54 protein-coding genes and 2 riboswitches (1 of these 56 cut by a window edge) are annotated in these 56,635 nt (G+C 69.8%); of the genes, 18 read left to right on the top strand and 36 right to left on the bottom strand.

What is annotated here, in order from left to right; all coding sequences use genetic code 11:
* Positions 1 to 143 precede the first annotated feature (143 nt).
* Complete coding sequence (locus ABH927_RS31420) at positions 144 to 548, top strand: ClpX C4-type zinc finger protein (RefSeq protein ID WP_370027606.1); 405 nt, start codon at positions 144 to 146, stop codon at positions 546 to 548.
* On the opposite strand, the gene kynU is transcribed toward ABH927_RS31420, so the two are convergent.
* Positions 549 to 1,775, bottom strand: coding sequence for a kynureninase (gene kynU / locus ABH927_RS31425; protein ID WP_370027608.1), 1,227 nt, complete (start codon positions 1,773 to 1,775; stop codon positions 549 to 551).
* 210 nt (positions 1,776 to 1,985) lie between these two features.
* Between kynU and ABH927_RS31430 the strand changes: the two genes are divergently transcribed.
* From ABH927_RS31430 to ABH927_RS31440, 3 genes are all read left to right on the top strand, one after another.
* On the top strand, positions 1,986 to 2,510 hold the full coding sequence (locus ABH927_RS31430; RefSeq protein ID WP_370027609.1) for a VanZ family protein: 525 nt from the start codon (positions 1,986 to 1,988) through the stop codon (positions 2,508 to 2,510).
* 151 nt (positions 2,511 to 2,661) lie between these two features.
* Positions 2,662 to 3,417 carry a GntR family transcriptional regulator gene (locus ABH927_RS31435; protein WP_370027611.1) on the top strand — a complete coding sequence of 252 codons (756 nt, stop codon included), beginning with the start codon at positions 2,662 to 2,664 and terminating at the stop codon, positions 3,415 to 3,417.
* Between the two features lie 119 nt (positions 3,418 to 3,536).
* Positions 3,537 to 3,755: a hypothetical protein gene (locus tag ABH927_RS31440; protein WP_370027613.1), complete on the top strand. Its 219-nt coding sequence runs from the start codon at positions 3,537 to 3,539 to the stop codon at positions 3,753 to 3,755.
* 110 nt (positions 3,756 to 3,865) lie between these two features.
* Here the strand turns inward: ABH927_RS31440 and ABH927_RS31445 are convergent, their stop codons facing one another.
* Positions 3,866 to 4,981, bottom strand: a complete 1,116-nt coding sequence (locus ABH927_RS31445; RefSeq protein WP_370027615.1) for a hypothetical protein — start codon at positions 4,979 to 4,981, stop codon at positions 3,866 to 3,868.
* A gap of 157 nt (positions 4,982 to 5,138) precedes the next feature.
* Here ABH927_RS31445 and ABH927_RS31450 point away from each other — a divergent pair, with 157 nt between their 5' ends.
* Positions 5,139 to 5,669 (top strand): gamma carbonic anhydrase family protein, encoded by a 531-nt coding sequence (locus ABH927_RS31450; protein WP_370027617.1) that lies wholly within the window; start codon positions 5,139 to 5,141, stop codon positions 5,667 to 5,669.
* Here the strand turns inward: ABH927_RS31450 and ABH927_RS31455 are convergent.
* Both ABH927_RS31455 and ABH927_RS31460 read right to left on the bottom strand, forming a co-directional pair.
* Positions 5,575 to 6,558 carry an endonuclease/exonuclease/phosphatase family protein gene (locus ABH927_RS31455; protein ID WP_370027619.1) on the bottom strand — a complete coding sequence of 328 codons (984 nt, stop codon included), beginning with the start codon at positions 6,556 to 6,558 and terminating at the stop codon, positions 5,575 to 5,577. The genes ABH927_RS31450 and ABH927_RS31455 overlap by 95 nt on opposite strands.
* Before the next feature lie 26 nt (positions 6,559 to 6,584).
* Positions 6,585 to 7,802: a mannosyltransferase family protein gene (locus ABH927_RS31460; RefSeq protein WP_370027621.1), complete on the bottom strand. Its 1,218-nt coding sequence runs from the start codon at positions 7,800 to 7,802 to the stop codon at positions 6,585 to 6,587.
* A gap of 183 nt (positions 7,803 to 7,985) precedes the next feature.
* On the opposite strand from ABH927_RS31460, the gene ABH927_RS31465 reads away from it, so the two are divergent.
* Complete coding sequence (locus ABH927_RS31465; RefSeq protein WP_370027623.1) at positions 7,986 to 9,404, top strand: hypothetical protein; 1,419 nt, start codon at positions 7,986 to 7,988, stop codon at positions 9,402 to 9,404.
* 275 nt (positions 9,405 to 9,679) lie between these two features.
* Positions 9,680 to 9,868, top strand: a complete 189-nt coding sequence (locus ABH927_RS31470) for a hypothetical protein (RefSeq protein ID WP_370027625.1) — start codon at positions 9,680 to 9,682, stop codon at positions 9,866 to 9,868.
* Between the two features lie 93 nt (positions 9,869 to 9,961).
* Here ABH927_RS31470 and ABH927_RS31475 read toward each other — a convergent pair whose 3' ends face one another.
* From ABH927_RS31475 to ABH927_RS31505, 7 genes are all read right to left on the bottom strand, one after another.
* Positions 9,962 to 10,243 carry a metal-sensitive transcriptional regulator gene (locus tag ABH927_RS31475; protein ID WP_370027627.1) on the bottom strand — a complete coding sequence of 94 codons (282 nt, stop codon included), beginning with the start codon at positions 10,241 to 10,243 and terminating at the stop codon, positions 9,962 to 9,964.
* 27 nt (positions 10,244 to 10,270) lie between these two features.
* On the bottom strand, positions 10,271 to 11,347 hold the full coding sequence (locus ABH927_RS31480) for a glycosyltransferase (RefSeq protein ID WP_370027628.1): 1,077 nt from the start codon (positions 11,345 to 11,347) through the stop codon (positions 10,271 to 10,273).
* Positions 11,344 to 12,138, bottom strand: coding sequence for a hypothetical protein (locus tag ABH927_RS31485; protein WP_370027630.1), 795 nt, complete (start codon positions 12,136 to 12,138; stop codon positions 11,344 to 11,346). The genes ABH927_RS31480 and ABH927_RS31485 overlap by 4 nt, the downstream gene beginning before the upstream one ends.
* Before the next feature lie 159 nt (positions 12,139 to 12,297).
* Positions 12,298 to 14,400 (bottom strand): (Fe-S)-binding protein, encoded by a 2,103-nt coding sequence (locus tag ABH927_RS31490; protein WP_370027632.1) that lies wholly within the window; start codon positions 14,398 to 14,400, stop codon positions 12,298 to 12,300.
* 213 nt (positions 14,401 to 14,613) lie between these two features.
* The gene (locus ABH927_RS31495; RefSeq protein ID WP_370027634.1) at positions 14,614 to 15,264 is read right to left on the bottom strand and encodes a TetR family transcriptional regulator; all 651 of its coding nucleotides are present in this window, start codon (positions 15,262 to 15,264) and stop codon (positions 14,614 to 14,616) included.
* The gene (locus ABH927_RS31500) at positions 15,261 to 16,043 is read right to left on the bottom strand and encodes a class I SAM-dependent methyltransferase (RefSeq protein ID WP_370027636.1); all 783 of its coding nucleotides are present in this window, start codon (positions 16,041 to 16,043) and stop codon (positions 15,261 to 15,263) included. The genes ABH927_RS31495 and ABH927_RS31500 overlap by 4 nt, the downstream gene beginning before the upstream one ends.
* Positions 16,044 to 16,074: 31 nt before the next feature.
* Positions 16,075 to 16,890, bottom strand: coding sequence for a sugar phosphate isomerase/epimerase family protein (locus ABH927_RS31505; protein WP_370027638.1), 816 nt, complete (start codon positions 16,888 to 16,890; stop codon positions 16,075 to 16,077).
* A 176-nt stretch (positions 16,891 to 17,066) separates the two neighbouring features.
* Between ABH927_RS31505 and ABH927_RS31510 the strand changes: the two genes are divergently transcribed.
* The 5 genes from ABH927_RS31510 to disA all read left to right on the top strand — a co-directional run bounded on the left by ABH927_RS31510 (position 17,067) and on the right by disA (position 21,178).
* Positions 17,067 to 17,765 carry a class I SAM-dependent methyltransferase gene (locus ABH927_RS31510; RefSeq protein ID WP_370027640.1) on the top strand — a complete coding sequence of 233 codons (699 nt, stop codon included), beginning with the start codon at positions 17,067 to 17,069 and terminating at the stop codon, positions 17,763 to 17,765.
* A 62-nt stretch (positions 17,766 to 17,827) separates the two neighbouring features.
* Positions 17,828 to 18,208 carry a MerR family transcriptional regulator gene (locus tag ABH927_RS31515; protein ID WP_370027642.1) on the top strand — a complete coding sequence of 127 codons (381 nt, stop codon included), beginning with the start codon at positions 17,828 to 17,830 and terminating at the stop codon, positions 18,206 to 18,208.
* Positions 18,205 to 18,519, top strand: coding sequence for a thioredoxin (gene trxA / locus ABH927_RS31520; RefSeq protein ID WP_261582437.1), 315 nt, complete (start codon positions 18,205 to 18,207; stop codon positions 18,517 to 18,519). Before ABH927_RS31515 ends, trxA begins: the two co-directional genes overlap by 4 nt.
* A gap of 42 nt (positions 18,520 to 18,561) precedes the next feature.
* Positions 18,562 to 20,004: a DNA repair protein RadA gene (gene radA / locus ABH927_RS31525; RefSeq protein ID WP_370027645.1), complete on the top strand. Its 1,443-nt coding sequence runs from the start codon at positions 18,562 to 18,564 to the stop codon at positions 20,002 to 20,004.
* Positions 20,005 to 20,089: 85 nt separating this feature from the next.
* The gene (disA, locus tag ABH927_RS31530) at positions 20,090 to 21,178 is read left to right on the top strand and encodes a DNA integrity scanning diadenylate cyclase DisA (RefSeq protein WP_370027647.1); all 1,089 of its coding nucleotides are present in this window, start codon (positions 20,090 to 20,092) and stop codon (positions 21,176 to 21,178) included.
* A gap of 8 nt (positions 21,179 to 21,186) precedes the next feature.
* On the opposite strand, the gene ABH927_RS31535 is transcribed toward disA, so the two are convergent.
* Positions 21,187 to 21,909, bottom strand: a complete 723-nt coding sequence (locus ABH927_RS31535; protein WP_370027649.1) for a hypothetical protein — start codon at positions 21,907 to 21,909, stop codon at positions 21,187 to 21,189.
* A gap of 82 nt (positions 21,910 to 21,991) precedes the next feature.
* Between ABH927_RS31535 and ABH927_RS31540 the strand changes: the two genes are divergently transcribed.
* Entirely contained in the window at positions 21,992 to 22,858 is an 867-nt protein-coding gene (locus tag ABH927_RS31540; protein WP_370027651.1) for an A/G-specific adenine glycosylase, read from the top strand.
* A 145-nt stretch (positions 22,859 to 23,003) separates the two neighbouring features.
* Here ABH927_RS31540 and ABH927_RS31545 read toward each other — a convergent pair whose 3' ends face one another.
* The 6 genes from ABH927_RS31545 to ABH927_RS31570 all read right to left on the bottom strand — a co-directional run bounded on the left by ABH927_RS31545 (position 23,004) and on the right by ABH927_RS31570 (position 30,804).
* Entirely contained in the window at positions 23,004 to 23,939 is a 936-nt protein-coding gene (locus ABH927_RS31545) for a TIM barrel protein (RefSeq protein ID WP_370027652.1), read from the bottom strand.
* A 345-nt stretch (positions 23,940 to 24,284) separates the two neighbouring features.
* A complete protein-coding gene (locus ABH927_RS31550; RefSeq protein ID WP_370027655.1) occupies positions 24,285 to 26,786 on the bottom strand; it encodes an ATP-dependent Clp protease ATP-binding subunit in 2,502 nt (833 codons plus the stop codon).
* Positions 26,787 to 27,056: 270 nt separating this feature from the next.
* Positions 27,057 to 27,401, bottom strand: coding sequence for an Lsr2 family protein (locus ABH927_RS31555; RefSeq protein ID WP_370027657.1), 345 nt, complete (start codon positions 27,399 to 27,401; stop codon positions 27,057 to 27,059).
* A gap of 498 nt (positions 27,402 to 27,899) precedes the next feature.
* Positions 27,900 to 28,550, bottom strand: a complete 651-nt coding sequence (locus ABH927_RS31560; protein ID WP_370027659.1) for an RDD family protein — start codon at positions 28,548 to 28,550, stop codon at positions 27,900 to 27,902.
* A 165-nt stretch (positions 28,551 to 28,715) separates the two neighbouring features.
* Positions 28,716 to 30,113, bottom strand: coding sequence for an RDD family protein (locus ABH927_RS31565; protein WP_370027660.1), 1,398 nt, complete (start codon positions 30,111 to 30,113; stop codon positions 28,716 to 28,718).
* A 127-nt stretch (positions 30,114 to 30,240) separates the two neighbouring features.
* Positions 30,241 to 30,804 carry an amino-acid N-acetyltransferase gene (locus tag ABH927_RS31570; RefSeq protein ID WP_370027662.1) on the bottom strand — a complete coding sequence of 188 codons (564 nt, stop codon included), beginning with the start codon at positions 30,802 to 30,804 and terminating at the stop codon, positions 30,241 to 30,243.
* 396 nt (positions 30,805 to 31,200) lie between these two features.
* Positions 31,201 to 31,383, top strand: a riboswitch (cyclic di-AMP (ydaO/yuaA leader).
* Between the two features lie 140 nt (positions 31,384 to 31,523).
* Between ABH927_RS31570 and ABH927_RS31575 the strand changes: the two genes are divergently transcribed.
* Positions 31,524 to 32,501 carry an NlpC/P60 family protein gene (locus tag ABH927_RS31575; RefSeq protein WP_370027663.1) on the top strand — a complete coding sequence of 326 codons (978 nt, stop codon included), beginning with the start codon at positions 31,524 to 31,526 and terminating at the stop codon, positions 32,499 to 32,501.
* 27 nt (positions 32,502 to 32,528) lie between these two features.
* Here ABH927_RS31575 and ABH927_RS31580 read toward each other — a convergent pair whose 3' ends face one another.
* From ABH927_RS31580 to ABH927_RS31605, 6 genes are all read right to left on the bottom strand, one after another.
* Complete coding sequence (locus ABH927_RS31580) at positions 32,529 to 32,777, bottom strand: LuxR C-terminal-related transcriptional regulator (protein ID WP_370027665.1); 249 nt, start codon at positions 32,775 to 32,777, stop codon at positions 32,529 to 32,531.
* A gap of 584 nt (positions 32,778 to 33,361) precedes the next feature.
* A complete protein-coding gene (lysS, locus tag ABH927_RS31585; protein WP_370027667.1) occupies positions 33,362 to 35,044 on the bottom strand; it encodes a lysine--tRNA ligase in 1,683 nt (560 codons plus the stop codon).
* 79 nt (positions 35,045 to 35,123) lie between these two features.
* Positions 35,124 to 35,906, bottom strand: a complete 783-nt coding sequence (locus ABH927_RS31590; protein ID WP_370027669.1) for a type III pantothenate kinase — start codon at positions 35,904 to 35,906, stop codon at positions 35,124 to 35,126.
* Between the two features lie 7 nt (positions 35,907 to 35,913).
* Positions 35,914 to 38,433: an L-aspartate oxidase gene (locus tag ABH927_RS31595; protein ID WP_370027671.1), complete on the bottom strand. Its 2,520-nt coding sequence runs from the start codon at positions 38,431 to 38,433 to the stop codon at positions 35,914 to 35,916.
* A 78-nt stretch (positions 38,434 to 38,511) separates the two neighbouring features.
* On the bottom strand, positions 38,512 to 39,363 hold the full coding sequence (gene panC / locus ABH927_RS31600) for a pantoate--beta-alanine ligase (RefSeq protein WP_370027673.1): 852 nt from the start codon (positions 39,361 to 39,363) through the stop codon (positions 38,512 to 38,514).
* Positions 39,354 to 40,244 (bottom strand): Rossmann-like and DUF2520 domain-containing protein, encoded by an 891-nt coding sequence (locus ABH927_RS31605; RefSeq protein ID WP_370027675.1) that lies wholly within the window; start codon positions 40,242 to 40,244, stop codon positions 39,354 to 39,356. Before ABH927_RS31605 ends, panC begins: the two co-directional genes overlap by 10 nt.
* Before the next feature lie 160 nt (positions 40,245 to 40,404).
* Here ABH927_RS31605 and ABH927_RS31610 point away from each other — a divergent pair, with 160 nt between their 5' ends.
* Positions 40,405 to 41,367, top strand: coding sequence for an SAM-dependent methyltransferase (locus tag ABH927_RS31610; protein ID WP_370027677.1), 963 nt, complete (start codon positions 40,405 to 40,407; stop codon positions 41,365 to 41,367).
* 536 nt (positions 41,368 to 41,903) lie between these two features.
* The gene (locus ABH927_RS31615) at positions 41,904 to 43,250 is read left to right on the top strand and encodes an erythromycin esterase family protein (RefSeq protein WP_370027679.1); all 1,347 of its coding nucleotides are present in this window, start codon (positions 41,904 to 41,906) and stop codon (positions 43,248 to 43,250) included.
* Between the two features lie 53 nt (positions 43,251 to 43,303).
* Here the strand turns inward: ABH927_RS31615 and ABH927_RS31620 are convergent, their stop codons facing one another.
* Positions 43,304 to 44,503 (bottom strand): cytochrome P450, encoded by a 1,200-nt coding sequence (locus ABH927_RS31620; RefSeq protein ID WP_370027681.1) that lies wholly within the window; start codon positions 44,501 to 44,503, stop codon positions 43,304 to 43,306.
* A 143-nt stretch (positions 44,504 to 44,646) separates the two neighbouring features.
* Positions 44,647 to 44,762: riboswitch (SAM riboswitch) on the top strand.
* A gap of 106 nt (positions 44,763 to 44,868) precedes the next feature.
* Between ABH927_RS31620 and ABH927_RS31625 the strand changes: the two genes are divergently transcribed.
* Together ABH927_RS31625 and ABH927_RS31630 are read left to right on the top strand one after the other, a co-directional pair.
* Positions 44,869 to 46,107, top strand: coding sequence for an aminotransferase class V-fold PLP-dependent enzyme (locus tag ABH927_RS31625; RefSeq protein WP_370027727.1), 1,239 nt, complete (start codon positions 44,869 to 44,871; stop codon positions 46,105 to 46,107).
* Positions 46,108 to 46,165: 58 nt separating this feature from the next.
* On the top strand, positions 46,166 to 47,371 hold the full coding sequence (locus ABH927_RS31630) for an NADH-quinone oxidoreductase subunit D (RefSeq protein WP_370027683.1): 1,206 nt from the start codon (positions 46,166 to 46,168) through the stop codon (positions 47,369 to 47,371).
* 7 nt (positions 47,372 to 47,378) lie between these two features.
* Here the strand turns inward: ABH927_RS31630 and ABH927_RS31635 are convergent, their stop codons facing one another.
* The 11 genes from ABH927_RS31635 to dacB all read right to left on the bottom strand — a co-directional run.
* The gene (locus ABH927_RS31635; RefSeq protein WP_370027685.1) at positions 47,379 to 47,828 is read right to left on the bottom strand and encodes a DUF3180 domain-containing protein; all 450 of its coding nucleotides are present in this window, start codon (positions 47,826 to 47,828) and stop codon (positions 47,379 to 47,381) included.
* Positions 47,829 to 47,841: 13 nt separating this feature from the next.
* Positions 47,842 to 48,342 carry a 2-amino-4-hydroxy-6-hydroxymethyldihydropteridine diphosphokinase gene (folK, locus tag ABH927_RS31640; protein ID WP_370027687.1) on the bottom strand — a complete coding sequence of 167 codons (501 nt, stop codon included), beginning with the start codon at positions 48,340 to 48,342 and terminating at the stop codon, positions 47,842 to 47,844.
* On the bottom strand, positions 48,339 to 48,719 hold the full coding sequence (folB, locus tag ABH927_RS31645) for a dihydroneopterin aldolase (RefSeq protein WP_370027689.1): 381 nt from the start codon (positions 48,717 to 48,719) through the stop codon (positions 48,339 to 48,341). The genes folK and folB overlap by 4 nt, the downstream gene beginning before the upstream one ends.
* Entirely contained in the window at positions 48,716 to 49,138 is a 423-nt protein-coding gene (locus ABH927_RS31650; RefSeq protein ID WP_370027690.1) for a nuclear transport factor 2 family protein, read from the bottom strand. The genes folB and ABH927_RS31650 overlap by 4 nt, the downstream gene beginning before the upstream one ends.
* On the bottom strand, positions 49,135 to 50,022 hold the full coding sequence (gene folP, locus ABH927_RS31655) for a dihydropteroate synthase (RefSeq protein ID WP_370027692.1): 888 nt from the start codon (positions 50,020 to 50,022) through the stop codon (positions 49,135 to 49,137). Before folP ends, ABH927_RS31650 begins: the two co-directional genes overlap by 4 nt.
* A 177-nt stretch (positions 50,023 to 50,199) precedes the next feature.
* Positions 50,200 to 50,787 (bottom strand): GTP cyclohydrolase I FolE, encoded by a 588-nt coding sequence (gene folE / locus ABH927_RS31660; RefSeq protein WP_370027694.1) that lies wholly within the window; start codon positions 50,785 to 50,787, stop codon positions 50,200 to 50,202.
* A gap of 2 nt (positions 50,788 to 50,789) precedes the next feature.
* The gene (gene ftsH / locus ABH927_RS31665) at positions 50,790 to 52,793 is read right to left on the bottom strand and encodes an ATP-dependent zinc metalloprotease FtsH (protein WP_370027696.1); all 2,004 of its coding nucleotides are present in this window, start codon (positions 52,791 to 52,793) and stop codon (positions 50,790 to 50,792) included.
* A 267-nt stretch (positions 52,794 to 53,060) separates the two neighbouring features.
* Positions 53,061 to 53,618, bottom strand: coding sequence for a hypoxanthine phosphoribosyltransferase (gene hpt, locus ABH927_RS31670; protein WP_370027697.1), 558 nt, complete (start codon positions 53,616 to 53,618; stop codon positions 53,061 to 53,063).
* A 12-nt stretch (positions 53,619 to 53,630) separates the two neighbouring features.
* On the bottom strand, positions 53,631 to 54,620 hold the full coding sequence (gene tilS / locus ABH927_RS31675) for a tRNA lysidine(34) synthetase TilS (RefSeq protein ID WP_370027699.1): 990 nt from the start codon (positions 54,618 to 54,620) through the stop codon (positions 53,631 to 53,633).
* 28 nt (positions 54,621 to 54,648) lie between these two features.
* Complete coding sequence (locus ABH927_RS31680; protein ID WP_370027701.1) at positions 54,649 to 55,719, bottom strand: zinc-dependent metalloprotease; 1,071 nt, start codon at positions 55,717 to 55,719, stop codon at positions 54,649 to 54,651.
* A 310-nt stretch (positions 55,720 to 56,029) separates the two neighbouring features.
* Positions 56,030 to 56,635: the end of a D-alanyl-D-alanine carboxypeptidase/D-alanyl-D-alanine-endopeptidase gene (gene dacB, locus ABH927_RS31685; RefSeq protein ID WP_370027703.1), read on the bottom strand. 789 nt of this gene lie beyond the right edge of the window; the window shows 606 of its 1,395 coding nt (coding positions 790-1,395); its start codon lies off the right edge, out of view; the stop codon is at positions 56,030 to 56,032.

Below are 56,635 nucleotides of genomic sequence, written 5' to 3' on the forward strand. Positions count from 1 at the left end.
TCTTCTGGCTTGGTCGCAAGATGATCTATCAGAGTCCCGTTGCTTCGTCATCAGGGCTTGACGGACAGCCGATCAGTCAAATGCAACGGCGTTGAGCTGGACGGCTCTTGATGATCTTCAATTGACAACCTAGGGTTGTCGGCATGGACCAATCAGACTTACTGGAGCGGGCTCGCCGCCGATCCTCCGACCCCACGGACCCGCTGGAGATCCTGACCGCCGCGATCGCGCTGAGCACGGAGCTGAGCAGCGAGGCCGACATCCTCCTCGACCAGGCGGTGCGGGACGCCCGCGAGGCCGGCGCCTCCTGGAATGTCATCGGTGAGCGGTTCGGGTTCTCCAAGCAGGCGGCCCGCAAGCGCTTCACGCCGCCGTTCGCGGGCCGCCACCTGGCCAACCGGCGCAAGAAGCGCGACGCGTCCTGCTCCTTCTGCCGCACACCGCCCGGCCCCCGGGTCCACATGGTCCACGGCGAGGGCGGGCGCATCTGCGACAAGTGCGTGGCGCTGGCGGGCGAGATCGTCGCCGACCTCGCCAAGCGCCGCTGATCAGGTCACGGTCAGCCGCCGCTGGTACTGCTCGTCTCGCCAGAGCTCCTTGCCGAGCACCTCGGCGAGGGTCGTCGCGGCGTCGTGCACGTCGACGTAGCGCAGGTAGAGCGGGGCGAAGCCGAACCTCATGAGCCCGGGCTCCCGGTAGTCGCCCACGACGCCCCGGTCGATGAGCGCCCGGATCACCGGGTAGCCGTCGGCGTGGCGGTAACTGACCTGACTGCCGCGCCGCTCGGGGTCGCGCGGGCTGACGAGAGCCAGATCCGGGTGAAGCTGGTCGATGAGCTCGACGAACAGCGAGGTCAGTGCCACGCTCTTGGCCCTGACCTCGCGCATGTCGACCTGCTCCCAGATGTCGAGCGAGGCGTTTAGCGCGCTGTAGGCCAGCACGGGCGGGCTTCCCGTGGCGAACCGCCGCACGCCGCCAGCGGGCCGGTAGTGCGGCTCGAAGCCGAACGGCGCGGCGTGCCCGTGCCATCCTGAGATGACGTTGCGGGCGGCCTCCTGATGACGGGGGGCCACGTAGATGTAGGCGGGTGCGCCCGGCCCTCCGTTGAGGTACTTGTAGGTGCAGCCGACCGCGAAGTCCGCCGCGCCGACCTTCACGGGGACGGCCCCGGCGCTGTGACACAGGTCCCAGATCATGAGCGCGCCCGCGGCGTGGACCTGGGCGGTCACGGCGTCGACGTCGCGCATCGCGCCCGTGCGGTAGTCCACGTGGGAGAGCAGGACGACGGCGACGTCGTTCCCGAGCACCCCGTCAAGAGAGTCGCCGGAGCCGATGTCCCTGATCTCGTACGAGCCGAGCGCGCGGGCGGCGCCCTCGACCACATAGCGGTCGGTCGGGAAGTTGTCCAGGTCGGAGACGATCACCCGGCGGTCCGGGCGCAGCGGCAGGGCGGCGGCGACGGCCTTGAAGATGTTCACCGAGGTGGACTCCCCGGCGAGCACCTCCCCCGGACCCGCGCCGATCAGGGGCGCGATCCGATCGCCCGTGCTCTCCGGCAGGTCCCACCAGCCCGCCGTGTTCCAGCTCTCGCCCAGGTGCAGGCCCCACTCGGTCTCGACGGTGTGCGCCACCCGCTCCGCCGTCCGCCGGGGCAGCGCCCCCAGCGAGTTGCCCAGAAGGTAGACGACCCCGGGGGGAAGCGAGAACTCGTCGCGCAGCTCCCGCAGAGGGTCCCGGACGTCGAGGTCATGGCAGTCGGCACGGGTGATGGCCACGTGGTCACTCCTTCAGGTTTGTCCGCATTATCCCCTTAACTGCTGACATCTAGGCCATCGCACCATGGCTCTCATGAGGCAGCCCCCGCACTTGCCGGATCGCCAGGTTCCTGTCACCTCCCGTCCGGCTGGCAGAATCCAGCCCGAACGCTCCGCGGGCGAAGAGCGCCAAGAGACGCGAAGGGCACAATCATGTGGCTTGCCTGGCACATGTGGCGACATATCATCATCGGCGGCCTGCTCGCGGTGCCCGTCGCGCTGGCCGCCGCCCACCTGCTCGCCCGCCGCCGGGCGGCCAGAGGCCACCCCCACCCGTTCCGTACGGCTTACGCCGACGTGTTCATGGTCGTGGGCACGGCTCCGTGGATCTGGATGATCCTCACCCCGGGAAGCGGCTCGGACGGGGTCAATCTCGTGCCCTTCCGTGACCTCCTGGCGGTCCTCCAGGCGTCTCCCGCGTCGGCGATCGTGCAGGTCGGAGGCAACCTGCTGGTCTTCGCCGCCGTAGGGGCGCTGCTCCCGATCCGGTCGGCCCGGTTCGCCGGGCTCGGCATGATCGCCCTCGTCGCCGCCACGGGGTCCCTTACCGTCGAGTTACTTCAGTACGTCCTGCGGCTTCACCGGTTCTCGTCCGTCGATGACGTGCTGCTCAACACGGCGGGCGCCGTACTCGCAGCGTCAATGACTCAGCGTTGGCGGGCCGGTCGAATACCGGATGGGACCGTTCCACGGTAGCGGTCCGCGAAAACTCGCGTAGATCGCCACACAGGCACGATCCGCTCAAAATAAGCACGGGACCAACCTGCGACTCTGTGCGATCGTGGACAAGACGGGGCAAGTTCTCTGTAGACGCCAATCCCCCGTTGGTGACAGAGGGTGATCAAACGTGACGGAATCCTCCCCGGTGCATCACGAGCCCCCGATCTATCGCCGCATCGCCGATCGGCTGCGCGATCAGATCCTGTCCGGCTCATTGAGTGATGGGGATCGGCTACCGGGCGAGAACGCACTAATGGCCGAGCACGGCATCGCACGGGCGACGGCAAGACAGGCACTGGCCGTGCTCATCAACGAGGGCCTGGCCGTACCACGGAGAGGGTCGGGCGTCTACGTCCGGCTGTTCCGCCCGATCCGGCGACACGGGTCGCGGCGGCTTTCACGGGAGCAATGGGGACAGGGCCGGGCGATCTGGGACTCCGACACCCGAGGCCGCTCGTACACCGTGGACGAGGTCCACATCGAGCGGGAGCCCGCGACCGAGCAGGTGGCGCGGCTCCTGGACACCGACGACGTCTGGGTCCGCCGCCGCCGTTACCTGGTCGACGGGCGGCCGGTCCAGCTCGCCGCCTCCCACTTTCCGGCCGGTCTGGTCGAGGGGACGGCGGTGACCCTGCCGGACACCGGCCCGGGCGGGGTCTACGCCCGGCTCGGCGACCTCGGCTACTCCCCGGCGCACTTCACGGAGGAGGTCCGGGCGCGGATGCCGCAACCGCGGGAGGCCGAGTTGCTCGGGCTGCCCGCGGGCACTCCGGTCATCATCATCAGCCGCATCGCGTACGCCGCGGGTGGCGTGCCGGTGGAGCTCAACGAGATGACCCTCGACGCGGCGTCCTATGTACTCCAGTACGACTTCGACGCATAGGTCAAGGGGGCAACGTTGACCTGTCCCCCCCGATCATTGATTTCTCTAGAGATGTCCCGCACCTTGAGGGTGAGACGTCAAGAACAACCGGGCACACGGCGAGGGAAAGGGGTGAACGGATGTCCTTTGACCAGCACCTCGCCGAGATCGCCCGGGAGTTCCCGGAATGGACGATTTGGCGGAGTGACGCGGGCCGGTGGTGGGCCACCCGGCATCACCCGCTCACCTCGGCCCAGCGGGAGGCCGGATGCGCGATGACCATCGACGCGGACGACCCCGACGGGCTACGCGACCAACTGCGTGAACAAGAGGAATGTGCCACGACCGCCGATCCGTGAGCGCGGAAGCCCCCGACCCTATCGGGGGCGGGGGCTTCCGCTCCAGATCCCCCGTGGGGGCGTCGCCACTGGTGCCAATCAAACGGCGTCCTCACGGGTTCCAATCCGCGTCACTTGTGGGCGAGCGGCTCCTGGTCATGGTCGCCGGCCGGCTGCCGGACCCTGCCGAGGTTGACGTCCGTGTCCTCCGGGCCCTCGATCCGGGCCTGGCCGGAGACCGGAGAGACGGCCGGAGCCGGCAGCGCGGCCGGGCCCTCGTGGTGCTCCACGTCGTCCACGATCACCCGGATCTCCTCGTCGTCCTCATCCTCGTCGTGGGCCTGCTCCACGGCGGGCTGGGCGACGACACGCTCGTGCGCCGCGGCCTGCGACTGCTGACCATCCGGCTGGCCCTGTGCCGGAGCCTGAGGGGTCTGCGGCGCGGGCGGCAGCACGGCGGCTTCGTCGATCAGCGCACCCGCCGCGGCCTCGCGATGGAGCAGGTCGCCCAGGACCGACCCGATCTCGTTGAGGCGGCGCATCACCTCGGTGTGCGTGTCGGTGAGGTAGGAGACGCGGCGGCCGGTGTGCTCGTCCAGCGCCGTGACCCGCTGCTGCGCGGCTGTCAGCGTGGCCTCCGACTCCGCACGCGCCTCGCTCACCAGCCTCTCCGCCTCGAGCCTGGCGGCGGTCAGCTGCCGGTCCGCCTCCGCGCGCGCGTCGCGCAGGGTGTCCTCAGCCTCGGCGCGGGCCGTCCCCAGGGTCTCCTCCGCGTCCGAACCCGCCTGCGAGAGCAGCCGCTCGGCGGCGGAGGTGGCGTCGGCGACCCTGCGCTCGGCCTCCTCCTGCGCGGCGGTCCTGATCGAGTCGGCCTGCTCACGCGCCGACGCCACCAGCCGCTCGGCCTCGGCCGCCGTGCTGTCACGCAGGCGGGCGGCCTCCGACTCGGACGCCTCCTTGTTGGCCGCCGCCTCCTCATGGGCCAGCTTCAGGATCTGGCTCAGCCGCTCGCCCAGCTCGTCGGGGTTCTGCGGGGACTCCGTCAGCTTCCGGCGCGCGTCGGCGAGCTCGACGCGGCTCTGCTCGGCCTGGTCGATGGTGCGCGCGAGCCGCTCCTCCAGATCCCGGATCTGGTTACGGGTCCGGATCATGTAGTCGTGAACCTGGCGGCGGCTGTATCCGCGCATGACGACCTCGAAGGAGTCGTCACTCATGAGTTCGGGGAAGTTCTCGGTCTGGTTCGTCATGAGAGGCCCTGGGGGTTTGAAGTTAGAGACGGTACGCACGTCAGGACACGACTTTCCTGCTATCCGCCGGACATCGCAACCCGAACGCCACAGCTCCTGGGGAAAAATGCAGGATACCGGCCACGAGCGCCGGTGACCCCCGTGGGATCATGGCGGCATGCCGTACATCGCCCGTCTTGACGACGACGCCACGCCGATCATCCACCCGGAGGCCTGGGTGGCTCCCGGAGCGGTGATCGTCGGCAGGGTGCGCCTCGGCCGCGCCTCGAACGTCTGGTACGGCTCGGTCCTGCGCGGCGAGGACGAGCGGATCGAGGTCGGCGCGGAGTGCAACATCCAGGACCTGTGCTGCCTGCACGCCGACCCCGGGGAGCCGGCGATCCTGGAGGACCGGGTGAGCCTCGGTCACCGGGCGATGGTCCACGGCGCCCATATCGAAGAGGGCGCGCTCGTCGGCATCGGGGCGATCGTGCTCGGCGGCGCGGTGGTGGGCGCGGGGTCGCTGATCGCGGCCGGCGCGGTCGTGACGCCGGGCAAGAAGGTGCCCGCGGGCGTGCTGGTGGCGGGGGTGCCGGGGAAGGTCGTCCGTGAACTCACCGACGACGACCGGGCCTCCTTCGCAAATACTCCGGCAAGCTACCTCGCCAAGGCCCGCCGCCACTCAGCGGCGACGGAAGTGTCCCGCTGAACGTGCCCGCCAGCACGCGGTGATCGGACAGCTCCGGGCTGGTTCTGATCACCTCCGCGTGCAGGGGCCGGAAGACGTCCTCGGTCGCGAAGACGTAGTCGATCTTGCGGCCTCCCCTGGTCGTGGGGTCGCCGCCTCGTCGCGCTGTCCCGTCCGTCCCGGTGTCCACCTCGGCGTAGTTCCCCGTGCCGAGGCCGAGGCCGTACATCGGGGTGAGCTCGGGGTCCTGCGGTTTGCGGTTGAAGTCGCCGCCGAGGATGACCGGGCTGCCGTCCGCGTAGGGGGCGACGAGACGGGCGACCTGCCGGGGCGACTCGCTGTCCGAGATGTGGGTGACACAGCTCACCGAACGGCGCGGCCCGACCATTCCGCGCGCGCAGAGCAGGCCGCGCGGGTGGACCCGGGAGCCGGGGCCGGGCTTGAGGTCCACGGAGAGCCGCCGCCGGAGCGGCGGCCCGAGGAGCGGCCCCTTGAGCGCGAGGGCCAGGCCGAAGGTCTTGCCGTCCGGCGGCGTCGTCCTCTTCGTCAGCGCCCCCCACAGCCGGCGGCACCGATCCCGCCCGTCCGGAGCGGGCGCTTCGTCGAGGCCGAACCACACCATCCGGTAGTCGGGGAGCTTCCGTTTCAGCAGGTCGACCTGGGCGTAGCACATCTCCGTGAAGGAGGCCACGTCCACGTTCCTGCTCCGGATGAGCGCGGACACCTCGCCGGCCCAGGCACGCCTCCGCTTCGGGGTCAGGTCGGCGGCGCAGGTGTTGTCCCTGTTGTTGGCGGCGCAAACGTTGTAGGTAAGCACGTTGACCAGATAGTCACCTGGGCCCTGATCGTACGGCGCGGCCGCGGCGATCCCCGTCGCGACCGCGATCGTCGCGGCCACAAATCCCCCCATAGCGGGAGACGGTAACCGAGCGACGATCAACCCACCCAGGCACCAGTGGTGAAATTTCCTACATTGATTGCCATAACGGGCGCGGCGATCGCCAAGTAGGCCATGAAGACCCACGGCCTGCGGGCCCCCGTGACGCCGACGGCCAGGTAGAGCGGCCACCACAGCAGCGAGGCCCGACCCACCGACATGTAGAACGACGACATCGCGAGCAGGGCCACCGCCTGCGGCGCGAGGTAGGCCACGTTGCCCCATCGCCGCCGGGCGAGCTCCAGGAGGATGAGCGCGACCAGCACGGCCCCCGCGATCATCTCCTCGCGGTAGGACGTCTGCAGGACGTTCTCCTCCAGCGAGCGGTTCCACGTGTTGAGGAACGCCTCCTTCGGCGACACCGCGTAGCGGCCCCAGTACTCCGCCTCCGCGTGCTTCCAGGCCAGCCAGTCGCCCGTACGGGAATAGAGGTAGGCCATGTAGGCGAGCACCGGAACCGCCGGCAGCGCCAGCCAGGGCGCCTTCCGCCACCCCGTCGCGCGCAGGCCGTTCTCCGCGACCAGGAACTGCACGGCCAGGCCGGCGGCGAGGAAGAGACCGGAGATGCGGACGGAGGACGCGAGGGCGGCGCAGACGGCGGCCGCCTCCCAGCGCCCCCGCCGGGCGAGCAGCCACGCGGGGATCGCCAGCGCGAGGAACAGCGCCTCCGAGTAGCCGGCCAGCATGAAGACGGCGAACGGGCTGAGGAAGAACGCCAGGACCGTCCAGGTGCCCGTGCCCTCCCGGAACGAATCGCTCAGCCGCGACAGCGCCACCGCGACGACCGCGCTCGCGACGAGCGAGACGAGCACGATGGCGAGGCTCCAGTCCGTGATGAACACGTGCAGATAGCGCAGGAGCAGCGGCATGCCGGGGAAGAACGCCGTCAGCTTCGGGGCGTCCGGCATGCCCGAGGGGCCGTCGTAGCCGAACTGGGCGATGGCGATGAAGTTGTCGGAGTCCCACGGCGTGAGCCGGTCGAGGAACGGGGCCTCGGTCCGGCCCGGCGCCGCGAGCACCATGTAGATGTAGGTGGCGACGTGCCAGAAGAACCAGATGAGCAACGCCGTGCGGTCGGCCTTCGAGCCGAGCCACCGTCCGAGCCACCGTCCGGGCCACCGTCGGGGCCACCGTCCTCGTATCGCGGCGTCGGGGTTCGGGGCCGTGCGCGGCGGGTCCGCCTGCGGGGTGGCCACAGCCTGCTCGATCTCGGTCACGACAATCTATGGAATACGTCAAGAGCAGTCCATGCCAAGAGCATTTGCGGAGATATGCGGGCACTTCGGAGAAGCATCCGCATATGCACAGCTCATGCGCTTATGGCCGGAAAAGATTCTCCTGGGCGGGGCCGGACCTCCGTCCGTCCGTCGCCTATCGGTGTCCGCAACTACCATGGCCGCGTGCGATGGGACGTGCAGTGGGACGGGTTCACGGCGATGGAGCAGGACGTGCGTTCCCTCGTCGCCGACCCCCGCTGGACCACGCTTCCTCCCCTCGCCCGAGCCCAGGCGATCGCCCAGCGGGCGCTGGTGACCCCCGACGGCTCCCGGTGGCTGTTCGGCGCGCACGCGAGGTGGTATCGCCTGGATCGGGTCGACGGCCGCTGGCACCTGTCCGCGCCGCCCCTGCATCCGGCCGTCCGGTCGGGCGCCCGGCCGCTGGCGCCGCCCTCTGGCGTCCCCCACCTGCTGATCCCCTCCGGGGCCGACTTCGCCTTCGACCGCGGCTCCACGCAGGCGTTCGTCGGGCCGGACGTGCCGCGTGAGGTCACCGAGCGGGTGAGGGCGGTGCTCATGGCCCACCGCGGCCTGCGCCGCGCGGAGTTCCCGCTGGGCGAGAGCGGCTTCCAGGAGGTCTTCGCCCGCGACGTGGCCAGCACGGTGGCCGCCGTGTGGGGCACGATCATGTGGTGCGCCTACGCGCCGGCCTTCGACGGCAACGAGGTGCTGCTGTCGATGTTCGGGGAGTTCCTCGCCCGGCCGCTGCCGGGGGACGACTGGGTGCGCTGGCTGCCGGCGGTGTCGCTCGACGCGCTCGCCGCCCTCTACGCCGAGCGGATGCGCTCCGGCGCGGAGGAGGCCGGGCTTCGCCTCGCCGCGCTGATGGCCGAGACCGCCACCGTGCTCCGGGCGGACGCCCGCTTCCGGCCGCGCGCCGACGCGTTGCTCGCGATGACCGAGCCGCTGCTGGCCCAGCCCTGGCTGGACCACCACGCCCTCCCCGGCGGTGCCGTACGGCAGGCGTGGCTGGCGCGGTGCCCGCCGCACCTCGCGGGGGCGACCCTGGCGGAGACCTCCCCCGGGGAGCACTTCCGCCACAGCCTCTACGACCTGGTCGAGGCGCTGGGCTACACGGCGGCCCGGGGGCTCGACCCGCGGTCGGCCGCCGCCTCGCTGCTGGCCGCCGACGTGGCGGGCCTGCTCTCCGGATCCCCCTCGATGTCGCCCTCGACCGCCGAGGTGGTGACGCAGCTCTACCCGTGGATGGACGACGAGTTGCGGCACGGGTTATACGTCTCCCTCGCCGACCCTTCGCATCCTCTGCGCGGATGCTGGCCGTCCGACGGGGCGCTTCCCCCGGTGCTCGTGCCGCCCGATCGCGGCACGGCCGCCGCCCTACTGGGATCGGCGTACGCCACCGGCCTCGCGTGGTGCCGCCTCACCGGCACGGCGCCGGCGCCCCGGGGCTTCGCCGTCTCCTCGGCGGTCGTCCAGTGCCTCATCCACCAGCGCGACGACCCACTCCCCGAGCCCGGCACCTGGAGCTTCCCCCATGACCCCGACGGAACAGGCTGGCTCTTCGACAACGCCCAGCGCTGAAACGGCCGGTGGTGGGTTGAAAGCGGTTTGTAAGGAATGACCACCACCTGAGTCACATGGACCTCAGGGGTGGCGTAGTGTCACCCGAAACGGAATATGGGGATATTTCACCCTTACTCTCGCTTTAGCAATCCGTTCCCTCCCCTATCTCGCTTTTCACCGAATCGTGATCTCGGTATCCGGGAAATGGTCAGGGAGGGACGAGGGGCGCGTGGCGGAATGGTCCCGATGGGCCATGTCGCCGAAACGTACTCCGACGTAACCTCGTCATGGGTGTGGGCTGCGGAAGGAAGGACAGCGCGGTGGGGCACGACGACCTGGACTCTCGGGTCCACGACCGTGTCGCGTTGGACGAGATCGCGCTCTACGCCGAGGTACTGGAGGCCGTCAACTTCACCGATGACCGCCTGACCTTGGAGGAGCTCGACAACGCGCTCGGATTGCGCACTTCGGCAAGCCGCTGAAGGCGATCGCAGCGGAAACCGATCCCGGACTCCGCATGGGGTCCGGGACGGTTTCTCTGGACTAGTCCAAACAACCCAGTCGCGACAAAAGCCTCAAGACCGGACAAGTCTGGCAATTGCGGCGGCCGCTTCCTTGACCTTCGCGTCCGCCTCCGGGCCGCCGCTGCTGACGGCGTCGGCCACGCAGTGCCCGACGTGGTCCTCCAGCAGACCGAGCGCGACCGCCTGAAGGGCGCGGGTGACCGCGGAGACCTGGGTGAGGACGTCGATGCAGTACGCGTCCTCCTCGACCATCCGCTGCAGACCGCGGATCTGGCCCTCAATTCGCCGCAGGCGTCGGAGGTATGCCTGCTTGTCCCCGCTGTACCCATACATGCCGCCCACGGTATCGAGGATCGCGGGTTACTCGCGGGAGCGAAGTCCGTACATCAGGTCCTGCCAGCGGCCGGCGACGGCGGGAGCCGTACGCGCGGAGGCGGATTCGAGCGCGCCCGCGGCGAGGGACATGCGGCGGCGCTCGTCGTCGACGAGCGCGAGCAGCGCCGCCGCGTACGACTCGATCTCCCCCTGGCCCTCCGGGACCAGCACGCTGTCCTTCCCCGGCCGGAGGAACTCGGCCGGGCCGCGCGGCCCGTCGAACGCGACGATGGGGACACCGCAGCTCAGCGCCTCGATCACGGTCATGCCGAGCACCTCGTGCCGCGACGGCACCGCGACGATCGACGCCTTGGCGAACTCGCCGGCCAGGTCCGGCGTGGTGCCCATGAAGTAGACGTGGTTGTGCAGGTCGAGATCACGGACCAGGCCCCGCAACCGCTTCTCTTCGGGGCCGGCACCGTAGAGGCGAAGCCGCCAGTCCGGGCGCTTGTCCGCGACGACGGCGAACGCGCAGATCAGCCGGTCGTATGCCTTGACCTGCACGAGCCGGCCGCCCGCGCTGACAATGCGGTTGTCCATGCGGGAGCGCGGCCAGGGCCCCGCCGGAAGCGCGTCGGGGATGGCGTGGACGGACAGGTCGTCGTCGAGCAGCCGGGCCCACTCGTCCCTGCCGCTCTCGCTGCTCGTCACCACCGCGTCGAGGCGGGGGTAGAACCGCCGGATCGGTCCAACCACGGGCGGGCGGCTCCACTCCCGCGCGATGCGGACGACCTCGCGCGGGGCGTATCGGGCGGACTGGACGCTCAGGCCCGGCCTCGTGGTGACCAGCACGTCCGAGCGCAGCCCGCGGAGCATGCGCCACAACGCCACCTCGGTCCGCACCTGGCCGCGCGGCAGCAGGCGAACGGCGCCGGGGGCGACGTCCACCAGCCAGCGCATGGCGACCCGCCGATCGACGGGGAAGAAGGGCGTCTCCCTGGTCCGCTTGACGCTGACGACCTCCACCTCGTGCCGCGCGGCGAGCTCGGCGGCCAGGTTGAGGGTGGCCCGCACGTCGCCGCGCATGCCGTACGCCGAGGGAACCAGGAAGGTGATCCTCACACGCCCACCTCGAGCCGTAACTCGTCGTCGGATGTGAAGCTGGGCCTGATCGGCACGCCGTCCACGAGCGCCCTGGGGTAGTGGACGCGGCGGCGCTTGCCCTCGACGTCGTCGATCCGAGCGCCGAGGGGCAGCCGCCGGTCGACGCCGTCCACCTCGAGGGACGGCTCCCAGACGCCCTGGGCCTCGGGCGTGGCGGCCAGCACGTCGCACAGCGACAGCGCTGCGTGGAACCGGACGCCCTGGACGGTCGCGGCGACCGTCACGGTCGCGGCCGGATCGCTGTGCCGGAGCGCCAGCCGGGCCTCGCGGTGCTGGTCGTCGTCGTCGAGCCCGGTGTAGGCCAGCAGGCCGGTGACCTCGAACCGGCCCTCGCGGAACCAGACCGCCCGCACGTCGGCGACCGGCTCCGCCTCATCGATCTTGATGGCGAGGAAGCCGTTCCTGGTGCGGTACGCCCGGTAGGCCATCGTCCGGCGGCACAGCGCGTACGCGTCGAGCCGGTCGAGCGAGAAGCCGGGGTCCACGCTGCGGATCCGGGTGCGCGGGCCCTGCTGCTGGAGGTAGGCGTCCCAGCGGCCCGGCGTGAGCGACAGGGACGCGAGTGAGACCGCGACGGTGGCGTCCCTCGTGCGCCTGCCCGGGGCGCCGAGCGTCACCTGCCGCTCCGCGCCGGTGGCCCGGTGCCGGAGGACGAGCCGCGTGCCGTCCGTCAGCGGTTCCTCGATCGCGAGGCGAAGGGAGAGGACATCGGCCAGTGTGACCTCAGCGTCCGTGACAATCACGCCCACCGTCCAGCCCCCTCCCCGTCGATTGAGCCAACGTTGAGGTTACCGTGATTTTCCTGTTATGTGGAGAAAGGCTTTAACGCTTGTGGCCGGGAAGACATGTTTTCTGTCGTCTTGACCGATTCATTCGACAAATAGTCCGGGCCACTGCAAGAAGGTCGGTCACGCCCCCTTGATCGACTTGATCAGCAGCTGGGCCACGTCGACGACCTCAAGGCTCTCCTTGGCCTCGCCCGTGTTCTTCTTCTCGTTGATGGCGTCGCCGAGCATGACGAGGCAGAACGGGCAGGCGGTGGAGACGGTGTCGGGATCGGTGGTCAACGCCTCGTCCACCCGCTCGGTGTTGATGCGCTTGCCGATCCGCTCCTCCATCCACATCCGCGCGCCGCCCGCGCCGCAGCAGAAGCCGCGGTCCTTGCACCGGTGCATCTCCTGCGTCTGGACGCCGGGCACCTTCGCCATGATGTCGCGCGGCTGAGCGTAGACCTTGTTGTGGCGGCCGAGGAAGCACGGGTCGTGGTAGGTGATCTTCTCCTCGATCGGCGTGATCGGGGTGAGCCGGCCCTCCTCGACCAGGTGCGACAGCAACTGGGTGTGGTGGACGACCTCGTAGTGCCCGCCGAGCTGCGGATACTCGTTGGCCAGGGTGTTGAAGCAGTGCGGGCAGGTGGCCACGATCTTCTTGACCCCGGCCTCGTTCAGCGTCTCGATGTTCTGCTGGGCGAGCATGTTGAACAGGAACTCCATGCCCAGGCGGCGGGCCGGGTCACCCGTGCACGCCTCCATCGGGCCGAGCACGCCGAACTTGACGCCGGCGATGTGCAGCAGCTCCGCGACGGCCTTGGTGGTCTTCTTGGCGCGGTCCTCCAGGGCTCCGGCGCAGCCGACCCAGAAGAGGTACTCGACATCCTCGGGCATCTTCTCGTCGATGATCGGGACCTCGAAGTCGAGCTCCTCGATCCACTCGGCCCGCTTCATCTCGGACATGCCCCACGGGTTGCCCTTGTTCTCGAGGTTCTTGAGCATGACGCCCGCCTCGGACGGGAACGAGGACTCGATCATCACCTGGTAGCGGCGCATGTCGAGGATGTGGTCGATGTGCTCGATGTCCACCGGGCACTGCTCGACGCAGGCGCCGCAGTTGGTGCACGACCACAGCACGTCGGGGTGGATGACGCCGTCCTCGCCGACCAGCGGCTTCTCCAGCAGCGCCAGCACGTCCTCGTGGAAGCCGGCCTTCTCCTCCTCGCTCGCCAGCAGGTACGGCGCGACCTTGAAGGCGTGGTCGCGCTGGTCGAGGATGAGCATCTTCGGCGACAGCGGCTTGTCGGTGTTCCACGCCGGGCACTGCGACTGGCACCGGCCGCACTCGGTGCAGGTGTAGAAGTCGAGGAAGCCCTTCCAGGTGGTGTCCGCGATCTTGCCGCGGCCGAAGACGTCGACCTCCGGGTCGGCCTCCTCGAAGTCCAGCACCTTGCCGCCGCTGCGCATCTCCTGCGCCGGGCCGAGGCCGTCCGGACGGCGGGAGAACAGCACGTTCATCGGCGCGGTGAAGATGTGCAGGTGCTTGGAGTTCACCACGATGACCAGGAACACCAGCATGACGCCGATGTGCAGGAGCAGGCCGACGCCTTCGAGGGCCTCGCTGGCCGGGAGGATCCTGGCCACCAGGTCCGAGGCGAAGGCGCCGGACTTGTACGGGAAGTTCCCCGTGTTGACCGCCGCGCCGCGGAACAGGAACATCGTCCAGATCACATTGAAGATCATGAAGAGGATGACCCAGGCGCCGCCGAGGTGGGAGCCGGAGAACCGGGACCCGCGGCCCAGCTTCTTCGGCGAGTTCTTGATCCGGATGGCGGCGAACGCGATCAGGCCGATCAGCGCCGCGACCGCGATGAAGTCCTGCAGGAAGCCCAGGATCGGCCAGGTGCCGATGAGCGGGATGTGGAAGTCGGGCTTACCCGTGATCGCGCCCTGAATCAGCGCGCCGTACGCCTCCAGGTAGACGGTGGCCAGGATGAAGAACGCCCACATGACGAAGAAGTGCGCGGTGCCCGAGGGCGTCCACTTGAGCAGCTTCTTCTGGCCGAAGACCTCGACGAGCTGGGCCTTGATCTCGGCGCCCACGTTCGCCCTGGCGTATTCCAGGCGCTCGGGGGCGGGCTGGCCGCTGGTGGCGAGCTTGTAGAGGAACAGCACCCGACGGGCGGCCAACGCGACCGCGACCACGGTCATGACCAGTCCGATTATCGCTACCCAGAGCACGGGGGCCTCCCATATCCAACGTCGGCTGCCAGCGTATGACCGCGGTCATCCACAGTGACGACTGGGGCACACCCCGGATCCTACCTGCGGGTAACTTGTGCCCCGTCACCGGGGATGGCGATCACTCGCAGCCCGCCAGGCCATCTCGCGATCTCATGCCGGGCTTCCGAGACTGCTGATGCTAGAACAAAGCTCTGCGTCGGATAAAGGCGGCTATTCCTCGAGATAGCGCTGGATCGTGGGCGAAAGGATCTCGACCAGCTCCTCGATGTCCGCCGAGGCGAGCGGCTCCAGCTTGAGGATGTACCTCATCATGACCACGCCGTACATCTGGGAGAAGGCGACCTCCATCCGGATGGGCGGGATCTGGAGCGCCTCGGCGACCCGCCCGAGCACCGCCCTGGTGAGGAACTCGCGGATCATGGCGACGGCCTGCTCGTTCACCATCGCGGTCCGCATCAGCGCCACGACCGGCTCTCGCGCCTCGGGCTCGGCGGTCAACGTCAGGAGGAAGCGCACCAGCCGCTCGCCGATCTCTTCGCGCGGCCCGGCGAGGATCGTGGGGATCACCGTGCCGGGGTCCACCGGCAGCTGCATGGCCGCGATGAACATCCCGTCCTTCGTGTCGAAGTAATGGTGGACGAGGGCCGGATCGACCCCCGCCTCACGCGCGATGCCGCGGATCGTCGCCCTGTCGAAGCCCTTCTCCGCGAAGACCTTCCGCGCCGCGGCGAGGATCTCGCCACGGGTGTCGGCCGTCCCCGGCCTGCGTCCCGGCCGGCGCCGCTGCCTCACCGCCTTGCCGTCTTCGGCGACTGCGGGAGACTCCGCGGTCCGGCCGTCGGCGCCCACGCCCCGCGTCACGCGTCCCCTTCGCCTTTGCGCCCTACCGCCAGGTAGACCCGCATGGGGACGGTCAGCCTGCCGTCGGCGAAGACCTTGCGGAGCTCGGTGCGCTCCCGCGTGACCAGTTCCTCCACCGACTCGGGGTCGAGCGCGGCCACGTAGGAGTAGGAGCGCAGGTCCGTCAGGAAGTCGTCGAGGCGCACGCCCCGCGTCCAGTGGATCCACGTCTCCTCGACGTGGAGCCCGGCGTCGCCCATCGCCCCCGCGATCGGGGGCATGCTCCAGCCGGGCAGCGCCGGGCCGATGTAGCCGGCGCACGACTCGGCCAGGCGCACCTGGTAGGCCGCCAGCCAGTCGGCCTTGCCCGCGTCCACCGAGTTCCACCAGCCGGCCACCGCCCCTCCGGGCCTGGTCACCCGTACGGCTTCCGCGATCGACAGGGCCGGGTCGAGCCAGTGCCACGCCTGGGCGTAGGTCACCAGGTCGGCCACGCCGTCGCGGAACGGCAGCCTGTTGCCGTCGGCCAGCATCGCCTGGCATGCCGTACGAGCCCGGAGGAGGGAGAGCATGCGGCCGCCGCGGTCGAGGGCGACGGCCCGGGCGCCCCGGTCGAGGAGTCCGCGGGTCGAGATGCCGGTCCCCGCGCCGACGTCGAGCACCCGGGCGCCGTCGAGCCGGATGCCGGACAGCTCCTCCAGGGCGAGGTAAAGCGCCTCCGGATACTCCGGCCTGGCCGCGTCGTAGGCCTCGGCCACCCGATCGAAGACGTGATGGCTGAGCTCCGGCAGCTTGTTCATGGCGGGGTTCACGGCGGGGTGCATGGCGCGGTCAGGTGGCCGTCGTGGAGGCGGCGAAGTTCAACCGGGCGAAGGCGAGCGCCTCGGCCAGGTCGTCGATCCGCTCGGTGCGACTGGTGGCCTTCCGCGTGTTGATCTCCAGCACGATCAGCCCGCGATATCCGGCGCCCGCGAGGCGCTCCAGGATCTGCGCGCAGGGCTGGGTGCCCCGGCCGGGGACCAGATGCTCGTCCTTGTTCGTGGTGCCGACGCCGTCGGCCAGATGCAGGTGGGAGAGCCTGTCACCCAGCTTGGTGGCCATCTCCATCGCGTCGGAACCGGAGACGGCCGTGTGCGACAGGTCCAGCGTCACGTCCGGGAAGTCGTAGTCCATGGGGTTCCAGTCCGGCGCGTACGGCACGACCTCGTTGCCCCTGGCGCGGAGGGGGAACATGTTCTCCACGGCGAACACCACGTCGGTCTCCTCGCGCATCCGGGCGAGACCGGCCTCGAAGTCCCTGGCGTAGTCGCGCTGCCAGCGGAACGGCGGGTGGACCACCACGGTCTGCGCGCCCAGCCGCTGCGCGGCGTCCCGCGCCCGCTGCAGCTTGACCCACGGGTCGCGCCCCCAGACCCGCTGGGTCACCAGCAGGCATGGCGCGTGCACGGCCAGCACCGGCATCTCGTAGTGGTCGCTCAGCCGCTGGAGGACCTCCACGTCCTGGCTGACCGGGTCCTGGCCCACCATGATCTCGACTCCGTCGTAACCGAGACGCGCCGCGAGCTCGAAGGCGTCGGGCGTGCGCTCCGGATACACCGAGGCCGTCGACAGCGCGATCTTCGCGTTGGGCACGCGGATGACACTCATGACGCCCGCCTCCCCTGGCGGCTCCACGGGCACGTTCCGGTGGCACTGCGGTGGTCGTCTGATCGCTTTCTGCGCCCGTTCACGGATCCAGCCTAAGCCGGACAGTGGCCGTGCGCCGCTTCGCCACAATGATGCACTCTCGAATCACAAGCTAGATCACAAACTATGGTGGTCATATGGCGCGGATCGCGAAAGGGGCCGTACCCAGCCCGAACATCTGGAACTCCCCCCAGGTCTACGAAGTAGAGAACCGGGCGGTGGACCCCGAAGGAGCGGTGGAGGCGGCCATGCGGGCCATCCGGCCCTGGGACGGCGCCACCGTGCTGGACATCGGCTGCGGGACCGGCTACCACCTGCCGTCGTTCGCCGCGACCGCCGGGCGGGTCGTGGGCGTCGAGCCGCATGCCGGCCTCGCCGCGCTCGCCGCGTCCCGCTGCTCCGGTCTGCCCGACGTCGTCGTCCGTACGGCCACCGCCCAGGACCTGCCCCTGCCGGACTCGTCCGTCGACGTGGCGGTCGCCCGCTGGGCGTATTTCTTCGGCCCCGGATGCGAGCCGGGCCTTCGGGAGCTCGCACGGGTCGTCCGCCGGGGCGGCGCGGCGTTCGTGGTGGACCTCGACGGGGCGCGCGGCGACTTCGGGCGGTGGTTCCGCCAGTCGGTGCCGTCCTACTCCCCCGAGGCCGTCGAAGAGTTCTGGTCGCGCCAGGGGTGGCAGCGCCGGGAGCTCGACCTGCGGATGACCTTCTCCTCCAGAGCCGACCTGGAGGCCGTGCTCCGGATCGAGTTCGCCCCCGCGGTGGCGGAGACGGCCATCGGGGAGACCGAGGGCCTGGAGATCTTCTACCCGAATGTCCTCCGGTGGCGGCATTTCTGAAAAGCTTCGGGGCTTGACCTTGTCACTGGCGTCACTGTTTACGGTCGTGCCGAGGAGGGCCGATGCGGATCGGAGAGCTGGCCCGGCGGTCGGGGGTGAGCCCCCGGGCGCTGCGCTACTACGAGCAGAACGGGCTGATCAGCGCCCGGCGCTCGGCTAACGGGTACCGGGAGTACGACGAGGCGGACGTGCGGCTCGTCACGGAGATCCGCCAGCTCCTGGCGGTGGGCTTCACCCTGGAGGACGCCCGGCCGTTCGTCGACTGCCTGCGGTCGGGGCACCCGTCGGGGGGCTCCTGCCCGGAGTCCGTCGCGGTCTACCGGCGGAAGCTGGCCCAGATCGACACCGAGATCCGCTCGCTGATGGCCCGCCGATCCGAGGTGGCCGCCCAATTGGCCGACGCCTGCCCGGGCTGCCTGGTGGGAAGACGAGGAGAACCATGATCACATTGACGGCGGAGAACTTCGAGGAGCAGGTGCTGCGGAGCGGCAAGCCCGTCCTGGTCGACTTCTGGGCCGACTGGTGCCCACCGTGCAGGATGATCGCCCCGATCCTGGAGGAGATCGCCGAGGAGTACGGCGACCGCCTCACGGTGGCGAAGATCAACTACGACGAGCACCCCGACATCGCCCAGCGCTACGGCATCCTCGGCCTCCCGACGCTCAATCTGTACCGCGACGGCGAGGTGGTCCAGCAGATCAAGGGCGCCAAGCCCAAGCGCCTGCTGCTGGCCGACCTCGCCGATCACATCTGAATATGGCGAGGTTTGTCGGAGGAGGCCGATAACCTCCCCGTCGTGAGCAAGGCAGCGAAGCCGGCGTACCGGTGTGGCGAGTGCGGGTGGACCACCGCCAAGTGGGTCGGCCGGTGCGGGGAGTGCCAGGCGTGGGGCACCGTCGAGGAGGCGGGCGCCCGCCAGGGCGTCAACGTGGTCAAGGGCGGCGCGGTCACCGCCCCGGCGGTCCCGATCGGCCAGGTCAAGGCGGAGGTCGCGCATGCCCGCACGACGGGCGTCCCCGAGCTCGACCGCGTGCTCGGCGGCGGCCTGGTGCCGGGCGCGGTCGTGCTCCTCGCCGGAGAGCCCGGCATCGGCAAGTCCACGCTCCTGCTGGAGGCCGCCGCCCGTACGGCGGAGCACGACACGGTGCTCTACGTGACCGGCGAGGAGTCCGCGGCGCAGGTCCGGATGCGGGCCGACCGGATCGGGGCGGTCGAGGACCGGCTCTACCTCGCGGCGGAGACGGACCTGTCGGCCCTGGTCACCCACGTGGAGAAGGTCCAGCCCCGGCTGCTGATCGTCGACTCGGTCCAGACGATCGGCTCCGCCGACGCGACGGGCGTGCCCGGCGGCGTCACCCAGGTTCGCGAGGTCGCGGGCAACCTGGTCCGTCTGGCCAAGGAGCGCGGCATGTCGACCGTCCTGGTCGGCCACGTGACCAAGGACGGCACGATCGCCGGTCCCCGCGTGCTGGAGCACCTCGTCGACGTCGTCCTCCACTTCGAGGGCGACCGCAACTCCCGCCTCCGGATGGTCCGGGCGATCAAGAACCGGTTCGGCCCGATCGAGGAGGTCGGCTGCTTCGACCTGCACGAGCGCGGGATCACCGGGATCGCCGACCCCAGCGGGCTGTTCGTCTCGCGGCACCCGGAGCCCGTGCCGGGCACCTGTGTCACGGTCACCATCGAGGGGACCCGGCCGATCCCCGCCGAACTGCAGGCCCTCGTCGGCCCGACGGAGGCGCCCCAGCCCCGGCGCACCTCCTCCGGGCTCGACTCCTACCGGGTCGCGATGGTGCTCGCCGTCCTGGAACGGCGGCTCAACTCCAAGCTCGGCAAGTTCGACGTGTTCACCGCGACGGTCGGGGGCATCAGGCTGACCGATCCCGCCGTCGACCTGGCGCTGTTGCTCTCGGTGGTGAGCGCGGCCGGGGACACGGCCCTGCCTCAGGGGCTGATCGCCCTGGGCGAGGTCGGCCTCGCGGGGGAGCTCCGTCCCGTCCGTGACGTGCGGCGGCGGATTGCCGAGGCGTCCCGGCTGGGCTTCACCCGGGCGCTGGTCCCGGCCGGGTCGCTGGCCGACGACGCGCCGCGGCTGGAGGCGGCCCCGCGCCGGAGCGATCTCGTCGCACTGCGTCCGTCTTCGGGACGCTCGTCCACGGGCCGCGCGACGAACTTCGCGCCCGGCTTCGACGTCTTCGAGGCCGAGAACGTCTGGGCCGCTATCGCGCACGTCAGGTGAGGACGCCGTTACGCCGGTAAACTGGGCGTCGTCATGAGCCCAAAGGGGCGTCGCAGGGCGGGTGGCCGTCGAGCGCGGGGGTTGCGTGCTGCACAACGACAAGGGATTGGATGACCGCAGGAGAGCCGTGCTCGCCGCGGTGGCCCCGGGCACGGCCCTGCGCGACGGCCTGGAGCGCATCCTGCGCGGCCACACCGGCGGCCTGATCGTCCTCGGCTACGACAGGACCGTCGAGGAGCTCTGCACCGGAGGCTTCGAGCTCGACGTGGAGTTCTCCGCGACCCGGCTGCGCGAGCTCGCCAAGATGGACGGCGCGATCGTCCTCAACGGCGGTGACCTGCGGATCGTCCGGGCGGCCGTGCATCTCGTGCCCGACCCGGGCATCCCCACCGAGGAGTCGGGCACCCGCCATCGGACCGCCCAGCGAGTGGCCAGGCAGACCTCCCTCCCCGTCATCGCCATCAGCAAGTCGATGCGGATCATCGCCCTCTACCTCGACGGCACCCGTTACGTGCTGGAGGAGTCGGCGGCCATCCTGTCGAAGGCCAACCAGGCGCTGGCCACGCTCGAACGCTATAAACTGCGGCTCGACGAGGTCTCCGGCACGCTGTCGGCCCTGGAGATCGAGGATCTGGTCACCGTCCGCGACGTGGCGGTCGTGGTCCAGCGGCTGGAGATGGTCCGCCGCATCCACGGCGAGATCGAGGGATACGTCGTCGAGCTGGGAACCGACGGGCGGCTGCTCACGCTGCAACTCGACGAGCTGGTCTCCGGCGTCGACGCAGACCGGGAGCTGATCGTGCGCGACTACCTGCCGGCCTCGCTCGACCGGCTTCCCCGCTACCACACCGACGCCATGCGGGAGCTCGACGAGCTGTCCTCCTCCGACCTGCTCGACCTGACGAAGGTGGCGCAGGTGCTCGGGCACTCGGGGGCGGAGGCCATGGACGGCCCCGTGAGCCCACGCGGCTTCCGGCTGCTCGCCAAGGTGCCCCGCCTTCCCGGGGCGATCGTGGACCGGCTCGTCGAGCACTTCGGCGGCCTGCAGAAGCTCCTCGCCGCCAGCACCGACGACCTCCAGGAGGTCGGAGGTGTGGGCGAGACCCGCGCCCGCAGCGTCCGCGAGGGACTGTCCCGCCTCGCCGAGTCCTCGCTTCTGGAGCGCTACATCTAGGTCACGCCCTACCGCAGGTGGAAGGCCACCTTCGGGCTTCTGAGCTGCCCTTCCCTGGCGGCCGCGACGTAGGTCCCGGGGGCGGCGGCGGGCCGCTTGCTGGAGCAGTCGGTCCCGGAACGGTGACGGTCCCACTGGATCGTGCGGACGTACGGGACTCCCCTCTGGAGGGTCTGCGTGTCCACCCCGGCGCCGCTGACGCAGTCGGCCGTCGACCAGACCCGCTCTCCGCCCGACATGACCCGCATCTCCAGCGTCCGGGGGCCCACGTCCACCGTGCACTCCACGCGGCCCGTGCTCACGACCGTCAGCAGGAAGCGCGGCACGGCGCCCTTGCCGTACACGTCCTGACCGCTCTGGAGAGCGATCACGAGGTCCTTGGCGTCGCAGGGGTCGCCGGGGCGCCGGGGCTTGGCCGGCTTCGACGGCTCGGGCGACGGCAGGGCCGACCCGGACGGGGGCAGGAGCCCGGGCACGGGAGGGACGCTCGGGCCGTTCGCCGCGGGCATCCTCGACGCGAGCGGCGTGGGGAGCGCGACGACCATCGTGTCACCGGGCCGTGGCGTGACCTTGCCCCCCTCCGCGCCTTCCTGCTTCCCGGAGGCGCCGGTGCACGCCCAGGCGACGACCGCCACCACCACAAGCATGCCCGTGAGCACCGACACGCGGCGGCGCCAGTAGACGTCCGCCCCCTCGACACCGACATCACCACGGAACGTGTCCGGATCCATACGCACAGTATGGAGAGTCGTGGACCGCCAGGGGAAACGGCTCGCCGCGCCGGGCCGGAATGACCGGCGGTAGGGTCGGACGGTGGCCGCCTCACTGCGTGAACCCATCCTCGACTGGTATGCCGAGCACAACCGGGATCTGCCGTGGCGGCGCCCCGACGCCACCCCGTGGGGCATCCTCGTCAGCGAGATCATGCTCCAGCAGACGCCCGTCGTCCGGGTGCTGCCCATCTGGGCCGAGTGGATGGAGCGCTGGCCCACCCCGGAGGCGCTCGCGAAGGAAGCCCCTGGCGAAGCCGTACGGCACTGGGGCCGCCTGGGGTACCCGCGGCGGGCCCTGAACCTCCACGCGTGCGCACGGGCCATCACAGCCGACCACGGGGGCCGGGTGCCGTCCGCCTACGACGAGCTCCGCGCGCTCCCCGGCATCGGCGACTATACGGCGGCCGCGGTCGCCAGCTTCGCATACGGCGGCAGCCACGCCGTCCTGGACACCAACGTCCGCCGGGTGCTCGCGAGAGCCGTACGGGGCGAGGAGTATCCGCCGAAGGCGCCCACGTCGGCCGAGCGGAGGCTGGCCGAGTCGCTGGTGCCGCCCGTCGGCGCTCCCCGCTGGGCGGTCGCCGTGATGGAGCTGGGCGCCCTGGTCTGCACGGCCCGGAGCCCGCGATGCGAGGGCTGCCCGGTGGCGTCGCGATGCGCCTGGCGGCTGGCGGGCCGCCCCGCGCGCACCGGTCCGGTGCGGCAGGGGCAGACCTATGCCGGGACCGACAGGCAGTGCCGGGGACGGCTGCTCGCGGTCCTGCGCGAGGCCCACGGACCCGTGCCCAAGGAGGCGCTCGACGCGGTCTGGGACGACCATGTCCAGCGGGAGCGGGCCCTCGACGGCCTGCTCGACGACGGCCTGGCCGAAATCCTTGCCGACGGCACCTACCAGCTCCCCACCTGACGCCCCCTCCCCCGCGTGATCATGCACACTTTCCCGGGAGCGCCCGCCTACCTGGCCCAACCCTGCCCGTGATCATGCACAAATTCACCGATAGTGGGCCGACCTGCATCGATCACCATCGTGATCATGCACAGTGCCCCGGGGGTCAGGCGGCGAGCTTGAGGCCGAGCGCGGTGAGGTTGCGGCGCGTCCAGTCGAGATCGTCGGCCAGCTTCGCCACGAGGGCCGCCGGGCCCTTCGACTTGGGAGCCGTCCACTCGTGGGCCTCGACCTCGACGTGGGCGGTGCCGTTGACCGCGCCCGACAGAATCGCGTACAGCGTGTCCTGCAGCACCGGCTGCGTGCTGGGGATCTCCTGGCTGTGGTTGTGCACGTGCCCGAGCTTGACCACCGGCGCGCCCGCGAGCGCCAGGCCGCGCAGGGCCGCGCCGCGCTCCTCCCCGCCGCAGGACAGGTGGCAGGCGTCCAGGCACACCCCGAGATGCTCGGAGTCGATGCCTCCGACCCGCTCCAGCGCCTGCTCCGTCGTCTCCAGGACGCAGCCCGGCCACGGCTCGAAGCCGACCCGGATCGTCTTCCCGGTCACGCTGTAGAGGCCGCGAAGCTCCCGCGAGAGCCGTTCCAGGCGGCGCGACGCGATCGAGTGCAGGTCCGCCGGCCAGTCACGACGCCAGCCGATCGGGATGGTCGAGATGCTCCCGAACCGGACATCGTCGGGGAGCAGGAACGCGAGGATCTTCGCCAGGGACATCGTGTACCGGTACCGCTCGGGCTTCGCCCAATCCGGGCCCGGGACGTCCTGGTTCCGGCCGCCCGTGCCGTTCAGGCTGACGACCTCCAGGCCGCGCTCCTCCAGCGAGCGGCGCAGCCGTACGAGCTCGATGCGGTCGGCGACGAGATGGTCTGCCACCGCGGGCGCCAGCCACAGGCCGATTCCGAGCCGGTCGACACCCAGCTTCCTGCGCACCGGCACCGCGTAGCGGGTGAGGTGAGCGATCAGGTTCTCCAGGTCCTCGGCGGGATGTACGCCCGCGTTGTAGGCCAGGTGAACCAGCGTCCCGTCGTCGTGCAACAGGCGCATCAGGTGCCTCCCAGGCGTTGTGCGCTTCCGGATCCATTCGTCCACACGATCTGTCCCGACCGCATGGGACGGAGGTCCTCTTGCCACCGGGATCACCCCCGGCGTGACCCGAGCTTCTCCCGTGCGCTCGGGTTCCCGCGTCCGTCCCGCAGCGGATTCTCCGGTACGCCGCTGGGATGACTTTCGAGAGCGGTCTCGCCGCGTCGCGGACGTTGTGGTCCGTGCACGGAGACCAGACTCTACAGAGTGTAGTACTACGTTTGGTGGCGGGAAACCCGGATCTCACCGAAAACACAAACCCCGCGTGATTTCTCGTCACGCGGGGTTGTGTTCGGTGTGGCCAGGCTAGTTCTGGATCGGCTCCGCCATGGAGGCCGCGGAGTCCGGGACCTCGGAGTCGCTCGACTGCCAGAAGATGAACTTCGCCGCTTCGCCCTCGCCCTCGATGTCGACCTTGACGACGTGGCCGGGACGCAGGTCGCCGTACAGGATCTTCTCGGAGAGAGAGTCCTCCAGCTCACGCTGGATCGTACGGCGGAGCGGCCGGGCGCCCATGACCGGGTCGTAACCGCGCTCGGCGAGCAGCTGCTTCGCGGCCGGGGTCAGCGCCAGGCCCATGTCGCGGTCCTTCAGGCGCTCGTCCACCTGGGCGAGCATCAGGTCCACGATCTGGATGATCTCCTTCGGCGTGAGCTGGTGGAAGACCACGACGTCGTCGACACGGTTGAGGAACTCGGGCCGGAAGTGCTGCTTGAGCTCCTCCTGGACCTTCGACTTCATCCGGTCGTAGTTGCTCTCCACGTCGTTGTTCTTCGCGAAGCCCACCCCGATGCCCTTGGAGATGTCCCGGGTGCCGAGGTTGGTCGTCATGATGATGACCGTGTTCTTGAAGTCCACCACGCGGCCCTGGGCGTCGGTCAGGCGACCGTCCTCCAGGATCTGCAGCAGCGAGTTGAAGATGTCCGGGTGCGCCTTCTCGATCTCGTCGAAGAGGACCACGGAGAACGGCTTGCGCCGCACCTTCTCGGTGAGCTGGCCGCCCTCCTCGTACCCGACGTAGCCGGGCGGGGAGCCGAACAGCCGCGAGACGGTGTGCTTCTCCATGAATTCGGACATGTCCAGCATGATCAGCGCGTCCTCGTCCCCGAAGAGGAACTCGGCGAGCGCCTTGGACAGCTCCGTCTTACCGACACCGGACGGGCCGGCGAAGATGAACGAACCACCGGGACGCCGCGGGTCCTTCAGGCCGGCACGGGTCCGGCGGATCGAACGGGACAGGCCCCTGATCGCGTCGTCCTGGCCGATGATCCGCTTGTGGAGCTCGTCCTCCATGCGGAGCAGCCGCTGCGACTCCTCCTCGGTCAGCTTGAAGACCGGGATGCCGGTGGCCGTCGCGAGCACCTCGGCGATGAGCTCCTCGGTGACCTCTGCGACGACGTCCATGTCGCCGGCCTTCCACTCCTTCTCACGGCGTTCCCGCTTGAGCTGGAGCTGCTTCTCCTGGTCGCGCAGCGCCGCGGCCTTCTCGAAGTCCTGCGCGTCGATCGCGGACTCCTTCTCGCGCCGCACGTTGGCGATCTTCTCGTCGTACTCGCGCAGGTCGGGCGGAGCGGTCATCCGGCGGATGCGCATCCGCGACCCGGCCTCGTCGATGAGGTCGATCGCCTTGTCCGGCAGGAACCGGTCGCTGATGTACCGGTCGGCCAGCTGGGCGGCGGCCACGAGGGCGCCGTCGGTGATGGAGACCCGGTGGTGCGCCTCGTAGCGGTCGCGCAGGCCCTTGAGGATCTCGATCGTGTGGCTGAGGCTGGGCTCGGCCACCTGGATCGGCTGGAAGCGGCGCTCGAGAGCGGCGTCCTTCTCCAGGTGCTTGCGGTACTCGTCGAGGGTCGTCGCACCGATGGTCTGCAGCTCGCCGCGGGCCAGCATCGGCTTGAGGATGCTCGCCGCGTCGATCGCGCCCTCGGCGGCGCCCGCACCGACGAGCGTGTGCAGCTCGTCGATGAACAGGATGATGTCGCCGCGGGTGCGGATCTCCTTGAGGACCTTCTTCAGGCGCTCCTCGAAGTCACCGCGGTAGCGGGAGCCCGCCACCAGGGCGCCCAGGTCGAGGGTGTAGAGCTGCTTGTCCTTCAGCGTCTCGGGCACCTCGCCCTTGACGATCTTCTGGGACAGGCCCTCGACGACGGCGGTCTTGCCGACGCCGGGCTCACCCACGAGCACGGGGTTGTTCTTGGTCCTCCGGGAGAGGACCTGCATGACGCGCTCGATCTCCTTCTCACGCCCGATGACGGGGTCGAGCTTGCCCTCGCGGGCGGCCTGCGTCAGGTTGCGGCCAAACTGGTCCAGCACAAGGGAGGTCGAGGGAGCGGCCTCCTGGGGCCCACCGGCTGCCGCGGGCTCCTTGCCCTGGTAGCCATGGAGCAACTGGATGACCTGCTGCCGCACCCTGTTGAGGTCGGCCCCCAGCTTCACCAGCACCTGGGCGGCCACGCCTTCGCCCTCACGGATGAGGCCGAGCAGGATGTGCTCAGTGCCGATGTAGTTGTGACCGAGCTGCAAGGCCTCTCGGAGCGACAGCTCAAGGACCTTCTTGGCACGCGGGGTGAAGGGAATGTGCCCCGAAGGCGCCGACTGGCCCTGGCCGATGATCTCCTCGACCTGCTGCCGCACACCCTCAAGGCTGATGCCGAGGCTCTCCAGAGCCTTGGCGGCAACGCCCTCACCCTCATGGATCAAACCAAGAAGAATGTGCTCGGTACCGATGTAGTTGTGGTTGAGCATCCGGGCCTCTTCCTGAGCCAGGACGACAACCCGCCGCGCACGGTCGGTGAACCTTTCGAACATCTCGTCGCTCCTCACAGAGCGGTCAGGCGAGCCCGGGAGATCCGGCTCGTCGTTCCGCATGGTAGCCCCGACCCAGCGACCGCTCCTCTGGCAGGAAGGGTTCCCCGAGAGCAGGGCGTTCACCCTCTATCCAACCCCCTGCCGGGGGCCCTGTGTTCCCGATACGCCGCAAGCGAACGAGGTTTTAAGGGAGCGCAAACGAAAATCGCGCGGTTATCCCGGTCGTCATGACATCCGACGACTGGCATAACCGCACGATCAACCGCGGAGTTAGTGCGCCGCTTCGTACGCCTCGACGATCGACGCGGCAATACGGCCCCGCTCGCTGACGGGGTGGCCGTGCGCCTTCGCCCAGGCGCGGATCTCGGCGCTCTTCTCGCGGCTCATGGCGCGCTGAGCGGCGCCGCCCGCACCGCGACGACGGCCCCGGGCCGGAACGCTTTCCGCGCGGCGCGCGCTGCCCACGAAAGCCGACAGGGCATCGCGGAGCCGCTTGGCGTTGCCGTCGCTCAGGTCAATCTCATAAGAGGTGCCGTCAATCGCGAAGGCGACCGTCTCATTGGCCTCGCCGCCATCGAGATCGTCGATGAGAATCACCTGCGTGTGCTTGGCCATCCGGCAATCCTTTCGAGCTTACTTTGATTCGTCAGCCAAACATATACCCGGTTTCCCCTGGCTGACAATTCAGGATTGACGATCCGATGACTTCTCACGCGGCTCGCGCGCCTGGCGGAGACCCGCCGCGTCGGACCGCACCAACTTTACGATGCCGTACACGACCGCTCCAGCGGCGACCGCGGAAGGTATCAACGCGGACAATACCTCTGTCATTCTGCCTCGCTCGTGCCGGGGGTGGCTTTCGCGGCACCCGTGCGATTTTTCCGGGAGGGGCAAGCCGGGCCGGCGCGTTCTCCGCTGGGAGCCCTGATACGACGATAGCGCTGTGGGGGGCCAGGTGCGTCTTGCGGGGTCCCTTGCCCCCGAGGGTAATGCACGTCTCTCCAGCTGTCTTACCGGATGCACTCGAAATCGTACCGATAATGCCAAGTGGGGCGACCGCCGAAGCGGCCACCCCACCGTTTCGCCCTGGTTCGGAGGGCATCCTCGCGCCGGTCAGCGCGGCGCCTTAACCACCACCGTCCCGGCGACCTTGTCGTGAAGCCCCTGCTGGAGAGGCTTGTCGATCAAGATGAACAGGCCGGTCACGAAGGCGAAGGCCCCGGCTAGGTAGTAGAGCACCGGAATGCCGTAGAGCGCCAAAACGCCAGGGTAGAGAGCGGAGCGCTTCATCAGGGCGGACGAATCCAGGGGCGCGCCGCCCACCCCGACGACCTTGATCTTCATGACCTTCTTGCCGATGGTCTGGCCGTCCTTGGAGTGCAGCGTGTAGTCGTAGGCCGCATATGCGCCGAAGGCGATCAGCGCCGCGAGGAAGCCCGGCAAAAAGAGGGTCCCCGCCGGGTTCTCCAGGAGATCCGCGACCGAGGGCCGGAAGATCGAGGTGAGGATGGCGGACAGAATCGCATAGGCGACCCCGAAGATGACGTTGTCGATGATTCGAGCGACCAAACGCTCCCACCATTCGGCGAGGGGCGCGGGGGCTCCGGGAGGAAGGGGAGCCCCCTGCGGGGCCCCATAAGGACCCTGAGGAGCGCCATAAGGGCCCTGCGGAGCACCATAGGACCCGGGCGGCGGATATCCACCGGGCGGGGGCGGCGGAGCCGAGCCATAAGGATTCTGGCCGGGGGGCGGTTCCGCGGTCATTGGTCACCTCTCGTGACTGCGATCGGACGTGCGTTGGTCAAGCATCGCACGGAGAAGCCCGCCCGTTACGGATTTTCCGTCCCGCTCTTCGCGCGGCTACTCTCTTGTGGCGAAGATACGAAAAACGGGGCCGATGGTCCGTTCCATCGGCCCCGTTTTGTGGCACTACTTGATCTTGACCACGATCGTGTTGGCGACCTTGTCGTGCAGAGCCTGCTGCAGCGGCTTGTCCCATAACAGCCAGAGCACATTCACCAAGGCGAAGATGCCGACGAGGTACTCCACAATGGGAATCCACCGGAGCAGCTGCGGCCCGTAGAGCACGCCGGCCCGCTTTCCGGCCACCTCCGTGGAAAGACCGCCCGCGTCGAGCGTGCCTCCGACCGGCACGACCCTGATTCCCATGACGATCTTGCCGACGGTCTGCCCGCCCCTTCTCAGCATCAGGAACTCGTACGCGACCATCACGGCGCCGCCGACGAGGGAGGCGAGCAGCGCGGCGAGGAAGAGACCGGTCGTATCCACGTGGTTGCCGGTTCTCAGGTCGTAATAGCCCTGCGTGACCACGACAGCCGTGATCGCGGCCGACACGATGCCGAACGGGATGCCGACGATCACGCCGTCGATGAGCCTGGCCACCAGGCGCTGCCACCACTCGGCCAGCGGGGCCGGCGCGCCGGGCGGGATCGGGGCCCCGGCGCCGTACGGCTGGCCGTATGCGGGCTGGCCATAGGGCGGCTGGCCGTAACCCTGCTGGCCATACCCCTGCTGCTGGGGCTGCTGGCCGTACTGCTGCTGGGCGTATCCCTGGCCGTACGCCTGCTGGTCATAGCCGGGCTGGGCCTGCCCGTACTGCTGCTGCCCGTACTGCTCCTGGCCATACTGCGGGTACTGCTGATACTGCTGGCCGTGCTGCTGGTCCTGGCCGTACTGCTGAGCCTGCTGGCCGTAGCCCGGCTGCTGAGCCTGTTCGCCATACCCCGGCTGGCCGTACGCGCCGGACTGGCCATAAGGCTGCTGGCCGTACTGCTGCTGTGCCTGCTGGCCGTAGCCCGGCTGCTGGGCCTGCTGGCCCCACTGCTGCTCCTGGCCGTAGCCCGGCTGCTGGGGCGGCTGCCCATAAGTGGGCTGCTGAGCCTGCTCGCCATATCCCTGCTGGCCGTACTGCTGGCCGTACTGCTGGCCGTACTGCTGGCCGTACTGCTGGCCGTACTGCTGGTCGGGGCCGCCGTACCCGCCCTGGGCGGGCTGGCCGTACGCGCCCGACTGGCCGTAGGGCTGCTGGGCGGGCTGCTGGCCGTAACCCGGCTGACCGCCCTGCTGGCCGTAACCCGGCTGACCGCCCTGCTGGCCGTAACCCGGCTGACCGCCCTGCTGGCCGTAACCCTGTGCCTGCTGGGGGCCCGTCTGCTGGCCCGGGTGCCGGTAGCTGACGACCGTGACGTCGGGGTCGTAGTCCTGGGCGGGCGCGTCCGGGTTCTGGCTGTTCTGCCCGTGGCCCGACGGCGGCGGCGGGGAGCCACCGGAGTCGTCCTGGGGGTACGGCGGCTGTCCAGTGCTCACCGTGTCACCTCTTTCGAGTGCGCGTGCGGCACATGTCAGGCACGCATGCTGATATTGCCCAAAGTAGCGACAGGCCTATCAACAGTCACCTTTCCACCAAGTCAGCACCAGGGTCAAGATCGACGATCTAGGCGCGATCCACCTGGGAAGAGAGGTGGAGCAGCATCCGGGTGTTGCCCAGCGTGTTGGGCTTCACGTGTTCGAGATCAAGGAACTCGGCGACGCCTTCGTCATAGGAGGCGAGCAGCTCAGCGTAGACCTCCGGGGATACCGGAGTGCCCTGGATGGGGACGAAACCGTGGCGGCCGAAGAACTCCACCTCGAACGTGAGGCAGAAGACCCGGCGGACCCCGAGCTCTCGCGCGGTCGTGATGAGCGCGCTGACGATCCGGTGGCCAACGCCCCTTCCGCGTGCCGACGGGTCGACGGCGACGGTCCGAATCTCGGCCAGGTCCTCCCAGAGCACGTGCAGCGCGCCGCAGCCGACCACCGTGCCGCCCACCTCGGCGACCCAGAACTCCTGGACGTCCTCGTACAGGGTGACGGTGCTCTTCTCCAGCAGACGGGGCCCCACGCCGGAGTACGCGTCGACGAGGCGGCGGATCACGCGGACGTCCGGTGTCGTGGCCCGGCGGACGACCACGGCCGGGGGGCCGGGCTCCATGGGCGTCTGCTCCGCGACCTGCTCCATGGACCGCCAGCGTAGTCGGCCCCGGCCGGCGGATCGATGCCACGAGGGTCGGCGCGAGCGGCCGGAAAGCGGCTTAAGGCATTAACGGCCAGTCCCTAACACGGCCCCAGAGGTCACTCCGTCACCAGGGGTGACCTTGAGAGCACCGCGCCCCCACTCGCCTCACCTTCAGCTCGCCTTCAGGTTTTGCCGTGTCATGGACCTGCGCTGACCGAAGCCCGCAATGTGTCAAAGGTGTCTAAACGCAGGTAAAAGCCGGTATATGGTGACAACTACCGTGATCAGGCCGTGATCGTTCGGTAGTGAAACCTAGACGGGATCCGGAGTTCTGGTTGAGCAAGAACTCCGCGTGCACTAGTGTCCAGCGACGATGCCGGTCGTCGCGGGTGCTTCGCGGAGGCCGGACCGCCGAGTCTTCTGAGCACGTAGGTGTGGAGAGGAGCCGGGGACCCAACTGTGCGGATCCGGAATCGAGTCAAGGGAACGTCGATCCCAGGTCAACAAGGGGTGAATCCGAAAGGTAGGGCTACTCCGGCCCGAACCCGTCAGCTAACCCGGTAGGCGGCCAGGAGTGCCGTGTGAACGCCGTGAGGCCGTCAAGGCCCCCGCGGCGACCAGTTCGTGCGGCACGACGTAGGAGAGGAGCTTGGTTGCGCATGCGTGGAGGACGGCCGTCGGGGAAACACGCCCGTGGCCGATGGCCCGTGGCCGGTACGTCCATGTCCGGACCCATCCGCAGGCTGGTCTTCGTGGGCGTCGCGCTCACCATGATCACCGTGGGCGCCCCCATGGTCTCCGCCACCGCCGATCCCAAGCCCAGCCTCAAGCAGCTCACAGCTGAGGTGGAAAGCCTCTACACCGAGATCGAGACCCTCACCGAGGAGTACAACGGCGAGCGCGTCCGTCTCAAGTCGGCCGAGCGGTCGGCCGCGGTCGCGAAGAAGACCCTCACCAAGAGCGAGTCCGAGCTCGCCCTCCGCCGCCAGAAGGCCAGCCTCGTCGCGCAGAACTCCTACATGACCGGCGGCTTAGGCTCCCCGCTCGCGATGGTCGGCTCCACCGACCCCGAGGCGTACCTCGACCAGGCGTCCGCGACGTACGCGCTGGAGATGCAGCAGGGGCAGGAGGTCGCCGAGGTCGCCAACGCCATGAAGGCCGCCGAGCGGGCCAAGGCGAGCGCCACCGCCCGCCAGGCCGAGGTGAAGAAGCTCCTCGCCGGCATCGAGGCGCGGCGCACCAAGATCAGCAAGCTGGTCAAGAAGGCCGAGAGCAACCTCTACAGCAGGGTCGCCGGCAGCATCAGCGGCGGCCGGGCGACCCGGCTCTCGTTCCCCGTCGTCGGGGAGGGCAAGGCGGCCGAGGCGGCGCGCTGGGCGCTGAGCCAGCAGATGAAGCCCTACGTCTGGGGCGCCGAGGGTCCTCGCTCCTTCGACTGCTCGGGCCTGATCATGGCGGCCTACCAGACGGTCGGGATCAGCCTCCCCCACTACACCGGCGACCAGTGGACCTCCGGCACCCACATCCGCCGGGAGGACATGCGCCCGGGTGACCTCGTGTTCTTCTACTCCGACCTGCACCACGTGGGCATGTACATCGGCGGCGGCTACATGGTCCACGCCCCCCACACCGGTGACGTGGTCCGCATCGCGAAGCTCGGAAACCGTCCCTTCGCGGGAGCCGTACGGATCGCCGACTAGGCGAAGACGGCGGCCGGGCCGCGCGCGTTAGATGAGGCGGCGGCGGGCCGCCCACGCGACCGCCTCGATGGCGGTCGCCACGCCGATCTGGTCACAGATGTGGCGAAGCCGCCGCCGAACCGTGCGGCCGCTCACGTCGAGGCTGCGACCCACCCGGTCGGCGGTCACGCCCTTGGCCAACTCCGACAGGAGCAGGATGTCGTCGTCAGTGAGACCGGCACGTTCGAGGTCCGCGGCGATGCTGTCCCCCCGGGATACGAGGTCGGGAAACCCCATCGTCTGTCCTCCCCATGACGATGATTGGTCGGCCCACCTTCAGGGAAGGTAAACGCCCTCGTCAAGGTCGTCAAGGTTTGCCCTTGTCTAGAACGCCGCTCGCCTTTCTTTGAGTGAAGAGAATGAGCGACAGAAAGAGCGGGAGAACGGAAAGAGGGAGAGCGGGAAAGCGTGGAAGCGGGGAAAGCGCCGTGATCATGCAGACCTTCCGCAGATGCCATCTGGCCTGCGCCAACCCCCGCCGTGATCTGGCAAAGGTTCCCGCGCGCACCCATTGACCTGCTCCAACGCTCATCGTGATCAAGCAGTTCTCGTCCCAGTGCGAGGATGGCGCACCTGCATGATCACGGTCGATGTACGGCCATCTCAGAGGCCCTTCCCGGGAAGCCATGCATGATCACGAGTGGCGTATGGGCAGCTCAGCGAGCCGTCGGAGAAACCGTGCATGATCACAACAAAAGAAAGAGGGCGTGATCACAAACAATGGGTGGGCGCTCTGCTCAGCCGGTGGGCCTGACCAGCTTCTCCCGGCGCACCCGCATCTGCTCAGGCAGCTCGTCCATGGTCACACAGCGTACAACGGATCATGTCCCCAACAGCTTGCGCACCCGGTCGCGGCCGACGGCGAGCAGCAGCGTGGGCAGCCGCGGCCCGGTCTCGCGGCTCACCAGCAGCCGGTAGAGCAGGGCGAAGAACGTGCGCTGGGCGGCCTTCAGCTCGGGCGTCGCCGCCTTGGCGCTCAGGTCGAGCCCGGCCTGGATCTTCGGCACGCCGTACACGAGCGTGGTCAGGCCGTCCAGCGACCAGTGCGCGTCGAGGTTGTCCGACAGCAGCCGCAGCGATTCGCGCTCGGCGTTGCCCAGGGTGTCGAGAAGCTCGGTGTCGGGCTCCTCGCGGACCTGCGTGCGCTCCTCGGCGGGGACGTAGGTGGTCACCCAGTACTGGGCCCTGTCAAGCCGCGGCCGCAACTCGTCGAGCCCTGAGATCTCGTGGTCGAACTCGCGGAGGATCCGCAGGGTCTGCTCCTCGTCGCCGGTGGTGATGTCCGCCACCGAGGCGAGTGTCCGGTACGGCAGGCGCCGCGGTGTCTCACTGAGCGTCACCGACGCGGTGGACGTCGCACGGCGGTAGGCGGCCTGGTCGGCCGGGAGCGCCGAGCCGTCCGCGATCTTCTTGGACAGCGTGTCCCACTCGTCGTACATCCGCTGGATCTCCTGGTCGAAGGAGACCTTGAACGACTGGTTGGGGCGCCGCCGCGCGTAGAGCCAGCGCAGGAGCGCGGGCTCCATGATCGAAAGAGCGTCCGCCGGGGTCGGCACGCCGCCCTTGGAACTGCTCATCTTGGCCATGCCGCTGATGCCGACGAACGCGTACATCGGCCCGATCGGCTGGGCGCCGCCGAAGATCTCCCTGACGATCTGGCCGCCGACGACGAAGGACGATCCGGGCGAGCTGTGGTCGACCCCGGACGGCTCGAACACCACGCCCTCGAAGGACCAGCGCATCGGCCAGTCGACCTTCCACACCAGCTTGCCGTGGGTGTGCTCGGCCAGGATCACCGTCTCGGCGTGGCCGCACGCGCAGGTATAGGCCAGGGCCGTCGTCTCGTCGTCGTACGAGGTGACCGTGGTCAGGTCGCGGTCGCAGACGGAGCAGTAGGGCTTGTAGGGGTAGTAGCCGCCGACCCCGGAACCGTCGTCCTCGCCCGCCGCGCCGGAGCCCTCAAGAGCGGCGGCCTCATCGTCGTCCACCGTCTTGGCACCGGGCTTCGCCTTGGTGCGGTACTGGTCGAGGATGGCGTCGATCTTCCGCCGCTCACGCATGGCGAGCAGGACCTGCTCCCGGTAGGCCCCGGAGGCGTACATCTCGGTCTGACTGATGCCGCGGAACTCGACGCCCAGCTCGGCGAGGGCGGCGGCCATCGGCGCCTTGAAGTGCTCGGCCCAGTTCGGGTACGGACTGCCCGCCGGGGCCGGGACCGAGGTCAGCGGCTTGCCGATGTGCTCGTTCCAGGACGGGTCGACCCCCGCCGGGACCTTGCGGAACCGGTCGAAGTCATCCCACGACAAGATGTGCACACACTCATGGCCGCGCCGCCTGATCTCGTCGGCCACCAGGTGCGGGGTCATCACCTCGCGCAGGTTGCCCAGGTGGATCGGGCCGGAGGGGCTGAGGCCGGACGCGCAGACGATGGGTTTGCCCGGCGCGCGCCGCTCGGCCTCGGCGATGACCTCATCAGCGAAACGCGCCACCCAATCGGCGTCCATCACGGCAGTCCTCTCTCAACGGGGTCCTGCCTTCTATGGTCCCGCACGCTGGGGAGTGGTCCCGTACGCCGGGAGTGCTTCAGCCCGTGTTGCGGCTGTAGATGAGGCGCAGGCCGATCAGGGTCAGCCAGGGCTCGTGGACGTCGATCGTGCGGGCCTCACTCACGACCAGCGGGGCGCCACTGCCGGTGGCCACGACCGTGACGTCGTCCGGGTCGTCGGCCAGCTCGGCCGTCATCCGGTCCACGATGCCGTCAACCAGCCCGGCGAAGCCGTAGATGATGCCGGACTGGAGGGCCTCGACGGTGTTCTTGGCGATCACGGACCGGGGGCGGATCAGCTCCACCTTGTGCAACTGGGCGCCCGCCGTGGCGAGGGCGTCGACCGAGATCTCCAGGCCGGGGGCGGTCACCGCTCCGACGTACTCCCCCCGAGCCGACACGGCGTCGAAGGAGGTCGCCGTGCCGAAGTCGACGATCACGCACGGCCCGCCGTACAGGTTGGCGGCGGCGAGGGCGTTGACGATCCGGTCGCTGCCGACCTCCTTGGGGTTGTCCATCCGGACGGGCACCCCGGTGCGGACGCCGGGCTCGACGACCACGGTCGTGACGTCGCCGTAGTAGCGGCGGGACATCTCCCGCATCTCGTTGAGCACCGAGGGGACCGTGGAGCAGATCGCGATGCCGCTGATGTCGGCGTCCTTGAGGATCGGCGACTGGCCGAGCAGACCCTGGAGGATGACGGCGATCTCGTCGGCCGTGCGGCGCGGGTCGGTCGCGATCCGCCAGTGCTCGATGACCTCTTCACCCTCGAACAGGCCAAGCACCGTGTGGGTGTTGCTGACGTCGATGGTGAGCAGCATTCCCTGATTATGCACCACGAAGATCCAGACCGATGTCCAGCACCGGAGACGAATGCGTCAGAGCGCCCACGGCGAGATAGTCGACGCCGGTCTCCGCGACGGCCCGCGCCACGTCCAGGGTCAGCCCGCCGCTGGACTCCAGCCGCGCCCTCCCGTTGACCAGCCGTACGGCCTCCGCGAGCTGCTCGACCGTGAAGTTGTCGAGCAGGATCTCCTCGGCCCCCTCCGCCAGCGCGGGCTCGATCTGGTCGATCCGGTCCACCTCGACCTCAATGGGCAGGTCCGGGAAGGCCTGCCGTACGGCGCGGAACGCCTCGGCGACCCCGCCGGCCGCCACGACGTGGTTGTCCTTGATCAGCGCGGCATCGTGGAGACCCATCCGGTGGTTGACGCCGCCGCCGCAGCGCACCGCGTACTTCTCCAGGGCGCGCAGGCCCGGCAGAGTCTTACGGCTGTCGCGGATGCAGGCCTTCGTCCCGGCGACGGCGTCCACCCAGCGGCGGGTGGTGGTGGCGACGCCGGAAAGGTGGGTGACGAGGTTGAGCGCGGTCCGCTCCAGGGTGAGGATGTCCCTGGTCAGGCCGCGGACGGTCATGAGGACGTCCCCCGGCCGGACCCGGTCGCCGTCCTTGGCGCGGCGCTCGACCACGGTCGCCGGCCCGGCCTGGCGGAAGACCGCCTCGGCCACCGCGAGCCCGGCGACCACGCCGTCCGCGCGGGCGACCAGGTCGGCCACCGCGGCCTGCCCGGCGGGGATCGTGGCGGCCGAGGTCACGTCCTGCCCGCCCGCGAGGTCCCCCCTGCCTCCGAGATCTTCGTCGAGCGCGACGGACAGCAGGTGGTGGAGGCGCGCGGGGTCGATCCCCTGCGCGGTCAGCTCGGCGTCGAGGTCGTGAGCCTGGTGTCGCATGACCAGCCCTTCCGCTCCCAGGGAGATGTCGATGTGCAGCAGCCAGTGGTCGTCGTCGCGTCCGGGGTGGTCCTCGCGCCAGTGGGAGCCCCTGGTCTCCAGCCGCTCCGCCGCCGCGGCGACGAGGGCGGAGGCGACGGTGAGCAGGTTCGTGGCCTCCCACGACTCCGTGCACGGCTCGACCGCGACCGGGGTCCAGCGGGCGTCCGACAGGGCGCGGGCGACCTCGGCGAGGCTCCGGTCACTGCGCAGCACTCCGGCGCCGCGGCTCATGTGGCTCTGGATCCTGGACCTGACGCGGGGATCCACCAGCCCCTCGGGCCTGGCCGGCGTCTCGCGGGGCTCGTCCCGCTCGGCGCTCAGGGAGACGAGGCCGGACGCGATGCGCTCGGCGAAGACGAGCCCTTCGAGCAGGGAGTTGGAGGCCAGCCGGTTGGCCCCGTGGACGCCCGTGCAGGCCACCTCGCCACAGGCGTAGAGGCCGGGCACGGTGGTCCTGCCGTACAGGTCGGTGCGGACGCCGCCGCTCGCGTAGTGGGCCGCGGGCGCGACCGGGATCGGCTCGGTGACCGGGTCTATGCCGTGCTCCCGGCAGACCGCGAGGATCGTGGGGAACCGGGTCCGCCATTTCTCCTCGCCGAAGTGCCGGGCGTCCAGGTAGACGTGGTCGGCGCCGGTCTCGCGCATCTTGCGGGTGATCGCCTTGGCGACGACGTCCCTGGGCGCGAGGTCGGCCAGCTCGTGGACGTCCCGCATGAACGGCTCGCCGCTGTGGTCGATCAGGACCGCGCCTTCACCCCGGACCGCCTCGGACACGAGGGGTTGCTGGCCGGTCGAGCCCTCGCCGAGCCAGAGGACGGTGGGGTGGAACTGGACGAACTCCACATCCCTGACGATCGCCCCGGCGCGGAGGGCAAGGGCGACGCCGTCGCCGGTGGAGACGACCGGGTTGGTCGTGGCGGCGTAGATCTGTCCCATGCCGCCGCTGGCGAGGACGACGGCGCGCGCGTTGGCCGCGCCCACGCCGTCTCTGGCGCCCTCGCCCATGACGTGGAGCGTCACGCCGCGCGCTTCGCCGGCGGCGTCCTGGATCAGGTCGAGGACGAGGGCGTGCTCGATGATCTCGATGCGCGGCTCCGCCAGGGCGGCCTCGACGAGCGCCCGCTGCACCTCCGCGCCGGTGGCGTCGCCGCCCGCGTGGACGATGCGGTTGCGCCGGTGGCCGCCCTCGCGGGTGAGCTGGAGCTCCCCGTCGGTGTCCCGGTCGAAGCGGGCGCCGTGGTCCATGAGCCGCTTCAGCGCGTCGGGGCCCTCGGTGACCAGGATCCGCACGGCCTCCTCGTCGCAGAGGCCGACGCCCGCGATGAGCGTGTCGTTGAGGTGCTCGTCGGGGGTGTCCTCGGGGTGGAGGACGGCGGCGATCCCGCCCTGCGCCCAGCGGGTGGACCCGGCGGACAGCACGTCCTTGGTGACGACCAGCACCCTGCCGGTGGGGGAAAGCTCGGTGTAGCGCAGGGCCACGGTCAACCCGGCGATCCCGGACCCGACCACGACGACGTCCGCGTCCACCGTCCATCCGGGATCGGGAGCCGTCAGCTTCCTCGGAATCGGCACCATTCGGGGGTCCACCTTTCGTCAATATGACGATAACGCCCCCGGGTCTCCATAATTCCCCCACCCCCCGCCCCGCTGTGATCATCCCGAGATGGGGACGATGACGTTGTCGATGAGGCGGGTGGTGCCGACCTTGGCGGCGACGGCCAGCACGGCCTCGCCCTCGTGGGCCTCCCCCACGGGCTTGAACGTCTTGGGATCGACCAGCTCGACGTAGTCCAGCGCGAGCGGCGGGTCGAGGCGCGCGGCATCGTCCAGTACGGCTCTCGCGGCCCGCAGGATCGCGGACGGCGTGGCCTCCGCCGCGCCCGCCCGCAGCGCCTTGGACAGGGAGAGCGCCGTGGCCCTTTCCGGCGCCGAGAGGTATCGGTTGCGGCTGGACAGGGCGAGCCCGTCGGGCTCCCGCACAGTGGGCGCCCCCACGATCGAGACCGGCAGGTTGAGGTCGGCCGCCATCCGCCGGATCAGCGCGAGCTGCTGGGCGTCCTTCTGACCGAAGATCGCGACATCGGGCTGGACGAGGTTGAGCAGCTTGAGCACCACGGTCAGCACGCCGTCGAAATGTCCGGGCCGGAACGCGCCCTCGGCGATCGTGCCCATCTCCCCCGACGAGACGCCGATCTGGCGATCGGGGAGATACATCTCGTCGGCCGACGGCGCGAAGACCACGCGCACGTTCTCCTCGGCGCACACCTCCAGGTCCGCGTCGAATGTCCGGGGATATCGCGAAAAATCATCGTTAGGGCCGAACTGGAGCGGATTGACGAAGATGCTCACCGCCACGTGGTCGGCGTGCTCGTGCGCCAGCCGGATCAGCGAGCGGTGGCCCTCGTGGAGCGCCCCCATGGTGGGGACCAGGGCCAGGCTTCCCTCGCCCAGCGCGTCTCTCGCCTTGACCAGGTCGGCGCGGTCAGCGGCGACGATCACGTCCATATGTTGCCTCCCAGCGCGTCCAGGAGGCGCTCGGCCGTCTCGGGCTTCAGCAGCCCGGCGGCCAGCGCCCGGTCCGCGGTGAGCCTAGCGAGGGCCACATAGGCGTCCGCCGCCTCGGGGGCGGCCAGGATGAGCGCGTCCACGTGCTTGCGCACGGTCCCCGCGTCGCCGCGCACAACGGGACCGGTCAGCCCGGCGATGCCGAGGCGCAGCACGTTGTCCAGCGCGGCGCTCAGCAGCGGGCCCAGCATCCGGCCGGGATGCTCCACGCCGATCTTCCCGAGCAGCTCCTGCGACTCGGCGATCAACGTGACCATGTGGTTGGCGGCCCCGGCGATCGCGGCGTGATAGAGCGCCCGGTCCTGGTCGGCGATCCAGACCGGCTCCCCGCCCATCTCGATCACCAGCGCCTCCGCCACCGGCCGCAGCAGGACGGGAGCCGTCACCCCGAACGAGCATCCGGTGAGCTTGGTCAGGTCGTCGTCCCTGCCGGTGAAGGTCATCACCGGGTGCAGCGCCAGCGGCAGCGCCCCGGCCTCCGCCGCAGGGTCCAGCACGGCCAGGCCGTACGCGCCGCTGGCGTGGACGAGCAGCTTGCCGCGCAGGTCGGCTCCCGTGGCGGCGAGCCCGGAGACCAACCCCGGGAGCACGTCGTCCGGCACGGTCAGCAGGATGAGCTCGGACTTCCTGATCACCTCGTCCGGCCTGCTCAGCTCGACGCCGAGGCGCTCGGCCGCCCGCTTCATCGACGCGTCGGAGACCCCGCTCGCGGCCACGACCCGGTGGCCGGCCAACGTGAGCGCGGCCCCCAGTACGGAGCCGACCCTTCCCGCGCCGAGCACTCCAACGGCGAGCCGCGCCGGGCGATCAGTTGTGTCCATGACCCCTCCCCTCGGCTCAGCGTAGCGGCGGCCGGCACGCCTGCCTGGCCTTGACCCAACGGTCGGATTTTGTCCCATTCCGCACCGGCATATGTTGAGCCCCGCGTACTGATGTGACTACTTTTCGTCATGGGTCGAGGCTTGGATAACGTGAGTCGATGTGTGGGTCACCTGGCGCGCGGCCATGCGGGAGGCGCTTTACGGCGAAAGCGGCTTCTACCTGCGAGAACGGCCGGATCGGCACTTCCGGACCTCCGTACACGCCTCGGCGGCCTTCGCCTCGGCCGTTCTCCGGCTGCTGGAGCTGACGGACGACGCGCTCGGGCGTCCGGCCGTGGTCGACCTCGTGGACGTCGGCAGTGGCGACGGCCTGCTCGTCACCCGCGTCCTGGCCGCCGCCCCGCCGGACCTCGCCGGGCGCCTGCGGACGACCGCCGTCGACCTCTCCCCGAGGCCGGAGGGCCTGGACGATCGGATCGACTGGGAGCCCGCCCTTCCCGATCAGGTGAACGGGCTGGTCATCGCCAACGAATGGCTGGACAACATTCCCGTCGACGTGGTCGAGCAGACGCCCTCGGGGCCGCGCCTCGTGCTGGTCGATCCTCGGACCGGCGACGAGCGGCTCGGGGCCGCCCCCGACTCCGGCGATCTCGGCTGGCTGGAGCGCTGGTGGCCGCTGCGCTCGAACGGCTGCCGCGCGGAGATCGGCCGCCCGCGCGACGAGGCCTGGGCGTCCGTGATCGTACGGCTCTCGCGCGGCGCCGCGGTCGCCGTGGACTACGCGCACCGGAGGGACAGCCGGCCCCCGCTGGGCAGCCTCGCGGGCTACCGGGGCGGCCTGGCCGTCCCCGCCGTGCCGGACGGGTCGTGCGACATCACGGCCCATGTCGCGCTCGACGCGTGCGCCGCCGCCGGAGAGCGGGCCGGCGCCACGGCGACCACGCTGACGACGCAGCGCGACGCCCTGCAGGGGATGGGAATCCGGGGTGCCCGGCCGTCCCTCGACCTCGCTCACACGGATCCGAGGGGCTATCTCCGGGCGCTCAGCCGCGCGTCCGAGGAGGCCGAGCTGATCGACCCCTCGGGCCTGGGCGGCTTCGGCTGGCTCAGCCAGTCGCGCTAGCCCTGTTCCGCACATCGGGGTGGCTGGGGCACCTTCCATGCCCCATCAGCCGAGCAGCATGCTAGTCCGCCTGGCTCGCCGACATTGGTATGGCCAGCCCTACTTCGCATGGTGATGGCACCTATCTAGCCGTTTGGGGTGTATGCGGGATCGTGTGGAGCCATGCCGGATTCCTAAGGTTGGTGATCGAGCGGAGACACTGTGTTCACCAAGGAAGGCTCCACACGTTCATGTTCAGCAAGTCCCTCACCGCCGCTGCCCCCAGCGTCGACGCCGCCGTCTGCGGTTGACCCCGGAGCGCGTCTAATTTCCTGCCGCCGTTGGCGGACACCAGCACGCCCCCGTCAGCCTGGCCCTCGGTACTGGTACGGCCGGTGCCGGACGTACCAGCTCACGGGCCTCTGCGGAGCGGACGCGGAACGCCCGGCAGTCCAGCGCCGTCAACGTCTCGGCCATTTCGCCGCACCGGGCTCTTCACCGCAGCCGAACATCGCACCGTCACACCAGGCCGTCATATCGAAAAGGACCATCCGATCATGCTGACCAAATTCCTCGCCGCTGCCGCACTCGCCGCCACCGGCCTGACGGCCGCCGCGCCGCCCGCGCTGGCCGCCAACACCGCTGAGCCTGCGGCTACAGCGGCCGGCTGGAAGCAGAACCCGGTCCGCGCACTGCAGCATGCGGCCCACCCACTGCGCTCGACCGAGCCCGGGAGCAATACGGCCGACCTGCGAGCCCTGGACGCGATAATCGGCGACGCCCAGGTGGTCGGCCTCGGCGAGGCCACCCACGGCTCCCACGAGTTCTTCACCATGAAGGAGCGAGTCTTCCGCCACCTCGTCGAGAAGAAGGGCTTCACCACCTTCGCCCTGGAGCTGAGCTGGTCCGCGGGACTCCAGATCGACGAATACCTCCAGACCGGCAAGGGCGACGCCCGTAAGATCGCCAAGGAGACGCTGACCAACTCCCCATGGGACCGCGAGGAGTTCGTGAGCCTCATCGAGTGGATGCGCGACTACAATCGCCGCCATCCCGGCCACACCGTCCACTTCATGGGCGACGACATCGGCGCGCCCACACTGAACGATGAGTTCTTCGGCCGGGTGACCGGCTACGTGCAGAAGAACCACCCGGAGTCGCTGCCGCGCCTCAACGAGCTCTACACCGGCCTGCGCCCGATCGACGACGTCTTCGCCTACCTGGGCAAGCCTCTCGCGGAACGACAGCGGCTCGCAGCCAAGGCGCAGCAGGCCCTGGAACTGATCAGCAGCCAGAAGGGCCCCGGCGGAGACGCGTTCGAATTGGCCGAGCAGAACGCCCGATCCATCGCCCAGACCGCCAAATTCCTCTCCCTGGACGTCACCGACCCGGACTCGGTGGCCACCTTCGAGCGCTTCCGCGACGAGGTGATGGCCCAGAACGTCACCTGGTGGCAGCAGCACACCAGCGACAAGATCCTTCTGTCAGCGCAGAACGACCACGTCGGCTACGTCGCCGGCGATCCCAAGCTGTATCCCAAGACGCAGGGGGCGTTCCTGCGCGACACACTGGGCAAGAAGTACCTCCCCATCGGCTTCACCTTCAACCAGGGCTCCTTCCTGTCGAAGGACGGCGCTATCGGCGGCGACTGGAAGAAGTTCACCGTGGGCGCGGCCACGCCCGGCATGAACGAGTACACCCTCGACAAGGTCCGTTACCAGGACTACTACCTCGACATCCGCAACGCCCCGGCCGCCGCACGCGCCTGGCTGGACATCTCCCGGCCCACGCGCAACATCGGCACGCAGTACCCTTACCCGCTCGTCGACCTCGCGATCGCCCGCTCCTTCGACGTCCTCATCCACCTCCACGACATCCGGGAGGCCGACAAGCTGCAGCCGTAACGGCCCGGCCCCGGCGCGGGGCATGCACCTGCGCGGCCTGCTCCGGCGCGGGTCTAGGCGGTGACCTTCAGCGACTCCAGGCCACGGATGATGTAGCCGGGCTTCCAGACCGGCTCCTCGGCGAGCTCCATCGCCGGGGCGGCCTTCAGCAGCGCGCCGAACGACTCGGCCAGCTCCACCCGGGCCAGCGGCGCGCCGAGGCAGAAGTGAATCCCCGCGCCGAACGAGATGTGCGGATTGTCCGCCCGCCCGACGTCAAGGCGGTCGGGGTCGGGGAAGACCTCGGGATCCCGGTTGGCCGAGCCGAAGAGCAGCGCGATCTCGAGGCCCTTGGGGATCGTCACGCCGCCGACCTCGATGTCCTCCAGCACCCAGCGCTCGAACATCTGCAGCGGCGTGTCCCACCGCAGCAGCTCCTCCACGGCCGTGGGCAGCAGGCCGGGGTCGGCGCGGACCCTCTCCAGCTCGGCGGGGTTGCGGAACAGGGACCACCAGCCGTTGCCGGTGACGTTGACCGTGGCCTCGTGCCCGGCGTTGAGCAGCAGCACGCAGGTGCCGATCAGCTCGTCCTCGGTCAGGCGGTCGCCTTCGTCCACCACCTGGGCGAGGGCGGAGATGAGGTCGTCTCCCGGCCGGTCCTTGCGCGCCCTGGCCAGCTCGCGCAGGTAGTCGGCGAACTCCGACGCCGCCCGCACGGCGGTGTGCTGGGCCTCCGGGGAGGGGTTGAGCTCGTACATCCCGCAGATGTCCGCCGACCAGGGCCGCAGCAGGTGCCGGTCGGCCTCGGGCACGCCCAGCATCTCGGCGATCACCGTCACCGGAAGGGGCTCGGCCACCTCCGCGAGGAGGTCGCCGCCGCCCCGCTCCACGAGCCCCTCGGCCAGCTCGGTGGCAATCTTCCGCACCCGGGGGCGGAGCGACTCGACCATCCGGGGCGTGAACGCCTTGGACACCAGGCGGCGCAGCCGGGTGTGGACCGGCGGCTCCACGTCCAGCATCCCCGCGCGGATCACCCGCCAGAACAGCTCCTGGAACTCCGGCTCGGGCTCCCTGCCGAACGCCTCGTGCGAGGCCACGTGGAGGTAGGAGCGGCCCAACCGCCGGTCCCGCAGCAGCGCGTTGACGTCGGCGTGGCGGGCGATCAGCCACTGGCCGGTCGGCTCGAAGAAGCTCACCGGGGCGTTGTCCCGCAGCTCGCGGTAGACGTCGTACGGGTGGGCGACGAACTCGGGATTCCAGGGGTCAAACTGCACAGAGCAACGATACGCACGGTGGGCCGATGGTCGCACGGAGCCCACGTGCCACATCGTCGCCCCGATTTGGCAAACAGGCTTACCACAGGGGCTCACCTGCGCATTTGCCATGGGCAGGGGGCGCTCGGTTATAGTGCCGATCAGGTCATGAGTGCCAGCGTCAAGCCCCGGCTAGCTGGCCGGCAACCCTCGCGTCCGCGGCGGGGTGCCCCGGGTGAGGACCAGGTCCGGCGCGAGGTGCGCCGGGCAAGCGCGGGCTCCGCCGGACGACGCCATGGCCGGGGTCCCATGACCCGAGGAGGCAGGCGTTGTCCCCACTTTCCGTTCTCGCCCGTTCCGCCGTTTCCCCCGACCTTTCCCCCACTGTGGACGGTCTCCCCACCGGCCGCCGGATCCCCGCGGTGCTCGGCGCGGACCTCCAGGTGCCGGTGAAGGGCGGCAGGCTCGTGCCGTACGCGAACCTCGACTACGCAGCCAGCGCCCCCTGTCTGGAGCCGGTGAACGCCGCCGTCGCCGCGGCGCTCCCGGCCTACTCGAGCGTCCACCGGGGAGCCGGGTACGCCTCGCAGCTCACGACCGCCAGATACGAGCAGGCGAGGCACACCGTGCGGGCCTTCGCCGGCGCCCGTCCGGACGACGCGCTGATCTTCACCCGCAACACCACCGACGCGATGAACCTGCTGGCCCGCAGCCTCCCCGAGGGCACCACCGTCGTGGTCTTCGACACCGAGCACCACGCCTCGCTCCTGCCCTGGTCCGATGCCGTACGGCTCGCACCGCCCGCCTTCCCCGGCGAGGCGATCCGGGCGGCCGACGAGGCGCTGGCCGCCATCGACGGCCCCGCTCTGCTGGTCGTCACCGCCGCGTCCAACGTCACCGGCGAGCTCTGGCCCATCGCGGGGCTGGCCCACATCGCCCACCGGCACGGCGCCAGGATCGCGGTCGACGCCGCGCAGCTCGTGCCCCACCGGCGGCTGAACCTGACCGCGCTCGACCTCGACTACGTCGCCTTCTCCGGGCACAAGCTCTACGCCCCCTTCGGCGCGGGCGCCCTGATCGGCCGGTCGGACTGGCTCGCGCAGGCCTCGCCGTACCTCCGTGGCGGCGGCGCGGTGAAGGCCGTCGCGGAGACGACCGAGTGGGCCGAGGACCCCGAGGCGCGGCACGAGGCCGGCACCCCCAACGTGCTCGGCGCGATCGCGCTCGCCGCGGCCTGCGACGCCCTCAGCGCCACCGGCTGGACGGCTCTCGTCCGCGAGGAGGAGCGGCTGCTGACCCGCCTGCGCGCCGGGCTCGCCGGGATCGAGGGAGTCCGCGAGCTGTCGCTGTGGGGGCCCGACCACCCGAGGGTCGGCATCGTGTCGTTCGTGGTGGACGGCCTGTCCGCCCGCGAGGTCGCCGAGACGCTGTCGTCGGAGCACGGCATCGGCGTCCGGGACGGCAAGTTCTGCGCGCACCCGTTCGTCCGCCATCTCCTCGGCACGGCCGACGGCGGCTGCGAGGACGGCACGGCCAGCGCGGTGCGGGCCTCGATCGGCATCGGCTCTACCGAGGAGCACGTCGACCGCCTGATCGCCGCCCTGAAGCGCCTCGCCACCTCCTGAACGGCCGCCCCGTTTCCGGGCTCTTCGCCGTGCCGTACGAGCGTGGGAGCATGGCGGTATGACCGAAGAGGAGCGCACCCGGGAAGGCGCCGAGAGCGGCGCGGTCCGGGAGCGCGTCGCCGGGATCGGCGCGGGGGCGGCGGCCGTCGAGGCGCGGGAGCTGGCCACCGAGGACATGATCCTCAACATCGGTCCGCAGCACCCGTCGACCCATGGCGTGCTGCGGCTGCGCCTCACGCTGGACGGCGAGCGGATCATCAAGGCCGAGCCCGTCATCGGCTACATGCACCGCGGCGCGGAGAAGCTGTTCGAGGTGCGCGACTACCGGCAGATCATCGTGCTGGCCAACCGGCACGACTGGCTGTCGGCGTTCGCCAACGAGCTCGGTGTCGTCATCGCGGTGGAGCGCATGCTCGGGATGGAGGTCCCCCAGCGGGCGGTCTGGGCGCGGACGCTGCTCGCCGAGCTCAACCGGGTGCTCAACCACCTCATGTTCCTCGGCTCCTACCCGCTGGAGCTCGGCGCGATCACCCCGGTCTTCTACGCCTTCCGCGAGCGGGAGACGCTGCAGCACGTCATGGAGGAGATCTCCGGCGGCCGCATGCACTACATGTTCAACCGCGTGGGCGGGCTGAAGGAGGACCTCCCACTCGGCTGGCTCGACCGCGCGGCCGGGGCCGTGGCCGACGTGCGGCGGCGCCTCCCCGACATCGAGCACCTCGTCTCCGGCAACGAGATCTTCCTCGCCCGCACGAAGGGCGTCGGCGTGCTCGACCGGGAGACGATCATGCAGTACGGCGTGAGCGGCCCGATCGCGCGGGCGTCCGGGGTCGACCTCGACCTACGGCGCGACGAGCCCTATTTGGCGTACGGCGAGCTGCCCGTCAAGGTGGTCACCCGCTCGGCGGGCGACTGCAACGCCCGCTTCCAGGTGCTGCTGGAGCAGGTGAAGGTCTCCCTCGACCTGGCGGACGCCTGCGTGGACCGGCTACGGCGGCTCCCGCCGGGGCCGATCAACCAGCGGCTGCCCAAGATCTTGAAAGCGCCGGAGGGCCACACCTACGCCTGGACCGAGAGCCCGCTCGGCCTGAACGGCTACTACCTGGTGTCGAGGGGGGAGAAGACCCCCTGGCGGCTCAAGCTGCGCAGCGCGTCGTTCAACAACGTGCAGGTGCTGCGCGAACTGCTGCCGGGGAACCTGGTCTCCGACATGGTGGCGATCCTCGGCTCGATGTTCTTCGTGGTCGGCGACATCGACAAGTAGGGAGGGCTCAGTCCTCGTCCTCCGGCTTTCCCGGCACCCGGCAGCAGTACTCCAGGAACAGCGCGGCGCAGATCAGGGCCACGCACGACACGAACGAGCCGCCCGCGATCAGCGCGTCCTGGCGCGGCTTCGGCAGGTCGAGCAGGTTGAGCACGTGCAGCACGAACCCGGCGAACACCCCGCCGAAGACCGCCCCCGCGTACGCCGTGGCCTTCGCGAGAGCCGCCAGGCGGGCGACGGCGAGCGGCTCGACCGGCTTGGTGTCGGGCTTGCGGAGGATCCTCGCGCGGGTCAGCCAGCCCGTGTACGCCTCGCCGATCGCGAGCAGCAGCACGGTGGGGATCGCCGTCCATGGGACGGTCGGCAGCCCGGAGTAGGTCTTCTGCAGCAGACCCCAGGTGGCGAGCGCGAACACGACGACCAGGCCGACGAGCACGCCGGGATTGCTGGGCTTCACAGGGGGCTCCTCGTCAGGCCGGGGGTTCCAGGGCGAGGTCGCGGCGGAGCCGTACACCGCTCTGGTCGAGATCGGCCAGCAGGGCCGCGACGGACCCGCGCCCGGGGAGGACCGCGGCCGGGTCGGCCTGCGCCCAGGGGACCAGCACGAACGCCCGTTCATGCGCCCGGGGATGCGGCAGGGTGAGCTCCGGGTCGTCCGACATGAGGTTGCCCACCATGATCAGATCGACGTCGAGCGTCCTCGGCCCCCAGCGCTCCGCGCGCGTGCGGCCGAAGGCGTTCTCGATGTTGTGGGCCCGGTCGAGGAGCGAGCGCGGGTCCTGCATGCCCTCGGCGATGACCACGGCGTTGAGGTACGGATCCTGCTCGGGGCCGCCCACCGGATCGGTCTCGTACACCGGTGACACCGCCACGAAGGACAGCCCCGGCGCGTCGAACATCGCGTCGAGCGCTCCCTGGAGGTAGTCGATCCGGCGGCCCAGGTTGCTGCCGAGCGCGAGCACGACCCTCATGCGCGACCCCTTCTGATCGTCACCACCACGTCGTCGAACGGCAGCGGGATGGGCGCAGCCGGTTTGTGCACGCTGACCTCCGCCTCCTCGACCAGGTCGTAGGCCAGGCAGACGGACGCCAGCCGGTCGGCCAGGGTCTCGATCAGGTTGACCGGCTCACCCTCGACGACCTTCACCAGCTCGACGGCGAGCGCGCCGTAGTCCACCGTCTTCGTCAGGTCGTCGCCCGCGGCGGCCGGCGCGGTGTCCAGGAACAGCGTGACGTCCACGACGAACTCCTGTCCCAGCGCACGCTCGGCCGGAAGGCAGCCGTGCCGCCCTCGGGCCCGCAGGCCGGCGAGCCGCACGGTGTCGGCGCGCCTTCCGCGCCCGGTCACGACTCGTCTTCCTCGTCGTCGTCGCTCTGCAGCACGGGAGAACCGTGGTAAAGCCAGAGCCGCCAGCCCGCCGGGGTCCGCACGAACGTGTTCGTCGCGACCACCCGGCCCGCCGCGAAGCCCGGCTCGTCGGTGTCGGCGGCCGTGAGGATGTTCTCCGCGCAGGTGAGGACCGCCACGTCGCCCAGGACCATGGTTTGCACGTCGGTCAGCACGAACTGGATGTACGGCGTGTTCGCCATGATCAGCGCCCACGAGCGGAGCACCTCTGACCGCCCGCTCAGCATCGGCCAGCCCGGGTGGACGCACATGGCCACCCGATCGGCGACGTCCTCGATCCAGATCTCCGACATCTTGTCGAGGTCGGCGCTCTCGATCGCGTTGTAGAACGCCTGGTTGAGCTCCTCAATGACCTTCATCGGCGTCCCTCGTCGGCGTTCTGTCCGGCATGTCCTTTATCGGCTGCCCGCCACGCCGCCGCGACACGCACGGCGTCGGCGTTGGGCCCGACCTGGTGCACCCGCACGCACCACGCGCCCGCTCTCGCGGCCAGCGCGGTGACCGCCAGGGTCGCGTCGTCGCTGCCGCTGAAGGGCCGCGGGGTCCCCTCGGCGTCCGCCAGCAGGCGCCCCAGGAAGCGCTTCCTGGACGCCCCGATGATCAGAGGGTGGCCGAGCTCGGTCAGCCGGCCGATGCCGGCCAGCAGAGCCCAGTTGTGCTGCGGCTTCTTGGAGAAGCCCAACCCGGGGTCGAGCACGATCTGCTCCTCGCTGACACCCTCGGCCAGCACCGAGTCGACCCGCTTGCGCAGCTCCTCGGCCACCTCGACCACGACGTCCGCGTAGATCGCCCGGCTGTCCATGTCGCGGCTGTGCCCGCGCCAGTGCATCACGACGTACGGCACGCCGGTCGCGGCCACCACGCGCGGCATCGCCGGGTCGGCCAGGCCGCCGCTCACGTCGTTGACGAGCTTCGCGCCGGCCTCGACGGCGACCTCGGCGACCTCCGCCCGCATGGTGTCCACGCTGACCGTCACGCCCTCCTGGGCGAGGGCGCGGATCACCGGCTCGACGCGGCGCAGCTCCTCCTCCAGCGAGACCCTGGCGGCCCCGGGGCGGGTCGACTCGCCGCCCACGTCCACGATGTCGGCGCCCTCGCCGACCAGGTCGAGGCCGTGCCTGATCGCGGTGTCGAAGTCGAACCACTCGCCGCCGTCGGAGAACGAGTCAGGCGTCACGTTGACCACGCCCATGACGAGGCAGCGCCCGGGGTCGGGCATTCCCGGCACGCGTCGTGTGGTCATCCTTCCTCCTCGCCTGCGGCTCGTCGGCGAATGACCGCGGTCTCCGTATCTATTCGCTCACTCGCTTCGCTTGCGTAGTCAAGCCTAGTGCCGCACCCGGCAAGATTCGCCCGGGAGGACGGGGCCGGCCGGGCGCGGTAAAGGCGGCAGGGTCAGGCGACACGAGGCGCGAGACCGTCAGCCGCGCAGGATGAGCGACATGGCCTCGGCCCGGGTCGCCTCGCTCGTACGGAAATCGCCCCGGACGGCCGACGTGATCGTCTTGGCTCCGGGCTTGCGGACCCCGCGCATGGTCATGCACATGTGCTCGGCCTCGATCACCACGATGACGCCACGAGGTTCGAGCACCCGCATCAGCCCGTCGGCGATCTGCGACGTCATCCGCTCCTGCACCTGGGGGCGGCGGGCGTAGACGTCCACCAGCCTGGCCAGCTTGGACAGGCCGGTGATCTGCCCCTTCTCGTTGGGCGTGTAGCCGACGTGGGCGACGCCGTGGAACGGCAGGAGGTGATGCTCGCACATGGACATGACCTCGATGTCCTTCACCAGCACCATCTCGTCGTGGTCGGCGTCGAACATCGTGGTCAGCGCGTCCTCCGGCTGCTGCCCGAGCCCGGCGAACTGCTCGGCGAAGGACCGGGCCACGCGGGCCGGGGTGTCCCGCAGCCCGTCACGCTCCGGATCCTCGCCGATCGCGATCAGGATCTCGCGAATGGCCTTCTCGATCCGGGCGTGATCGAACTGCGGCGAAGGCGGGAGCGCCATGGTCAGGCCTCGTCCCGCTGTGGCGCCTGGTCGTTTACCCACGGAGCCGGGCCGCCGGCGGGCAGCGCCGCCGAGCCGTTCCCGTTCGCCCGCTCCTTCGGCGTGATCACCGGAGGACGGTCGGACGGGAGACGCTTGCCGTACCCCGCGTAGGAGGGGCGCTTCTCCTTGGTGACCACCGGGGAGAAGATCTGCAGGACCTGCTCCCGGGAGATCGTCTCCTTCTCCATGAGCTCCAGGACGAGGTTGTCCAGCACGTCGCGGTACTGGACGAGGATCTCCCACGCCTGGTCGTGCGCCGACTCGATGAGGCGGCGGACCTCCTCGTCGATCGTCGAGGCGATCTGCTCGGAGTAGTCCCGCTCGTGACCCATCTCGCGACCCAGGAACACCTCGCCGTTGCCGCTGCCGAACTTGCGCGCGCCGAGCTTCTCGCTCATGCCGTATTCGGTGACCATGCGGCGGGCGATCGAGGTGGCCTTCTCGATGTCGTTGGACGCACCCGTGGTGGGCTCGTGGAAGACGAGCTCCTCCGCGGTGCGGCCGCCGAGCAGCATGGCGAGCTGGTCGTTCATCTCCGACCGGGTCGCGAGGAACTTGTCCTCCATCGGCAGCGTCATCGTGTAACCGAGCGCGCGGCCCCGGGACAGAATCGTGATCTTGTGAACCGGGTCGGAGTTGGGCAGCGCGTGGGCCACCAGGGCGTGGCCGCCCTCGTGGTAAGCGATGATCTTCTTCTCCTGGTCCGACATGACCCGCGACTTGCGCTCGGGACCGGCCATCACGCGGTCGATGGACTCCTCGAGGGTGTTCATCGTGATGAGCTTCTGGTCCTGGCGGGCGGTCAGCAGGGCCGCCTCGTTGATCACGTTGGCCAGGTCCGCGCCGGTGAAGCCGGGGGTCCGGCGGGCGATCACGTCGAGGTCGACGTCGGCGTCGAACGGCTTGCCGCGCCCGTGGACCCGGAGGATGCCCTTGCGGCCCTCCAGGTCGGGCCGGTCGATGACGACCTGACGGTCGAAGCGGCCGGGACGCAGCAGCGCCGGGTCGAGGATGTCGGGCCGGTTCGTCGCGGCGATCAGGATCACGCCGCCCTTCACGTCGAAGCCGTCCATCTCGACGAGGAGCTGGTTCAGCGTCTGCTCGCGCTCGTCGTGGCCGCCGCCGAGACCCGCGCCGCGGTGCCGGCCGACGGCGTCGATCTCGTCGATGAAGACGATCGCCGGAGCGTTCGCCTTGGCCTGCTCGAACAGGTCGCGGACGCGGGAGGCGCCGACACCGACGAACATCTCGACGAAGTCGGAACCGGAGATCGAGTAGAACGGCACCCCCGCCTCACCGGCGACCGCCCTCGCGAGCAGCGTCTTACCGGTTCCGGGCGGGCCGTACAGCAGGACGCCCTTGGGGATCTTGGCGCCGATCGCCTGGAACTTGGCCGGAGCCTGCAGGAACTCCTTGATCTCCTGGAGCTCCTCGATGGCCTCGTCGGCCCCCGCGACGTCGGCGAACGTCGTCTTCGGGGTGTCCTTGGTGATCAGCTTGGCCCGGGACTTCCCGAAGTTCATGACCCGGGAGCCGCCGCCCTGCATCTGGTTCATGATGAACAGGAAGATCAGGACGATGATGATGATCGGCAGGAAGCTCACCAGCAGGCTGACCAGGAAGTTCTCCCTGGGCACCTCGGCGGTCCAGCCCTTCGGGGGGTTGGCCGTCTTCAGCATCTGCGTCAGCAGCACGCCCTGACCCTCGACCCAGGGTGCCTGGATGCGGTCGGTCGTCTTACCGGCGACCTCGATCGGCTTGAGGAGGGTGACCTCGACCCGCTGGTCCTTGTCGACCACGGTCGCGTTCTTGACGTTGTGCTGCTCGATCTGCTGGACGACCGTCGAGGTGTCGGCGGTGGTGTAGTTGCCGTCGCCGCTGAACATCGTGGTCACGAGCAGGAGAAGCACGACGATGCCCAGGATCCACAGCAGTGGCCCACGTGTAAATCGCTTGAGATCCATCCGTTGCGGAACCCCGGCGGGCCCGTCCCTTCCTGACCAAGGCCTGGCCCCGGTGTGACCCGGGGTCGCGGCATCCCTTGCCGCTTCTTCGTCTACCCGCGGGTAACCGTTTGGCACTCCACGGATATCCGAAGGTACACCGGGCCGCCGCGTGCGTTAACTGCCCGAGCGGCTCCGGCTTCGCCCTTCCAACGTACGTCAGGCATTCCCGTGTTCCCCGACCTGGGAGCAAATAACGCTTGACTGGAAGAGCACTTCGCTAAGGGCTTACTCCCCGCCGTAGACGTGCGGCGAGAGGGTCCCGATGAACGGCAGGTTACGGTACCGCTCGGAGTAATCGAGGCCGTAGCCGATCACGAACTCGTTGGGAATGTCGAATCCGACATACCGCACCTCGATGGGCCCCTTCACCGCGTCCGGCTTGCGCAGGAGTGTGCAGATCTCGACCGATGCGGGGCTGCGCGACTTCAGGTTGTTCATCAGCCAGGAAAGGGTCAGCCCGGAGTCGATGATGTCCTCGACCACCAACACGTGGCGGCCCGCGATGTCGGTGTCGAGGTCCTTGAGGACGCGCACCACGCCGGACGACTTGGTGCCCGCGCCGTAGGACGAAACGGCCATCCAGTCCATCTGCACCGGGACGTGCAGCGCCCGCGCGAGGTCGGCCATGACCATCACGGCGCCCTTCAACACGCCGACGATAAGGAGTTCCTTCCCGGCGTAGTCCGCGTCGATCTGGCCGGCGAGCTCCTTGATCTTGGTCTGAAGCTCTTCTTCCGGAATGAGGACGCTGGAGAGGTCCTCACCCATGTCCGCTGCATCCACCTGGGCTTTTCCTTACAAATCGGCGACGCCGAGGTTGGCGACGAAGTACAGCGTGCCATAGCGGCGGACCGCTCCCACCCCCCCGGGTAGGTGCACCGCCTTCTGGCCTCGCCACTCGGTGACCAGGCGTTCCACCTCGTCGATATGGACGGCGGCGAGCGCGGACGCCGGCGAGCCGGCCGCCACGGCCGCCCGCTGGATCACCCGCCGCCGCACGGCCGCCGGAACGTCCTCCAGGACGGCCACCGTCAGCTCCCCCTCGGGCCCCAGGGACTTGGCGTGGACCGCGGCGGCCCATTCGTCGAGGGCGTCCGCGTCGTCCCGGCAGAGCCGTGCCGTACGGGCGAGCGCCTCGGCGACCCCCGGGCCCAGGGCCGCCTCCAGGGCCGGGAGCACGTCGTGCCGGACCCTGACCCTGGTGTAGGCCGGGTCCACGTTGTGCGGGTCGTCCCACGGCCGCAGGGCGAGCGCGGCGCAGGCCGCCCTGGTCCGCGTACGGCTGACGCCGAGGAGCGGCCTCCGGTAGATGCCTGATATTTCCGGCATGCCCGCGAGCGATCTGCTGCCGCTGCCCCGTGCCAGGCGCAGGAGCACGGTCTCGGCCTGGTCGTTCAGCGTGTGTCCCAGCAGTACGGCCGCCGCTTTGTGGGCGTCGGCCGCCGCGGAGAGAGCCGCGTAACGGGCGTCGCGGGCGGCGGCCTCGGGACCGCCCGCCCTGCCGACCGTGACCGTCAGGACCTGGGCGGGATCCAGGCCCAGCGTGGGCGCGAGCCGTACGACATCGAGGGCGCGCTCGGCGGAGCCCTCCTGGAGGCCGTGGTCGACGGTGAGCAGCCCGGCCCGCAGGCCCATCCTGGACGCGGAGAAGCCCAGCGCCGCGGCCAGGGCCAGCGAGTCGGCCCCTCCGCTGCAGGCGACGAGGACGAGGTCGCCGGGCGCGAGATCCGCGAGCGTCAGCCGTACGGCACGGCGGACGTCGGCGACGGCGGGATGTGGGCCCATGGGGCCATTGTGTCCGGCCTGCGCGTGATCAGGCGCCAGGGGGGTTGAGCGCCTGGGTGCCGAGGACGCGGCCCATCCAGGCGTGCGGGTCGGCGATCTCGTCACGGCTCGGGAGCGAGTCGGGAGACGTCCAGACCCGGTTGAAGCCGTCCATCCCGGCCTCCTCCACGACCGTGCGGACGAATTGCGAGCCCTCGGCGTACTGCTTCATCTTGAGGTCGATGCCGAGCAGGCGCCGGATGAGCTGGTCGACCCGCGAGCCGCCCTGCCTCCGGCGCTGGAACTTCGACCGGATGTCGGCGACCGACGGCACGACGGACGGCCCGACCGCGTCCATGACGTAGTCGCCGTGCCCCTCGACCAGCGTCATCACGGCGGTGACCCGGTCGAGGACGGCCTTCTGCTCCGGGGTCTGGATGGCCTCGATCAGGTTGCCGTCGCCGCCCTTGAAGGCGTCGGCGACCGCGTCCGAGGCGGCGCGGAGGCGCTCCAGCAGGGTCGCGAGATCCATGTCGGAGGCGAGGAGGAACTCGGTCATCTGGCCCCGGACGTACTCCCGCAGCCAGGGGACTCCGGTGAACTGCACCCGGTGGGTCTCCTCGTGCAGGCAGACCCAGAGCCGGAAGTCGCGCGGGTTCACGCCCAGCTCGCGCTCCGCGTGCACGATGTTGGGCGCGACGAGGGTCAGCCGACCGATCGGGGCGTTCCCGTCGGGGTCCGGCGGGAGGAACAGTTCGTACTGCCCGAGCACCCGCGACGCGAGGAACGCCAGCACCGCGCCCACCTCGACGCCGGTGATGCGCGACCCGACGGCGCCGACGATCGCCGGCATGTTCGACATCTTGTCGGTCAGCGGCTCCAGCACCACGCGGAAGCCGTCGACGTTGGCGCGGATCCAGCCGGGCCGGTCCACGACGGTGGCGGCCTCCGGCGGAGCCGAGTCGATGCGGGTGAACTCCCGCACGTGCCCCTCGGCCTCCCGCGAGAGCTGCCGAAGGTCGGCGACCGCCTGCCTGGCCTCCTCACGGCTCACCTGTGGCCCGGGGCGCACAAGGCGAACTCCGGTCGCGACGGCCAGATCCCAGTCGATCACCTGCATACTCACCACCGTACGTGCTCGACGCCCAGCTCGCGCGCCCCCCTTCCGCGTGATCATGCAGAGATTCCTCGCCATGCCGTACGGCCTGCGGGCTCGCCCCACGTGATCATGCATGGATTCCGCGACGTTCCTTACGGCCTGGGGAAACATTTCGCGTGATCATGCGATCACGTCCAGATGCCAGATCACGAAGAACGAAGCCGCAGATGGAGAGGCATCGCGAGGAATCCATGCATGATCACGCGGTGGGATGAGGCAGGTGAGAACGCCTCGGCGGGAACCTGTGCATGATCACGCGGGGTTGGGGGGGTCAGCTGCGGGCGACGATCGCCGCCATCTTGTCCAGCACGGCTATCGCCCCCGGCGGGTTCGTCACGTCGTCGGCCATGAAGGCGAAGGTCAGCAGCCGGCCGTCGGCCGTGTAGACGATGCCCGCCAGGGTGTTCACGCCGGTGAGCGTGCCCGTCTTGGCGCGGATCACCCCCGCTCCCGCCTCCGAGTCCGCCTTGCCGTACCTGTTGTGCAGCGTGCCGGTGAACCCGGCGACGGGCAGGCCGCTGATCAGCGAGTGCAGGCCCGGGTTCGAGGGAGAGGAGGCCGCGGCGAGCAGGCGGGCGAGGGCGGTGGGAGTGATGCGGTTCTTCGTCGAGAGCCCGCTGCCGTCGTAGACCTCGACCCCCTGATCCACGCCGAGGCGGGTCAGGACCTGGTGGACCGCCCTGGCCTCCCCCTCGAAGGTGTGCGGGAGCCCCTCCTTGATGGCGACCTGGCGGGCGAGCGCCTCGGCGAGGTCGTTGTCGCTGAGCGTCAGCATCCGCTCGACCAGCGTGTACACCGGCGGAGACTCGACCCGTGCCAACTCCTGGGCGCCCGCCGGGGCCTTGGCCGGTTTCACGTCGTCGCCGACTCTGATGCC

The organism is Planotetraspora sp. GP83 (genome assembly GCF_041262585.1).
Classification (GTDB): Bacteria; Actinomycetota; Actinomycetes; order Streptosporangiales; family Streptosporangiaceae; genus JAOEGB01.

Coding starts and splice junctions, on each gene's coding strand:
- ABH927_RS31420 (WP_370027606.1), top strand. CDS start 144: ATGGACCAATCAGACTTACTGGAGCGGGCTCGCCGCCGATCCTCCGAC.
- ABH927_RS31430 (WP_370027609.1), top strand. CDS start 1,986: ATGTGGCGACATATCATCATCGGCGGCCTGCTCGCGGTGCCCGTCGCG.
- ABH927_RS31440 (WP_370027613.1), top strand. CDS start 3,537: ATGTCCTTTGACCAGCACCTCGCCGAGATCGCCCGGGAGTTCCCGGAA.
- ABH927_RS31445 (WP_370027615.1), bottom strand. CDS start 4,981: ATGACGAACCAGACCGAGAACTTCCCCGAACTCATGAGTGACGACTCC.
- ABH927_RS31450 (WP_370027617.1), top strand. CDS start 5,139: ATGCCGTACATCGCCCGTCTTGACGACGACGCCACGCCGATCATCCAC.
- ABH927_RS31455 (WP_370027619.1), bottom strand. CDS start 6,558: ATGGGGGGATTTGTGGCCGCGACGATCGCGGTCGCGACGGGGATCGCC.
- ABH927_RS31475 (WP_370027627.1), bottom strand. CDS start 10,243: ATGTATGGGTACAGCGGGGACAAGCAGGCATACCTCCGACGCCTGCGG.
- ABH927_RS31500 (WP_370027636.1), bottom strand. CDS start 16,043: ATGAACAAGCTGCCGGAGCTCAGCCATCACGTCTTCGATCGGGTGGCC.
- ABH927_RS31505 (WP_370027638.1), bottom strand. CDS start 16,890: ATGAGTGTCATCCGCGTGCCCAACGCGAAGATCGCGCTGTCGACGGCC.
- ABH927_RS31510 (WP_370027640.1), top strand. CDS start 17,067: ATGGCGCGGATCGCGAAAGGGGCCGTACCCAGCCCGAACATCTGGAAC.
- ABH927_RS31515 (WP_370027642.1), top strand. CDS start 17,828: ATGCGGATCGGAGAGCTGGCCCGGCGGTCGGGGGTGAGCCCCCGGGCG.
- trxA (WP_261582437.1), top strand. CDS start 18,205: ATGATCACATTGACGGCGGAGAACTTCGAGGAGCAGGTGCTGCGGAGC.
- ABH927_RS31535 (WP_370027649.1), bottom strand. CDS start 21,909: ATGGATCCGGACACGTTCCGTGGTGATGTCGGTGTCGAGGGGGCGGAC.
- ABH927_RS31545 (WP_370027652.1), bottom strand. CDS start 23,939: ATGCGCCTGTTGCACGACGACGGGACGCTGGTTCACCTGGCCTACAAC.
- ABH927_RS31550 (WP_370027655.1), bottom strand. CDS start 26,786: ATGTTCGAAAGGTTCACCGACCGTGCGCGGCGGGTTGTCGTCCTGGCT.
- ABH927_RS31555 (WP_370027657.1), bottom strand. CDS start 27,401: ATGGCCAAGCACACGCAGGTGATTCTCATCGACGATCTCGATGGCGGC.
- ABH927_RS31560 (WP_370027659.1), bottom strand. CDS start 28,550: ATGACCGCGGAACCGCCCCCCGGCCAGAATCCTTATGGCTCGGCTCCG.
- ABH927_RS31570 (WP_370027662.1), bottom strand. CDS start 30,804: ATGGAGCAGGTCGCGGAGCAGACGCCCATGGAGCCCGGCCCCCCGGCC.
- ABH927_RS31575 (WP_370027663.1), top strand. CDS start 31,524: ATGTCCGGACCCATCCGCAGGCTGGTCTTCGTGGGCGTCGCGCTCACC.
- ABH927_RS31580 (WP_370027665.1), bottom strand. CDS start 32,777: ATGGGGTTTCCCGACCTCGTATCCCGGGGGGACAGCATCGCCGCGGAC.
- lysS (WP_370027667.1), bottom strand. CDS start 35,044: ATGGACGCCGATTGGGTGGCGCGTTTCGCTGATGAGGTCATCGCCGAG.
- ABH927_RS31590 (WP_370027669.1), bottom strand. CDS start 35,906: ATGCTGCTCACCATCGACGTCAGCAACACCCACACGGTGCTTGGCCTG.
- ABH927_RS31595 (WP_370027671.1), bottom strand. CDS start 38,433: ATGGTGCCGATTCCGAGGAAGCTGACGGCTCCCGATCCCGGATGGACG.
- panC (WP_370027673.1), bottom strand. CDS start 39,363: ATGGACGTGATCGTCGCCGCTGACCGCGCCGACCTGGTCAAGGCGAGA.
- ABH927_RS31605 (WP_370027675.1), bottom strand. CDS start 40,244: ATGGACACAACTGATCGCCCGGCGCGGCTCGCCGTTGGAGTGCTCGGC.
- ABH927_RS31615 (WP_370027679.1), top strand. CDS start 41,904: ATGCTGACCAAATTCCTCGCCGCTGCCGCACTCGCCGCCACCGGCCTG.
- ABH927_RS31630 (WP_370027683.1), top strand. CDS start 46,166: ATGACCGAAGAGGAGCGCACCCGGGAAGGCGCCGAGAGCGGCGCGGTC.
- folK (WP_370027687.1), bottom strand. CDS start 48,342: ATGAGGGTCGTGCTCGCGCTCGGCAGCAACCTGGGCCGCCGGATCGAC.
- ABH927_RS31650 (WP_370027690.1), bottom strand. CDS start 49,138: ATGAAGGTCATTGAGGAGCTCAACCAGGCGTTCTACAACGCGATCGAG.
- folP (WP_370027692.1), bottom strand. CDS start 50,022: ATGACCACACGACGCGTGCCGGGAATGCCCGACCCCGGGCGCTGCCTC.
- folE (WP_370027694.1), bottom strand. CDS start 50,787: ATGGCGCTCCCGCCTTCGCCGCAGTTCGATCACGCCCGGATCGAGAAG.
- ftsH (WP_370027696.1), bottom strand. CDS start 52,793: ATGGATCTCAAGCGATTTACACGTGGGCCACTGCTGTGGATCCTGGGC.
- tilS (WP_370027699.1), bottom strand. CDS start 54,620: ATGGGCCCACATCCCGCCGTCGCCGACGTCCGCCGTGCCGTACGGCTG.
- ABH927_RS31680 (WP_370027701.1), bottom strand. CDS start 55,719: ATGCAGGTGATCGACTGGGATCTGGCCGTCGCGACCGGAGTTCGCCTT.